Here is a 55,689-nt window from a genome sequence, read left to right as displayed (position 1 = left end):
CTCAAGATTGGTGTAGTCGCTCAGCAAATCGCCGGAAAAATAAAAAGCCAAGGGCGCGGCGCTGTTCGGCGGCATGAAGTAACGAACCTTCATCCCCATCTTCTTGAAATATTCATCCGTCAGCGAGTATTCATCCTGCTGGTATTCCACGCCCAATACAGGATGCTGATTTTCAGTCCGATGATAGGTCTTGCTGCTGGATACGCTCAGGCATATGACGGGCGGCTTGCTGAAGTGCTCTTTGTAAGTGCTTGAATTTACAAAGCACTTGAACAGCTTGCCGTGGAGGTCTCCAAAATTGTCCGGAGTGCTGAACGTGGCTTGATTCTTGGTGTGTTCCAGCAGCAGCACGCTGAAGTCGTAATCCCGCACATACGAGGAGAAATTATTCCCTACGATGCCTTCAACGCGCTCGTTGGTCTTGCTGTCGACGATGCTGGTCTTCAGTATTTCGATCAAGGGGAGGGCATTGCCGCTGCTTGCGCCGTCTATGCTCATCTCGACGGAAATGATCTCAAGGTTGACGGCATAGCGGTCGCCCTTGGGATTGTCCCAATGCGCCAAGGCATTGAAGCGATTGTCAATCATCCGGAGGGTGTTGCGCAGGTTCTCCTGGCGACTCGTGCCCCTGGCCAGATTGGCGAAGTTGGTCGTGATCCGCGTATTGTCTGAAGGACGATAGTCCTCATCGAAACAAATGCTCTTGATGGCAAATGCAAACTCGTTACTCATGGTGCTCTGCTGCCCTGAATCCTGGATAAAACCCGCGTCTATTTCCTGCTTTTTCAGCGCTGCTTTTTTTATTCAGCAGTCTTGACATTGACGATATAGGAGGCGTAGTTTATGTCGGGCTATCCATGAATAAAAGTGAATTGATCTCATGAAGCCATTAGCTTCATTCATGGATGGATTTGCGGTCGATCGGTCTCGGATCCGACCGCCTGGCGAGCAGACGCTACCGTGAAGAATCAAGCCGCGGCGGGCCTTTTGGCTTGTTCAATGAATGCACGCAGGTAGTCGATTCCCACGTCCGCCTCGCGAGCGCCCAGATAAATGTGCTTGGCAATGCCTTTCTTGCCCAGCCGGACTGGCACCACATTCATGGTGTCCGCGTACTCCAGCACCAGCCAGCGTGGCAACGCCGCCACCCCGCGGCCGCTGGCGACCATCTGCAGCATGATGTCCGTGGTCTCGATGGCCTTGTGCCGCCTGGGCGTGATGCCGGCCGGCGTCAGGAACATGTTGTAGATGTCGAGCCTGTCGACCGGCACCGGATAGGCCACCAGCACTTCGTTGGAGAGTTGTTTGGGGGTGACGTACTCCTCCCGGGCGAGAGGATGGTTGCCAGCGACGACCAGCACCTGTTCGTAGTCGAATACAGGCTCGAACACGAGTCCGGGCTTGTTCAGCGGATCGGGTGTGACCAGCAGGTCGATTTCGTAGCCGAACAGCGCCCCGATGCCCCCGAACTGGAATTTCTGCTTCACATCCACGTCCACATCCGGCCAGGCCGCCAGATACGGGGAGACGATCTTCAGCAGCCACTGGTAGCAGGGATGGCATTCCATGCCGATGCGCAGCGACCCGCGCTCCCCCTGGGCGAACTGGCGCAGACGCTCTTCGGCCAGAGCCAGTTGCGGCAACACCCGGTTGGCCACCGCCAACAGGTATTGACCGGCTTGGGTGAGTCGCAGACTGCGGCCTTCACGCAGCCAGATGTCGGTCCCCAGTTGCTGCTCCAGCTTCTTCATGCTGTGGCTCAGGGCCGACTGCGTCACGTGCAGGACGCCTGCGGCGGCAGTCAGCGAACCCTGCTTTTCGACCTCCTGCACGATGGATAGATGGATACGATCAAGCATGATGAAAATTCATGGTTTATTGAGATAAAACCATTCTACTTAATCGTTTCGCCCTATCAGAAGGTCCCGCGTACCGTCAGCGTCGCGTTGCGCGGTTCACCATAGAAGCTGCCCCATCCCGGCGCGCCTATCGTCTGGTAGTAGGTCTTGTCGAACAGGTTGTTGACGTTCAATGCCGCCGACCAGTTCTTGTTGATCTTGTAGCCGATGCGCGCATTCCAGACGGCGTAAGGCGCCTGCGAGACCCGCACCGAGCGGGTTTCCGTGTAGCTGCCGGTCTGGTAGTTCACGCCGCCGCCCAAGGTCCATGCCGACCATTCGCCGGGCAGGCGGTAGTCGGACCACAGGCGCAGGATGTGCTTGGGCGTTACCGTGCGTCCGAAGTTGGTGCTTGATACCTCGGTGTCGTCCAGGAACTTCAGGGTGTTGAAGGTGTAGCCGGCAAACAGCTGCCAGCCGGGGGCCACCTCGCCGCTGATTTCGGCGTCCACGCCCTGGCTGCGCACCTTGCCGCTGGACAGATAGCAGATGTCGCCCACGGAGCATGCGCTGACCAGGTCTTGCTGGGCGCGGTTCTTCTGGTCGACGCGGAAGAGTGCGACCGAGGCGTTGACCCGGCCGTCGAGCAGCTCGCCCTTGATGCCCGCTTCATAGTTCTTGCCCAGGATGGGGTCCAGTATCTGGCCCGACGCGTCCACGGCGTTCTGCGGTTCGAAGATCTCCGCAAAGCTGACGTAGCCGGACCACTGGGGATTGAAGGCGTAGATCAGGCCGCCGTAGGGCGTAACGACGCCATTTTCCTTGTAGGGGTCGGTGTACTGCTTGCCATCGTCCCGGTACTTGCCGGTGTTTTCGTACCAGCTGACGCGGGCGCCCGCCACCAGCGTCAACGGATCGGCCAACTTGAAGCGGCCGACGCCGTAGACGCCGGTCTGCTTCATCGTGATGACGGTCGCGGCGCCGCGGTAGGCGTTCTCGCGCAGCCAGTCATCGGTGGGTTCGGGCACGTGGTGATCCGGATCCCAGACGTTCACGGCGCGGTTCAGGCGCGCAGTCGCGAAATCGTTCTTGCTGGTCAGTTCGTTGATGCTGGCGCCCACGCTGATCGAGTGCTTGCGGCCCAGCGCCTCAAACGCGCCGTCCACGTCCAGGTTGAGCGCCTTGTTGTGCGTGGAGAAATCGAAGATGCCGGCGTACATCGTCGGCCCGAGCCCGGTGGCCGGATTGACCGCGCCTTCGGTGAAGGCGTATTTGGAATCGTTGGACTCCTGGGTGGAAGTCCCGGTAAGTTTCAGCGACCAGTCCTGGTTGAAGCGGTGCGCGAGTTCGGCGAACACCGTGGTCTGCTTGCCGTTCCAGCGGTTCCAGTCTTGCGAGAGCGAGGTCGAACGCTTCAGCCCGATGTCGTCGCCGTTGGTGTAGTGGGGCAGACCGTGGAAGAACGGCGTGGATCGCAGTTCTTCGTAGCTGATGCCGCCGGTCAAGGTGGTGGCGGGTCCCAGGTCGTAGCTCAGTACGCCGTACAGCACGCCGGTGCGGCTGTCGGCGTTGTCGTAGAAGTATTCCCGGTCGTTGTAGCTGGCCACGGCGCGGCCGCGCAGGGAGCCTGACGCGTTCAAGGGGCCGGTCGCATCGATGTCGGCGCGATAGTTGTTCCAGGAGCCGCCGCTGGCCAACAGCTGCACCTGGTTTTCGGCCAGTGGGCGCTTGCGCACCAGGTTGACCGCGGCGCTGGGCGAACCGGCGCCCTGCAGCAGGCCGGTGGCGCCGCGGATGATTTCCACGCGGTCCAGGATCACGGTGCTGCTGGTGAAGCTGTTGGCCTGGGGGTAATAGAACGCGCGGTTGACGCCGTCGAACTGATAGCTGTCGACCCGGAAGCCGCGCGAGAACACATAGTTTCCGCCCATCGGGCTCTTGTAGAGCGTCATGCCGGTGCTGTTGGCCAGCACGTCGTCCAGCGTGTTGGCGTTCTGGTCGTCCATGCGCTGGCGCGTCACCACCGTGACCGACTGCGGGATCTCTTTCAGGGTCTGCTCGCCCTTGCCTATGGTCACGATCCCGCTGGTATAGCTGCCCGTGCCTTCCGTGACGGCCGGGTCGGCCATGCCCGTCACCGTGACTGGCGCGAGAGTGGTCGCGTCTCCTTGCGGAATGCGGCGCAGGTGATAACCCTCTCCGTTGGCGTTGGCCACGGCTTGCAGGCCCGTGCCTGCAAGCAGGCGCGTGAGGCCCTGTTCCGCGGTGTAGCGGCCCGTAAGCCCTTGCGTCATCACCCCGCGGGTCAGCGTCGGCGACGCGGCCACGGTGATGTTGGCGGCGACTCCGAACTGGCCCAGCGCTTCATCCAGCGTCGTAGGGGCGATGGCGAAAGCGACCCCTTGCGCGGTCGCGGGCTGAGCCCAGGACGCGGCGGGCGCGGCGAATGGAGCCATTGCGGCCAAAGCCAGATGGACGGCAAGGCGCAAGCGCGCCGGACCTGCCCCGGGCGTCTGGGGCGCGGCAAGAGTAGAGGGTGTATGGCGTGCGGCCATGAGGGCTTCCTGGTTCGTCGATGGGTAGGGCCAGACCGCGGGCGCCTCGGGTCTGTCTCTATGTCTAACGAACCACATCCGAAAATCTTCGCTGGCGTTACAAATTTCCCGGGAGAGCGCCCGGGTTGCGGCTCCGCGCGTCAGGCGCGATCGACGCTGACCCAATAGCGCGTGCGGTATCGCAGCCTCAGGTCGAGTACGCCGGCCAGCACTTCCAGAGCCCGGTCGGTGTCGTCGATGCGGAAGGCCCCCGTGACTTCGAGGTCCGCCACCCTGGGGGAGCAGCGCAGGATGCCGACGCGATAGCGTCCCAGTTCCGCGAGGAACTGATCCAGCCGCATGCGGTTCGCGACCAGCATGCCTGCGGCCCAGGCAGGCTCGGTGCCGTCGACCCGGGTTGCGGGAGACAGCGTGCGGTCGTTGAATTCCGCCTGTTCGCCGGCATGCACGGCCCGCCCGGCGGGGTCCACGCGCACAGCCCCTTCAAAGACGGCAAGACGCGTCGAGCCATCGCTGTCGTCCAGTTGGCGCACGGCAAAGCGCGTGCCGAGCGGCGTGAGCAGGCCGTGCCGGGTCTGTACGCTGAAGGGGCGTCCAGCGCCATCCGCGGCCGTCGCGATCAGGATTTCTCCGCTGCGCAGTGTGACGCGGCGTTGCTGCGCGTCGTAGCGCAGCGCCACCGCGGTATCGGTGTTCAGGGTCAGGAGGGTGCCGTCGGGCAGGGTCATGGTCCGCTGCTCGCCGGTGGCGGTGCGATAGACGGTGCTGCCTTCCCACCAGCCCTCGCGCGCGCCTGCCCATGCCAACGTGCCCAGGCAGAAGCCGCCGGCCGCCCATTTCATGACGCTGCGGCGCGAACGCTGTTCGCAGTAGCGCAGGATGGTCTGGCTGGCGGCGCCCTCGGATACTGTGGTGGCATTGATCTCGCGCCCGATGCCCTGGAGGCGTTGCCACGCGAGCTCGTGGCGCACGTCTGCCTGGCGCCATGCCGCACAGGCGGCCTGCGTGGCCGCGTCGGGGGCATCCCCGGTCCGCATCATCCATCGCGCCGCCTGCCTGATGATGTCGGGATGCAGCCGTTCGGCCTGGGCGGCGTTCATGCGTACAGCACCGCGTAGCAATGCTCCCAGGCCTTGACGATGTCGCGCTGCACGGCCGCCACCGAAATATCGAGTTGCCGGGCGATGTCGCGGTAGGGCAGGCCTTCCACCTGCGCCAGCACGAAGACCCGGCGCGCCCGTGGCGGCAACTGCTCCAGCATGCGGCATACGGCGTTCAGCGCTTCCATCACCAGCGCGTGCGTTTCGGGGCTGGGCTCGACGGCCTCGTTGCGCGATGCCAGCGTTTCCAGATAGGCCTGTTCCACGGCGCGGCGGCGCGACTGGTCGATCAGAAGACGCTTGGCGACGGTGGTGAGAAAGCCGCGCGGCTCGGCAAACGCCGCGCGCGACTCGCTGCGCATGACGCGTTCGAAGGTGTCGTGCGCCAGATCCGCGGCGTTTTCGGTATTGCCGCTGAGCCGGCGGCGCAGCATTTGCACGAGCCAGCCGTGATGCTCTCGATACAGGCTGACGAAATCGTCGGAGGAGGCAAAGTCGGCGGGGGGCAAGGGGGGGTTCCGTTCAAATGCTAATGGGAATGATTGCTAATTGTATAGGATCATTGTTCTGGGCATGCCTGGCTTGTATGGTGAGCTTCAAAAGAGTAGGGGCCTGGACATTCCAGGCCCCAACGGTGTAATACGCGTCGGCTGTTGCGGGACGTCTTAGCGCTGTGGGTCGCCGATATCCAACCAACGATCATCGATCTCGATGCGGCCCGCCAGGCGCATGGGATCGTATTGGTCGGAATTCAAGCTGGCTGGCCTGCCGCTGCGGCTGAGAGCCCTAATGGAGCGCCTGTCAGGTTCGCCGGCAGCAGTGCGACTGTAGGCGTAGGCCAGCTCGAGTGCCTCGCTATATGTCTCATAGTCCGAATCGGAGAGCGAGTAGGCGCAGGCATTGTACGAGTCGCCTTCGTTGTCACCTTCGGGGACCGTGACGGCTGCCAGTTTCCTCAGGGATGCGAGCACCTCGCGCAGGGAGGGCTTGGGGATCAACATTCACGGCTCCCTTGAGGTATCAGGCGTGCCGCTGAAGAGCTCAGCAGACCGCTGTTTGAGTTTGCGGTCGAAAGCGGCTACGTCACCGGGAAGGGTTGCCCGGTCGGTGAAGTGGCGCGTTGCCTTTTCCTGATAAGACGAGCCGATCGCATTGCTCAGTACGGTCGTCGAATCGAGTTTCTGATGTATGACGAGCAGCCCGTCCATAGGCTCGATGACCACATCCGGAAAACCACCCCGCAAGGTCAGTAGGGCGGCGTCCTGCCAGTAAGGCGCCATGTCTGCAAGGACTTTTTCATACTCAGCCTGCCTCGCGCCAAAAAGCACAGCGCGTTCCTCGCTAGGGAAGCGGTGAAGGAAGTACGAACGCGACTTTGCCATCGTGACAAAACTGAAGGCGCCGCGCTCCTTGGCAAAGGCATTCGTGCGTTCAAGGATCGCCAAGTACTCATTGAAGTTTGCGTAGCCGTTGAATCGTGCCAACAACTCGATGCGCTTCTGGTTGCCGATACCATTCTGGATCGTTTGCAGCATTGCCTCGTGTTGTTCCAACTCAGCCTGCTCGGTCGCAGAGCGGCGGATGCCCGAGAGAGCCCGGATCGATTCGCTTAGCCTGTACGAAAAGTTCTTGACGCCGGCGATCTCGGCGAAGTTCTCACGGCTTAGAGGCATAGTCTGGTGGCCGTAATAGGCCCAAGACGCCAGTGCCTCGATATCACGCACATCATGAGCCGGTTTTGGCGTTGGAGGCGCGAAACGAAGGTGAGGGATCAATACTTTCGGGAAGACGGACAACGCGCTGGCGATGTCTGCCTTCTGAGCTTCCAATTCGGAAGAAAAGGGGGAAATAAGCGACATGTTGACTCCATAGATGCAGGATTGCTAATCCACACAGTGGTGTGGCATCAAAACATCCGGCAGGAGTCGTGCTGCTTCGGCTCGCCTGCGATTTACGCAGGCGGACAGGCGTCGGAGAGCCAATGAAGAGTATAGCGGGGATTTCGGATTCCAACCACCTTGCCCTACGATGCGCTTGCAGATAGTAGCGGGAGCAAAGACATTGATGACCTATCGCACCCAAGGATTCGGGTCGGTGCGCAGAGACTGCGTCTGCTGGGCCATCGACGGACTCGATGGCCCAGCAAACGTCGCCGTTCGCTGGTCGCTTCATTTGGAACAAGGTCCAAGAACAGGTATCAAGGCTTCCCCACGATGTCGCGCCGCATTGGCCAGGTCCGCAATCGGCGCCAGCAGCCCCCGATCAAAACTCTCCAGCGCCGCGCCCGCGCGCAATCTTGCAGGCCAATCGGAATGCGTCAGCGCGCCGCGTCCGAGCGAGACGAAGTCTGCCTCCTGCCGCGCCATCATCCCGCCGGCCGCCATCGGGTCATGCAGCGACCCGTTGGCCAGTACCGGGACCGCAACGTGCTGCCGCGCCAATGCCGCGAGGCTTGGACCCTGATCTCCAAAAGCCGGACGCCAAGCCTCGAACTCGGTCGTGTGCAGGTAGTCGATGGGCTGCGCGCCCAGCGTGCGGTAGATCTGCGCCGCATCGGCCTCGCCGCCTTCCCACTTGTGGCTGAAGTCATTGACCTTGCCCTGCGAGCTGCGCACGCCCACGACATAGCGCGGTCCCGTAGCCCGGCGCACGGCCTGGATGACCTCCACCGTCAAGCGCAGCCGGTTGTCCAGGCTGCCGCCATAGCGGTCCGCGCGCAGATTGGTGTAGCTGGTGAGGAACTGGTCCAGCAGGTAGCCGTTGGCGCCGTGGATTTCGACGCCGTCGAAGCCGGCCTCCTGCGCCCTGCGCGCAGCCTGGGCAAAGCCGTCGATGGCCTCTGCGATGTCCTTGTCCGACATGGCTTCAGGCATCCGGTACGGCCCGTCGCCCCTATAGAACGCCATTTGCTGTCCCTTGGGCTGTACGGCCGACGGACCCTTGGTCGTGCCGCAATGAGGATTGCCCTGCGACAGCGCGCCCGCATGCATAAGCTGCGCGATGATGCGGCCGCCGTGCGCGTGCACGCGGTCGACCACGGTGCGCCAGGCGTCGCGCTGCGCGTCGTCGGTCAGGCCGGGCTGGAACAGGTAGCCCTGCGCATGCGCCCGGTCGGTGTAGATGCCCTCGGTGATCACCAGGCCGAAGCCGCCGGCCGCGAAGGCTTGGTAGTAATCGGCCATTTGCGACGTGGCGCGGCCATCTTCCGTGGCGCTGACTCGAGTCATGGGGGCGACGGCGAGACGATTGGCCAGGGTCAAGCCCCTTTCCAGCTGTAGCGGCGTGAACAGTCCGACCTGCGCAGCATCGTTCGTACGATAGTCGAGCGCGCCCATGTCAACGGCCCTCCTGCGGACGCACGGCGGCGATGGCCTCGATCTCGATCATGGCGGCCGGGTCGTAGAGCGCCTTGATCTCGGCGATCGTGTCGGCGGGGTAGGGGGCCGAGAAGTGGCGGCGGCGCAGCGTGACCACGTCCTGGAAGTGCCCCATGTCGGTGACGAAGATGGTGACCTTGATGACGTCCTTCAGGCTGGAGCCGCCGGCTTCCAGCGCGCGGCGCAAGTTCAGGAAGGCTTGTTCGCCTTGAGCCAGAAAGCCGCCCTCGACGATCTTGCCGTCATCGCCGGCGCCCGCCTGGCCGGAGATGAAAAGCAGGTTGCCGAACTGGATGCCCTGCGACAGCAGGAAGGGTTCGTAGTTGTCGGGCTGGGTGACGACGCGCTGTAGCATGATGCGATTTCCTTCATTTATGGTTTGGAGGTGAATCAGCGCGAAAATCGCTGACCCATGTCGTAAATGTAGGAATATGCGGGCATGCTGACAAAGGTTCATTTATCAGCTATAAGATGAGAAAATCTCATCCATGATCATGCAACGCCGATCTCTTCCGCTCTCCGGACTGCGCGTATTCGAGGCCGCCGCGCGCCTGGGCAGTTTCAAGGCCGCGGCCGAGGAACTGGCCGTGACGCCGACCGCCGTCAGCCATCAGATCCGCGCGCTGGAAGCGCAGACCGGGCTGGTGCTGTTCGACCGCCACGTGCGCAGGGTGTCGTTGACCGAGGCGGGCGCGCAGCTCTATCCCGTGCTGCGGGATGGCTTCGATGCCTTCGAGGCGGCGCTGGCGCGCCTGACGCAGCAGCGCACGCGGATGCAGGTGAGCATCTCCGCGACCAACGCCTTCACGGTGAAGTGGCTGGTGCCGCGAATGGCGGATTTCCGCGGCAAGCATCCCGGCATCGACCTGCAGCTGCAGGCCAGCGACGACGTGGTCGATCTGCGATCGGCCGCGGTCGACATCGCGATCCGCTATGGCCGCGGGCCGTATCCGGGCCTCGTCGCGCAGCCGCTGTTCACGGACCGGTTCGCGCCCGTGGCGAATCCGCGGCTGGGCGTGGCCTCACCGGACGATCTGGCCGGCGTGCCGTTGATCCGTTTCAACTGGAAGCGGTCCCATCCGGACAATCCGACCTGGGAGCGCTGGTTCGAGGTTGCGCGCCGTTCCCTGCCGCGGCAGGCGAGCCAGCTGCGCTTTTCCGATGAGGGCCATGCCATACAGGCGGCGGTGGCCGGCCATGGCGTGGCGCTGGTCAGCCTGGCGTTGATAGCGGAAGAGCTGGAAGCGGGCCATCTGGTGCAGCCCTTCGGCCCGGTGATCGCCGGGCATACCTACCATCTGGCCATGCCCGCCGACCGGCCGCCCTCGGCGCCTGTCCAGGCCGTGGCGCAATGGTTGCGCATGCAGGCGGCGGCGCACGAGCCGGGTCGCAAGAAAGCGTAGGCGGGCTGATCGGGAGCCTGGTTCGCGGTTGTCAGCGAGCCGCTTTTGCAAGCACTTCCATGGCGGCTGCCTTGGCGCGGCCGAACTCCGCATGGTCGTCCATTGACGCGGCGACGTTGGCGTATGCCTGGTAGGCCAGTAGCTCCATGACCAGTTTCGCCTCGTCGGCGTCGGCCGCGATTTGCCCTTGCGCCCGGGCTTCGCGGATCAATTCGTGAAGACGCGCGCGTCCTGCCTCGCGGTATTGCTGGATGGCGTCGCGCAGGGGGCCGGGACGCGCACGATATTCGCTGCTTACCGCAGTGATGACGCAGCCGCCCGGCAGTTGGCGGGTCTCCACGAAGTCGAACCAGCCGGTCATCAGGGCGCGCAGCCGCGTCAGCGGCGTGCGCTTGCGCATGGCCGGTTCGACGACCTGGGTCTGGTACAGGCCTATCGCATGGGCCAAGGCCGCCAGTTGCAGGTTTTCCTTGTCGCCGAACAGAACCTGAAGATTGCTTTTCCCCACTTCGGCCATGTCGGCCACCTGGCCGAAGGTGAGGCCGCCCAGTCCTTCGACGGAGAGGAGCTTTACGGCTTCGTCCAGCACGCGGGTGCGCGCGCGCTCGCCGCGCAAGCGGCGGCCATCGGTTGGGGGAGAGGGGGGCAACGGGTTCATCGGACCTTGTTTTTCTGCTTGCGCGGGTTTCATTCTTTCACGATACTATAAATACGATCGTACATATATAAATGTAAAGAATGAACCCTGAATCCGCGTTGCAAGCTGAAAAGAACCACCCCTGGCGCGCCCTCGCGGTGCTGTTGACGGGCAACTTCGTGACGATCCTGGATCTCTTCATCGTCAATGTCGCGTTGCCCAGCATCCAGAGCGGCTTGTCGGCATCCGATACCGATCTGCAGCTGATCGTGGTGGCTTACGCATTGGCTTATGGCCTGTGCCTGATCAATGGCGCGCGTTTGGGCGATCTGTTCGGGCGGCGGCGCTTGTTCCTGGCCGGCATGGGGCTGTTCACCGTGGCTTCGGCGCTATGCGGGGTGGCGGTCACGCCGTGGCAGCTCATCCTGGCGCGCGCCTTGCAGGGCGTGGGGGCGGGCGTGCTGATGCCGCAGGTGCTGGCTTCGATCAGGGTGGTGTTCGAGGGCGAGGCGCGCAGGCGCGCGTTCGGCATCATGGGCGCGGTGCAGGGCGTGGCCGCAAGCATCTCGCAGCTGCTGGGCGGCATGCTCATCACGCTGAATCCGCTGGATCTGGGGTGGCGGCTGGTGTTTCTCATCAACGTGCCGATAGGCATTGCCGCGTTGCTCGCGGGGCGCCGGGCGCTTCCCGAATGGCGCGCGCCGGTTCCGACGCGGGTGGACCTGCGCGGCGCGCTTGCGGGCGCTGCCGGGCTGGCCCTGATCCTGGTGCCTGTCATGGAGGGACGAGAGCATGGCTGGCCCTGGTGGTCGCTTGCCGGGCCTGTGCTGGCGTTGGGCGTGCTGGCGTATTTCGTCCGCTATGAGAAAACGCTGGCCCGGCGCGGTGGCGTGCCTGTGCTGGATATGGCGCTGTTTGCCAACCGGCCATTCGTGGCTGGCATAGGCGCGGTGTTCTTCTTTTTTTCAGCCATCAGTTCGTTCTTCTTCGCGTTGACGCTGCTGTTGCAGTTCGGGCTCGGATTCGCGCCGCTGGCGGCGGGCGCCGTGTTCACGCCTTCGGCGCTGGCGTTCTTTGGCGCGTCGCTTGCCGGTCCGAAACTGGCCGCCCGCCACGGACGCGGGGCGCTGCTGTTCGGTGTACTGGTCTTCACCGCGGGCTTGGCGCTGTCTGCGGTTACCGCCGCGACGCAGCCCCAGAACCTGGCGCTGCTGGTGGCCTCGCTGGTGCTGAATGGCGCAGGGCAAGGGCTGGTGATCCCGCTGGCATTCAACGCCATTCTGGGTTCGGTGCGGGAGGAGCAGGCCGGCATGGCTTCCGGCATGCTCAGCACCTTGCAAGTCGTGGGGACGTCCACCGGCGTGGCGGTGGTGGGCGGCGTTATCTTCACAATGCTCGAGGCCGCGGGAAGCCTGTCCGCCGGCGATGGCGCATCGGTCCATGGGCGGGCGCTGGCGGCGGCCATGCTTTACAACATTGCCGCCGCGCTGCTCAGCCTCGTCCTTTTCAGGCTGGCGACGCGCCGATAGGCGCCAAGAATCCGTCCCAGCATTCCCGGGTGAACTCATACAACGCATCCTGCGCCGTCAACGGCGTGCGCCCTGCCAGCCGGGCCAGCGCGTAGTGTCCCTGGCGCTGCGGGTCGGACGGGATCGGCACTTCGACCAGCAGGCCGGCTTCCTGCTGCTGGCGCGTGACGCAGATCACGCCCAATAGCAAGGCGTCCGTGCGCAGCGCCAATTCCACCAGCGCGTCCAGATTCTCGCAGCGGTGCGTGACCATTTGTTCCGGCGCGCCGCCTGGCCCCAGGGTTTCCGCCAGCCGCAGCGAGACTTCCGGGCTGAGAGTGGTGGATGCCACGGGGTATTGGCGGATTTGTTCTATGCCTGGCCGCTTGTGGGCGAGGATGGGATGGCCCTTGCGGCAGACCAGGCCCGCGCGCAGCGCAGGCAGGGCGCGGGTTTCCAGGTCGGCCGCGTCATACAGCATGCGGGCGTCGCAGACCATGGCGTCGATGCGTTCGTCGCGCAGCATTTCCAGCAAGGCGGCGGTGGCGCCCAGTTCGACGCCCACGCGCACCTGGGGGTGGCGCTCGGCCATGTGGGCCAGGAAGGGCGACAGCAGCAGGGACGCGGGCGCCGGGCTCAGCCCGATGGACAGCGTGCCCGATTCGCCGCTATGCAGGGTTTTCAGTTCGCGCTGCAGCTCGGCTTCCTCGAAGCGCATGCGGCGCGCGCGTTCGGCCACGCAGGCGCCGTAGGGCGTGAGGCGCACGCGGCGGGTGCCGCGGTCGAGCAAGGGGAGGCCTAGTTCGGCTTCGAGCGCCTGGATGCTGCGGCTGAGCGCTGGTTGCGACAGATTGACCGCCTCTGCGGCGCGCGAGTAAGTGCCGTGTTCGACCACCGCCAGCAGGTGTTTGAGTTTCTGAAAATCCATGCTCAGGCCGCATAAATACTATGAAATAAATGCATTGGAATTATAGATAAGCTGTTCGTATCATGGTCCGCAGACGGCGCCCGCAGAGGCCCCGCACACCGCGTCCGGGACTCGCACCGCGGCGCGGCTCGTCAAATACGGAGACAGATTCGAATGAAGCAGCACTTGTTGTCGGCCGCCATCCTGGCGGCCTGCGCGGCCATGGGCGCTCAAGCCCAGGCCCAGGAAGTCCAGCAGAACGCGCAGAAGCAGTCCCAGGCCGCGATGCGCCCGGCGGGCGCGGCCAGCGGCCAGGTCACGATACGGCGCGACGGCTATGGCATGCCGCACGTCTACGCCAACACCGTGTACGGCATTTTCTACGGCTATGGCTATGCGGTGGCGCAGGACCGCCTGTTCCAGATGGAAATGGCGCGGCGCAGTACCCAGGGCCGCGTGGCCGAGGTGTTGGGCCAGTCCATGGTGGCGTTCGACAAATCCATCCGCGGCAATTTCTCGCCGGAGCGCATCCAGCGCCAACTGGCCGCGCTGCCGGCATCCGAGCGCCAGATCCTGGACGGCTATGCGGCCGGCATGAACGCCTGGATCGCGCGGGTGCGCGCCGAGCCCGGCAGCCTGATGCCGAAGGAGTTCAACGATCTGCGCTTCCAGCCCGCGGACTGGACGGCCTATGACGTGGCGATGGTGTTCGTGGGCACGATGGCCAACCGCTTCTCCGATGCCAATAGCGAGATCGACAACCTGGCGCTGCTGACCGCCCTGAAGGACCAGCATGGCGACGAGCGCGCCATGCAGATCTTCAATCAGCTGCGCTGGATGACCGACAGCCGCGCGCCGACCACCGTGCCCGAGGAAGAGGGCGTGTACCGGCCCGATGGCGCCAAGCCCTCCGCCAGGCTGTCCTATGCGCTGCCGCGCTACGACGGCACGCCGCCCATGCTGGAACGCGTGGCGCGCGATCCGCAGACGCGCGGCGTGCTGGACGAGGCGCCCGCGGCCGCGTCGGCGCGCCTGCTGGCGCAGTTCGCGGAATCGGGGCAACCCGGCATCGCCGGTTTTCCGACCACCAGCAATATGTGGATCGTGGGCCGCGACCATGCCAAGGACGCCCGTTCCATCCTGCTGAACGGGCCGCAGTTCGGCTGGTGGAATCCCGCCTACACCTACGGCATCGGCTTGCATGGCGCGGGCTTCGACGTGGTTGGCAACACGCCGTTCGCCTATCCCAGCATCCTGTTCGGCCACAACGCGCACGTGACCTGGGGCTCGACCGCGGGCTTTGGCGACGACGTGGACATCTACGCCGAAAAACTCGATCCGAACGACCGCACGCGCTACTTCCACGACGGCGTCTGGAAGACGCTGGAAAAGCGCACCGAGCTCATCGAGGTCAAGGATGGGCAGCCGGTGGTGATGGACGTGTACCGCACGGTGCACGGCATCGTCACCAAGTTCGATGACAAGCAGCACGTGGCCTATGCCAAGGCGCGCGCCTGGGAAGGCTTTGAGCTGCAATCGCTGATGGCCTGGACCCACAAGGCGCAGTCGCGCAATTGGGACCAGTGGAAGCAGCAGGCGGCGCGCCATGCGCTGACCATCAATTGGTACTACGCCGACGACAAGGGCAATATCGGCTACGCGCACACGGGCTTCTATCCCAAGCGCCGTCCGGGCCACGATCCGCGCCTGCCCGTGCCGGGCACGGGCGAGATGGACTGGGACGGCATGCTGCCGTTCTCGACCAATCCTCAGGTCTACAACCCGCGCCAAGGCTTCATCGCCAACTGGAACAACCAGCCTATGCGCGGCTATCCGTCCACCGACCTGTTCGCCATCGTGTGGGGCCAGGCCGACCGCTACGCCGAGATCGAGACCCGCCTGAAAGCCATGACGGCCAATGGCGGCAAGGTCAGCGCGCAGCAAATGTGGGACCTGATCCGCACCACCAGCTATGCCGACGTGAACCGGCGCCACTTCCTGCCGTTCCTGCAGCAGGCGGTGCAGGGGCTGCCGGCGGACGATGCGCGAGCCAGGCTGGTTGCGGGGCTGGCGTCCTGGGACGGCATGGGCACGAGCGACAAGCAGGCCGGCTATTACGACAACGCGGGGCCTGCCGTGATGGACGCCTGGCTGCGCGCCATGCTCAAGCGCACGCTGGCCGACGAGATGCCCGCGGACTTCTTCAAGTGGTACAGCGCCACCGGCTATCCGACGCAGGCGGCACCCGCCACGGGATCGGTCAACTTGACGGTGGGGGTGAAGGCGCTGTTCAACGCGCTGGCCGGCCGCGATTCGGGCGTGCCGCAGAAGTACGACTTCTTCAACGGCCAGCGGCCGCAGGACGTGAGCCTGGCCGCGCTGGATGATGCGCTGGCGGCGTTGCAGAAGGCCTACGGCCAGGATCCGGCAAGCTGGCGCATACCCGCGCCGCCCATGGTGTTCGCGCCCAAGAACTTCCTGGGCGTGCCGCAGGCGGACGACAAGGCGGTGCTGAGCTTCCCGGCCACGCAGAACCGCGGCACCGAGAACAACATGACGGTGTTCGACGGCCAGGGCGTGCGCGCGGTGGACGTGGTGGCGCCGGGGCAGAGCGGTTTCGTCGCCCCGGACGGCACGCCGTCGGCCCACACCCGCGACCAGTTCGACCTGTACACCAGCTTCGGCAACAAGCGGGTCTGGTTCACGGACGCGGAAGTGCGCGCCAACGCTAAGTCGGTAGAGACGTTGCGCTATTGACGGCGTAGCCGCCCTGGTGGCTGGCCAGGCGCGCATAGACCCCTTGCCGCTTGAGCAACTGGTCGTGCGTGCCGGCCTCCGCCAGCGTGCCGCGTTCCAGCACCAGGATCAGGTCGGCATCGCGTATCGTCGACAGGCGGTGCGCGATGACCAGCGTGGTGCGGTGGCGCATCAGCACGTCCAGCGCGCCGCGTACCTGCATTTCCGATAGCGTGTCCAGGTGCGAGGTGGCTTCGTCCAGGATCAGCACGGGGGCGTTCTTCAGGAAGGCGCGGGCAATCGAGATGCGCTGGCGCTGGCCGCCCGACAACTGCATGCCGCGTTCACCCACGCGCGTCGCCAGGCCCTCTGGCAGAGCGCGCACGAAGTCCGCCAGCGCGGCTTGCTCCAGCGCGCGCGCCAGGTCCGCGGGGCTGGCTTCGGGCCGGGCCAGCCGGATGTTGCCTTCCAGCGTGTCGTTGAACAGATAGGTGTCCTGCGTCACCAGCGCCACGCGCTCGCGCAGGCCGTCGAGCTGCAGTTCGCGCAGGTCCACGCCATCGAGCTTGACCTGTCCCGCGCGCGGATCCCAGAAGCGCAGCAGCAGGCTGGCCACCGTGCTCTTGCCCGCGCCCGATGCGCCCACCACCGCCACGGTGGCGCCGGCCGGCACCTTGAAGCTCAGGTCGCGCAAGGTGTCCGCGTTCTTGCCCGGATAAGCGAAGCTGACGTGCTCGAAGGCCAGCGACAGGCCGTGGGCGGAGACGGGGGCCGGCAGCGGTCCGTCCGTCACCGGTTCCGGTTCGTTGGCGACCACGTGCAGGCGGCGGGTGGCGGCGATGGTGTCCGCCAATTGCCGGCTGACCTGCGAGATCTCGGACACGGGCAGGAAAGTAGCCAGCGCGATCAGCACCAACAGGGGCAGCATGCCGGCCGACAGCGCGCCGGCCGATACCTGCAGCGCGCCCACGACGGCCACCGCCAGGCCGCCCAGGCCCATCGCGATTTCAAAGCCCGCGGTCTGGCGCGACAGGTCGTCCAGGATGTCCAGGCGGCGGGTGCGGTAGCGGTCCGCCACGCGCAGGAATTCATCGCGCCGGCGGCCGGTGGCCTGGAAGGCGGTCAGGTCGGCCAGGCCCTGGATGGTGTCGGTGGTGTGCGCGCTCATCTCGCCCAGCGCCTCGCGCGCCTTGTCGCCCAGCGCGTCGACCTTGCGGCGTCCGCGCACCGGCGACACCAGCGCATAGGCCAGGAAGGGCAGCAGCGCCAGCGCCACCGGCCAGCTGTAGACGCCCAGGAAACCCAGCACGGACAGCGGCACCAGCACCGAGACGATGGCGGGAGCGATGGTGTGGGCGTAGAAGTACTCCACCATTTCCACGTCCTGGGTGGCCAGTGCCACCAGGTCGCCGGAGCGGCGCTGCAACAGGTAGGCCGGCGCCAGGCGCTCCAGCTTGTCGTAGAGCTTGACCCGCATGTCGGCCAGCAGCTGGTACGCCATGGCGTGGGCCAGCCAGGACTCCAGCCAGTGGAACAGCGCGGCCAGGGGCGCTGCGACCAGCAGGCCGGCGATCAGGGCCGAATAGTCGCGGCCGTCGCGGATGGCGGCGACGATCAGCGCGCTGAACACGCCCACGCCGATGTAGGCCGCGACCCGCGCCACGCCCAGCAGGATCGTGGCGGTCAGCGTGCCGCGCCAGGGCCGCACCACTGAAAGCAGGGTGCCGAGCGTGGCGCGCCAGCCGACCTGCACCGCGTCCGCGTCCAGCGCGCGCAGGGCCGGGCCTTGTCCGCCGGATTCCTGAGCGGGATCATCGCGGTCCGTCGTCTGCGCAGGGGCGGCGGCGGCCGGGGCGGCGGATCCCGCCGACGGATTGCGGTGCGCGGCCGCCTGTTCGTGCATCAGGCGGTAGTACAGGCCGCCTTGCCGCATCAGTTCCGCATGGGGGCCTTCTTCCGCGACGCGGCCCTGGTCCAGCACCAGGCAGCGGTCGGCGCCGATGACGCTGGCCAGGCGGTGCGCCAGGATCAGCGTGGTACGGCCGGCCATCAAGCGGTCCAGCGCCTGCTGGATCAGCGCCTCGTTTTCGGTGTCCACCGACGACAGCGCCTCGTCCAGGATCAGGATGGGCGCGTCGCGCAGCAGCGCGCGGGCGATCGCCACGCGCTGGCGCTGGCCGCCGGACAGCTGCAGGCCGCGCTCGCCGATGCGGGTGGCGTAGCCCTCGGGCAGCGCCATGATGAAGTCGTCGATATTGGCGGCGCGGGCGGCGGCGCGCACCTGTTCGTGGGTCGCGTCGGGGCGGCCCAGCCGCAGGTTGTCGTCGATGGTGCCGTGGAACAGCGTGATGTCCTGGCTCACCAGCGCGATGTGCGACAGCAGCGCCTGCGTGTCGAGTTCGTTCACGTCATGGCCGCCGATGCGGATGCGGCCGGACTGGGGCACGCATTCGCGCAGCAGCAGGCGCACGATGGTGGACTTGCCGGCGCCGCTGGGGCCGACCACGCCGACGCGTTCGCCCGCCGCGATGCGGAAGCTCAAGCCCTGGTGGGCGCGGCGCTCGGGCGTGTAGGAAAACGCCACGTTGTCGAATTCGATGGTGGGCGCGAGCCGGCCGGGCGTCTTGCCGCCGGCCTCCGGCGCGGGCGTCAGCGGCTGCGCGTCCGTCAACGCATGGATGCTGGCGGCGGCCGATTGGCCCAGCATGCCCCGGTGCAGCACCGAGCGCAGGTCGCGCAGCGGGCGGAAGATCTCGGTGCCGGCCATCAGCACGATCAGCAGGGCCTCCACGCTCATGTCGCCGTGGGCCACGCGCCAGGCGCCCAGCGTCAGAGCCAGCGCCGCGCCCAGGGCCACGCCCAGGTCGCTGATGCCGCGCGTCAAGAGGCTGACCGACAGCACCCAGAAGGTGTTGTCCGACAGGCTGAGGGCGCGGGCCGCCAGCCGCTGGCCCCAGGCCTTGCCCTGGCCATAGGACTTCAGCGTGGGCAGGCCCTGCACGGCGTCCAGGAAGTCCTCGCCGAAATCGTTCAGGGACTTGCTGCGGGCCAGGCTGGCGCGGCGGTCCAGCATGTGCACCGCCATCGGCCCGAACAGCGCGAACAGCGCGGCCGCCAGGAACACCAGCGCGGTGGGCACGTCCCAGAACGCGATCACGGCGAAGATGGCGAAGGGCGCCGCGGCGGCGATCGCGACTTGCGGCAGGTATTGGCCGAAGAAGGCTTGCAACTGCTCGACCCCGTCGACCACCGTCAGCATCACGCCGCCCGTGCGCTGGTTGGCGAACCAGGCCGGGCCCAGGCTCACGATGCGGTCATAAAGTCGGGCGCGCAGCGCATGCTGCACGGTGGCGGCGCAGCGGTTGGCCTGCACAGTGCGCCAGTGGTCCAGGAAGGCGCGCAGCAGCACCATGGCGGCGGCCCACAGCGCGGGGGCGAGCCAGTCCTGCCAGGGGGCGCCGTCGAACACGCGGGCCAGCAGCTGGCCCAGGAACACGTAGCGGGCGATGCCGGCGGCCAGGGCCAGCAGGCCCAGGCAGATGCCGCCCGCCATGCCGGCGCGCAGGCCCGCCGTCAACTGCCAGAGGCGCGAATCGAAATACATAGCAAACTCCTTTCAGTGCTTGCATGGTCCCCGATCCCGCGACCCGGCGAAAGCGATAGTTTTTCAATCTAGGGTTGAGCTAGACTTGACCCATGGCCGATCTCCCCAACCACACGCCGCCCCTGGCGGCCTTGCGCGCCTTCGAGGCCGTCGCCCGCCTGGGCAGCCTGAGCCGCGCCGCCGCCGAACTCCACGTCACCAAAAGCGCCGTCAGCCATCAGCTGCGGGCGCTGGAGGCGGATCTGGGGGTGGCGCTGCTGCGCCGCGGCGGCACGGTACGCCGCGCCGAAACCACCGCGGCGGGCGCGGATCTGCTGGCGTCGGTGCAACAGGCCTTGACCCTGTTGGAGACCGCCTGCCGCAACGTGCGGGCCTCGGCCCGCGGCAAACGGCGCAATACCCTGAACGTTTCCGCCAACCCGTCGCTGGCCGCCATGTGGCTGGCGCCGCGCATCGGACGTTTCATCGAGCTGCACCCCGGCATCGACATCCAGGTGTACCTGCACGCCAGCCAGGACCCGGCCTGGAAAAGCCAGGACATAGACCTGGCGTTCCTGCACGTGCGCGCCATGGGGCCGCATATCGCGGAACCCGGCGACATTCCGCTCATGACCGAAACGGTGGTGCCGGTTTGCAGTCCGTCCCTGGTCGATCCGGCCGAGCGCGGCGATCCCGCCGTGTTCCTGCGCCATCGCTGGCTGGAGGAAAAGCACGTGGACAGCCCCGAGACCGACTGGCGCACCTGGAGCCCGCGCCTGGGACTGGCCGAATCGGACTGGCAGGAGCCCATGGTGCTGAGCGGCCTGAGCACGGTCGCCGCGGCCGCGGCCGCCGGCGTCGGCATCGCGCTGGGCCGCGCGCCGCTGATCGACGAGGAACTGGCCAGCGGCCGGCTGGTACCCCTGGTGCCGCAGCTGCGCATGGCAGGCTCCTGGGGCTACGTGATGCGGATCCAGGCCAACCGGCCGATGGACGCCGCCTTGCCGACGCTGGTGGAGTTCCTGGCGGAAGAAGGGCGCAGCACCGGCGCCTGGCAGAACCTGGCGGACGCGGGGCGTTGAGCCCGCGTCCGGGCGTCAGTCCGCGCTGCCCCGCCCGCGCGGCGGAGAGCTGATGGTGACCGCCGAGGTGACGATCAGCTCCATCAGGATGTTGCGCGCGAGGTTTTCGGCATAGTCGTTGCGCGCCTCCGCCGTGGCGATGGCGCGTTCGACCGACCCCTCCACGATGGCGTTGATCTGCTGGATGTGCAGCTCGCAGATCTGCACCAGGTCCGGGTGGCGCTTCTGGTGGAAGTACAGGAAGCGCCGCGCCAGCGTCTGCAGCATGGCGTGGAACTCGGCCGCGTAGCTGTTGCGCGAGGCGACGCCGATCTGGCTGGTCAGGCTGAAATGCAGGCGCATGTACATGCGCATGTCGTTGACCGCCTTCAGGTCTTCGAGCTCCCGGGCCAGGCGCGCCAGTTCGGCGCGCTCGCCGTCGTCGGCCCACTGCGCCGCCTGCGCCACGATCAGCCGTTCGATCTCGCGGCGCGCCTGGATGATCTTCAACTGGCCTTGGTAGTCGATCTCGGAGATGAAGATGCCTTGGCGCGGGGCGATTTCCACCAGGCGCTGGAACGCCAGCTTCTGCAGGGCGTCGCGCACCGGCGAGCGGCCGATCCCGACGCGTTCGCTCAGGGTGGTTTCCGACCACTGGCTGCCGGGCGGCAGTTCGCCGGTGACGATCATTTCCTCCAGGGCGCAATAGGCCTTTTCGGTCTGGCTGACAGCGGTGCGGCCAAAGAGGGGGAAAGCTTGGGTCATGGAGTCGGAAGCGCGCGTTGTTGAAGTTCGCGTTTTAACACTTTGCCGGTGCTGTTTTTCGGCAATTCATCCAGAAAGACATAGCGCTTGGGGCGCTTGAAGCGCGCGATGGATTCCAGGCACAGCCGGTCCAGGTCCCTGTCCGAGGCCTGGGCGCCGGGCTTCAACACCACGAAGGCCAGCACCGACTCGCCCCATTCGGGGTCGGGGCTGCCGACCACCGAGACTTCCTGCACGGCGTCGTGGCGCATCAGCGCCTCTTCGACCTCGCGCGGATAGATGTTGGTGCCGCCGCTGATGATGACGTCCTTGGAGCGGTCTTTCAGGTGCAGCAGGCCGCGCTCGTCCAGGATGCCGATATCGCCCGTGTGCAGCCAGCCGCCGGCCAGCGTGTCGGTGGTGGCGCGCGGATTGTTCCAGTAGCCCTGCATGACCGTTGGTCCGCTGACGACGACTTCGCCCAATTCGCCAGGGGCTGCGGGCCGGCCGGATGCCTCGCGGATTTCGACGTCCATGGCCGACTGGATGTATCCCACCGAACCCAGCAGCGCGTCATCGTTGCGAGCTACCGCGTCGGCAATCTGGGTCGCGGACAGGGCCGAGATCGACATGGGGCTTTCACCCTGTCCGTAGATCTGCGCCACGCGCGCGCCGTAGCAGGCCACCGCGTCCTTGATGTCCTCGATGTAGAAGGGCGCGCCGCCCACGATCAGCGTGCGCAGACCGGGGGGCGCGCCGCCCGCCAGGCGGGCGTGGCGCACCATGCGCTGCACGATGGTGGGCGAGGCGAACAGGCTGACATTGCGGTAGTGCGTCAGCAGCCCTGATAGTTCGTCTTCGTCCAGGCCGCCGCTGTCCGGCACGATCTGCAGGGCGCCGTGCAGCCAGTACGGAATGCTGTAGAGGCCGCCGCCATGCGACAGCGGCGCCACGTGGACCATGGCGTCGCCAGGCTGTACCGACTGCACGTCGGCATAGAAGTTCAGGCACATGCCGAACAGGTTGGCGTGGCTGAGCATGACGCCCTTGGGCTTGCCGGTGGTGCCGCTGGTATAGAACAGCCAGGCCAGGTCCTGCGGCGGACGCGTTTCCAGGGGCAGCCGGGGACCCAGGGCGCCGGCCGCGTAGTCGGCCGATTCCACGTCCACCACGCGCGTCGCGGGCAGGCTGCGAGCGACGGGCGCCAGCGCCTGCAGCAATTCGCCTTGCGACAGGCACAGGCGCGCATCGCAGTCGCGCAGGATGTACTCGAGTTCGTTGGGATGCAGCTTGGCGTTGACCGGCACGGCGCACAGGCCGGCGTGCCAGATGGCGAGCATCGATTCGATATAGCTGGGGTGGTTGCGCAGCGCCAGCATGACGCGCTGGCCGGGCGCCAGGCCCAGCGGGCCGCGCAGCCAGCCGGCCAGCGCCTGCACCCGCGCCTGGAGCTGGGCGTAGCTGAGGGGATCGCGGGTGCCAGCGGCCAGCGCCGGCTGGTCGGCATAGGTGGTGGCGCTGCGGTGAAAGAGAGAGCTGAGATGCATGGCGGTTTCTGGGTTGATGGGGGCGTGGATCAGCGGCCAAGCAGGGTGATGCAGGTCACTGCCTCTTCCACGCCGTTGAAGCCGCCGCCGTTCTCGGCGATGGCGAAGCGCGCGCCTTCGACCTGGCGGGCGCCGGCTTCGCCGCGCAGCTGGATCACCATTTCATGGACCTGCGCCAGCCCGGTCGCGCCGATGGGGTGGCCGCGCGACAGCAGGCCGCCGGATACGTTGATGGGGATGCGGCCGCCCAGGCTGGTGGCGCCGGATTCGGCCATCGGTCCGCCTTCGCCGAAGGCGCAGAAGCCCAGCGCCTCGGTCTGCTGGATCTCGGCAAATGCCGTGGCGTCGTGCACTTCCGCCAGCGACATGTCCTGCGGGCCGACCCCGGCGCGTTCATAGGCTTCGAGCGCGGCCAGGTGGCACAGGTGTTGGTCGTAGCGGTCGGCCGGGCGGTCCGTGGCGGTGCGCAGCACGCTGGCGTACAGGCGCACGGCGCGGGCGCGTTGCAGGCGCTTCAGGCCCTGGGCGTTGCAGACGATGGCGGCGGCCGCGCCGTCGCTGATGGGCGCGCACATGGGCAAGGTCAGCGGCCAGGACACGGGACGGGCGGCCAGGGCCTCGTCTATCGTCATGGGGTACTGGAACTGGGCCAGCGGATTGCGGGTGGAATGCATGTGGTTCTTGGCGGCCACGGCGGCGAGCTGGCGCTGGGTGGTGCCGAAAGTCTTCATGTGCAGCCGCGCCAGGCTGGCGTAGATGTCCATGAATACGCTGCGCTTGCCAGGCTCTTCGAAGCCGGGCGGGGGCGTCACGTCGGGCGCCAGCGCCATTAGGCGCGCCATCTGCGCTTGTGCGTCGTGCACGTCCCAGGCGCCGTCGAACACGGCGAAGCTCTTCGCCTTGTCCTCGGAAAACAGCTTGTCCACGCCCACGGCCAGGCAGATGTCGCCCGCGCCCGAGGCCACGTACAGGTGCGCCGCGTTCAACGCGGTGCTGGAGCTGGCGCAGGCATTCTCCACGTTGGTGACGGGGATGCCGGCAATGCCCATGGCCTTCAGCGCGACCTGGCCCGCCACCATGTATTGGCCTTCGATGGAACCCTGGCCAGCGGTGGCGAAGTACGCTGCCTGCAGGTCGGCGGCGTCGCAGCCCGCGTCGGCCAACGCCTGCGTCACGGCGTCGCGCACCAGGTCCTTGACGCTTTTGGCAGGCTGCTTGTCGAAGCGGGTGATGCCCACGCCCGCGATGTAGGTGGTGTCGTTGCTCATGCTTGGATGCCCGTGGTGAGGATGGATTCAATGATGTGGCGGTTGGTCTCGACTTCGGCGGCCGATCCGCTCCAGGCGATTTCGCCGTGGTCCAGCACGTACTGGCGGTGCGCCAGGCGGGCGGGGACCTTCAGGTTCTGCTCGACCAGCACAATGCCGGTGCCTTGGCGGTGGACTTCGGCGAACACTTCGATCAGTTCGTTGACAATGCGCGGCGCCAACCCCTCGGTCGGTTCGTCCAGCAGCAGGACGCGCGGATTACCCAGCAGCGCGCGCGCGATCGACAACATCTGCTGTTCGCCGCCGGACAACTGGTCGCCATGGAAGCCTATGCGTTCACCCAGCCGGGGAAAGACCCGCAGCACGCGGTCCTGCGTCCAGTAGCCGGGCTGGTGCGCCAGCGCGCCCATGCGCAGGTTTTCGCGCACGGTCAGGTTGGGGAAGATGCGGCGGGTGTCAGGCACCAGCGCGATGCCGTCGCGGCTGATCTGTTCGACGGCGCGGCGCGTGGCGTCCTGGCCGCCGATCAGCCGGTTGCCGGCCGAAAGGGGCAGCAGCCCGATCAGCGTTTTGAGCACGGTGGACTTGCCGGCGCCATTGCGCCCCACGATGGCGACGATTTCGTCCTGGGCCGCGCGCAAGCCTATGTTCTTGAGCGCCAACGCCTGGCCGTAATGCACGCTGGCATGTTGCAGTTCGATCATGCCGCCACCTCTTCGCCCAGGTAGACGGCGCGCACGGTGGCGTCGTCGCGGATGGCGGCGGGCGGCCCCTCGGCGACCTTGCGGCCGTTGGACAGCACCACGATGTGTTCCGACAGCGTCATGATCACGTCCATGTTGTGTTCGATCAGCAGTACCGTGCGGCCGGCGGCCGCATGGCGGATCAGGCGGTTGGCGGCGGCGATTTCGTGGTGGCCGACGCCGGCCAGCGGTTCGTCCAGCAGCAGGATGCGCGGATCGGGCAGCAGGGTCAGGCCCAGTTCCAGCGCCCGTTGCAAGCCATACGACAAGGTGCCCGCCACGGTGTCGCGCCAGGCCGTCAGGTCGGTCAGCTCCAGCATGGCGTCGATGGTGGACGCCAGGCGGCGGTCGTAGCGTGGCGCCAGCCAGAACGGCAGCAGATGGGAGTGGCTGATCTGCGCGGCGATGCGCAGGTTCTCCAGCACCGTCATTTCAGGAAAGATCTTGGTGATCTGGAAGCTGCGGCCGATGCCGTGCCTGGCGCGCTCATGGGCCCGCAGGCGCGAGATGTCCGCGCCGTGGCACAGGATGCGCCCGCCATGCCCGGGCAGGTTGCCGGACAGCACGTTGAGCAGGGTGGTCTTGCCCGCGCCGTTGGGGCCGATCAGGCCGTAGACGCGGCCGGTTTCGAAGGCGTAGCTGAAGTCCTCGATGGCGCGCAGCGCGCCGAAGGTGACGCTGACCTGTTCGCATTGCAGGGCGATGTCGCTCATGACGGGCTCCCTTCGCGCGGGGCCAGCGGCACGGCGGGCGCGGATGGACTGGCGGGGGCGGACGCCGGGGGGCGCTTGCGGCTCCAGCGTGCCTGCAGCGCGCCCAGCACCCCTTGCGGGAAGTACAGCGTGGCCAGAATGAAGACCAGGCCCAGGATGCCGTACCAATAGGGCGTCCAGCCGCTGAGCCATTCCTTCAGGGCTTCGAACAGCAGCACGCCGGCCACCGGCCCCCACAGCGTGCCGGCGCCGCCCAGCAGGGTCATGATGATGACGTCGCCGGAGGTGGTCCAATGCAGCATCTGCGGATTCATGTACATCAGCACCGCGGCCAGCAGTCCGCCCGCCAGGCCGCCGACGGCGCCCGACACGAGGAAGGTGATCTGCTTCAGGCGCTGCACGTTGTAGCCCAGCTGGGCGGCGCGGATCTCGTTCTGGCGCACGCCCGCGACCGCGCGTCCGAAGGGCGAAGCGCGCAGCATCGTCATCAGCGCCATCACCAGGGCGAACACGGCGGCGACATACCAATAGAAGTTCACGGTATCGAAGAAGTCGATGCCGGCGAGTTCCGGCCGGCCGATGCCGGGCAGGCCGTCCGCGCCGCCGGTCCATTCGCGCAGCTTGCTGTCGGCCAGGATGTACATGAGCTGCGACAGCGCCAGCGTGACCAGCGCAAAGAAGATCCCCGAGACCCGCAGCGCGAATACGCTGAAGATCCAGGCGCAGGCCGCGCCCGCCACGATGGCGAGCGCCAGCCCCGCCTCGAACGGCAGGCCGTAGCGCTGGGTCGCCAGCGCCAGCGCGTAGCCGCCCGCGCCCAGGAAGGCGGCGTGGCCGAAGGACACCATGCCCAGCAGACCGAACACCAGGTCGAAACCCACGGCGAAGATGGACCACACCATGATCAGGATGGTCAGGTTCAACAGAAAGTCGTTTTGCGTGCAGAAGGGCACCGCGATCACCGCGGCGGCCATGCCTGCCGCGATGGCGGCATCTTGGCGGGAAGTCGTCATGCCAGCCTCGCTTGGCGGGAGAACAGTCCTTGCGGACGGGTGAGCAGGGTGGCGATCAGCATGGCGAACGTCAGGATGTCGACCCAGCTGGGCATGAAGGTGTAGCCCACCGCGCGCACCATGCCGATCAGCAGCGACGCCGCGACCACGCCGCGGATGTTGCCCAGCCCGCCCAGGATCACCACGATGAAGCAGTCGATGATGGTGTTGGTGGCCATGCCCAGCTCGATCGGAAACAGCGGCGCGGAGATGGCGCCGGCCAGCCCGGCCAGCGCCGCGCCCACGCCGAACACCGCGCTGCGGATGGTGGCGGCCGGCAGGCCCAGGATGCGCACCATTTCGCCGTCGCTGCTGGCGGCGCGGACCAGCATGCCGAAGGTGCTTTTCTCCAGCACGAAGAACAGCGCGGCGGACACCAGCAGGCCGAAGGCGATGACGAACAGGCGGTAGACCGGGATGGTGCTGCCGGCCAGCTCGACCGTGCCCGCCAGCAGCGCCGGCATCGGCGTTTCCTGGTAGCCCAGGCCCCAGACGAACTTCACGGCCTCGCTGATGACGAGGATGAAGCCGAAGGTCAGGATCAGCTGATAGAAGTGCGGGCGGTTGTACAGCGGCCGCAGGGCCAGCCTTTCCATCGCCACGCCGACGAGGCCGACGCCCACCGTTGCCACGACCAGCCCGGCGATGAAGGAACCGGTGCGCAACTGGATGTCGAAGGCCAGGTAGGCGCCCAGCATGTACAGCGCGCCATGGGCGAAGTTGATGACGCCCAGCATGCCGAAGATAAGCGTAAGGCCGGACGCCAGCAGGAATAGCAGCATTCCCAGGCTCAGGCCGATGATCACGGTGGACATGGCAGAAATCCGTCAGGCGGCGCGCAGGGCGCGCCGGGGGGAGAGCCGGTCCGCGGGGACCGGCGGATGCGTGACGCGGTGGCTTCAGCCCGCGCAGGGTTCGAAAACCTGATCCGGCGGGAACACCTTGACGATGTCCATGACGTAGGCCGGCTGCGGCGGTTTGCCCGTGGCCACCACGCCCCACAGGCCGTTCTGCATGGCCTGGTGGTCGCAGGCGCGCATGGTCTTCTTGCCTTCCACGGAGTTGGCGCGTTCGCTGGCGGCAAACGCCTCGACCCACTTTTCCTTGTCCCAGGTGCCGGTCTTGTCGACCACGTCCAGCCACCAGCTCATGCCGTCGTAGGCTTCGCCTGCGGCGGCCGAGGGGAACTCGTTGTATTTCTTGCGGAAAGCCTCGACGAAGGCCTTGTTGGCGTCGTTCTCGACGGTGAAGTGATATCTCACGCCCGATTGCACGCCGACCGCGGTGGGGCCGACGCCGGCTGCCATGGTCTCGTCGGCGATCACCGGACCGAAGATCTTGCGCGTCTTGCCGAGTTCGATCTGGCCGGCCTGCTTGACCATGGTGACGGCGTCCGAGCCCGTCATGAACAGCGCCACGCCGTCGGCGTTGGAGCGCGCGATCTTGTCGGCGATTGAGGAATAGTCGCGGTTGCCCAGCGGCGGGAAGTCGGCGCCCACGATCTCGATGCCGGCCTTCTCGGCTTCGCGCCGGTACCAGTCCCAGCTGTCGCGCGTGGCCTGGTAGTCGGCCGTCACGCCGTAGATGCGCTTGAGCTTCTGCTCCTTGGAGTAGGCCAGCGCCATGCGCTGCTCCATGCCCAGCGTGTTGGAGGTGCGGAAGGTGTAGCGCGAGCCGCCCGGCACCGTGATCTTGTCGTCGGCCGACATGGTGACCAGATGGGGAATCTTGCGCTGCTTGGCGATGTTCATGATGGCCAGCGTGCTGGCCGAGCTGACCGCGCCGAAGATCATCTGCGATCCATCGGAGATCAGGCGGGTGGTTTTCTGTACCGCGGGCTGCGGCTTGGTTTCATCGTCTTCCCAGGTGACCTGGATGGGCTTGCCCAGCACCTTGCCGCCGCGCTGCTCTATGGCGATGGTGACGCCCTTGCGCATGTCTTCGCCAAAGATGCCGTAGGTCCCCGACAGCGAGACCACGCCGCCGATCTTGAACGTGTCGGGATCGGCGGCGCGCGCCCCTGTCGCATACAGGGCGCACAGCGCCAGCGCGCCGCAGGCGGCGTGACTCCATGTCTTCATTTTTGTCTCCACGTATTTTTCATTATGGCTCGTAATGTTTTACATAGCTCAGTTGAAATACTACGTTTTGGACTGTGATGTGAAAAATTGGGGAATACCCGAGCGCCCAGACAAAAAAACCGCCCCGAGGCGGCTAGCGCCTGGGGCGGTTTGGGGTGGAGGCCGGCTTGCGGTCAGCGCTGGCGCGCCTTGGTCTGCTCCAGCGCCGACTGCACCATGCCTTCGACCAGCGGAATGACCTTGTCCGCCAGCTCGGGCCGATAGCCGTAGGGATGCGTTTCGTCCATGTAGGTGGACTGGCACATTTCCAGCTGGATGGCGTGGACGTTGTCGGCGGGCTTGCCGTAGTGGCGTGTGATGTAGCCGCCCTTGAAGCGGCCGTTCACCGCCCAGGTGTAGGCGGTGTTTTCGCGCAGCCGCTCTTCGACTGGCGCCAGGATGTCGGGCGCGCAGGCCGCGCCGTCGGCGGTGCCGATGTTCAGGTCGGGCAGCTTGCCTTCGAACAGGCGCGGCAGCACGCTGGCGATCGAGTGCGCTTCCCACAGCAGCACGGTGCCGTGCTCGGCCTTGATGCGGTCGATTTCCTCGCACAGCTTGGCGTGGTAGGGCTTCCAGTAGGTCTGTAGCCGGTGCTCGCGTTCCGCGTCGGTCAGGACGGCCGCGTTGCGGTAGAGGGCGTCGCCGCGGAAAGTCTGGGTCGGGCACAGACCGGTCTTGGTCTGGCCGGGATACAGGCTTTCATCGTTGGGCGGACGGTTCAGGTCCACCACGTAGCGCGAATAGCGCGCGCCAATGACGGACGCGCCCAGCGTCTCGGCGAACTTGTACAGCGTGTCCAGGTGCCAGTCGGTGTCGCCCGACTGCAGCCCCAGCGGCGTCATCTGCGCGCGCTGCGCGTCGGGGATCATGCTGCCCAGGTGGGGAATGGAGATCAGCAGCGGCGCCGTGCCGCGGCTGAATTGGTAGATATCGCTCAAGTAAAACTCCGGGGGAAATGGCGGGGCGCAGGCAAGGGCATGCCTGGCAGCGTCCCTGGGTATCCGGTATTGCGCCCGGCGGGGCAATGCCGGCAATCATAGTGGATCGGGCGCATGCCTAAGGCCGCGGCGGCGCGGCGTCGCCGGCCCAGGGCGCGCCGCCGCGCCATCTGTCGGCGATGGCGTCGATCAGGACGCGCACCTTGGGCGCCAGATGGCGGCGGTGCGGATAGACCGCGCACACCGGCGCGCCAGGTGGAGCTACGGATTCCAGCACCGGCGCGAGCCGGCCGGCGCGCAAGTCCTCGCCCACCAGGAAGGCGCCCAATTGGACGATGCCTTCGCCCGCCAGCGCGGCGTCGCGCAGCGCTTCGGTGTTGCCCAGCCGCAGGCGTCCAGCGATATGCACGCTGCGTTCCTGGCCGTTGACGGCAAAGCGCCAGGGGACCAGCGCGCCGGCATGGGTGTAGGCCAGGGTGTGGTGGCCGGCCAGATCGTCCGGGCTGGCCGGCACGCCATGGCGGTCCAGGTAGCCGGGGGCGGCGCAGGTGATCAGGCGGTGCGGCGCCAGCACGCGGCGCACCAGCCGGCTGTCGGTTTCGCCGCCGATGCGGATGGCGACGTCCACGCCGTCGCGCACCAGGTCGATGTAGTCGTCGGAAAAGCCGACGTCCGCCTCGACTTCGGGCCAATCGCGCAGGTACTCGCGCAGCAGCGGCATGATGTGCAGCCGCCCCAGCGATACCGGCAGGTCGATGCGCAGCCGGCCGCGCGGCGCCTGCTTGCGGCTGGCCATGGCGTCGGTGGCGTTGTCGACCTCGGACAGGATGCGCTGCGCGTGTTCGTAGAAGACGCGGCCCTCATCGCTGAGGCTGACGCTGCGCGTGCTGCGATGGAGCAGCCGGGCGCCCAGGCCCAGTTCCAGGCGCGCGATGCACTTGCCGACGGCCGAACGCGACAGGCCCAGCTTTTCGGCCGCGGCGGTAAAGCTCTGCGTGTCAGCCACGCGCACGAATGCGAGCAGGTCGCCGATGTGATCCAACCGGGCGGCCGGGTAGGATGAATTGCGCACGATTCGTCCCTTGTATTTATTGATCTTCCTACTTTATCAGCGAAATGGAAACAGTAGACTGCCTAGGGGTCGGCCCGGCAAGGGCCTTACTGGAACCCCTGATCATGACCCGCGGCATTTCCCCTGAAGACCACGCCCTCGCTGGCGCTTCGTGTACCGAACCCATGCCCGAGCGCGCCGGCTGGCGCGCGTGGCTGGGCGTGATCGCCGTGGGCCTGGCGACCTTTTGCGTGGTCACGACCGAAATGCTGCCGGTCGGGCTGTTCGTGCCCATCACCGCGGCGCTGGACGTTTCGGTGGGCATGGGCGGCTTCATGCTGTTCGTGCCCGCCATCCTGGCGGCGCTGTTCGCGCCGCTGGTCGTCATCGGCGCAAAGGGGGCGGACCGCCGCGTGATCCTTGGCGGTCTGCTGGCGTTGCTGGTCTGCGCCAACGCGGCCAGCGCCTGGGCGCCCAGCATGCCTTGGTTCCTGGCGGCGCGGGTGCTGGTGGGCTTTTGCATCGGCGGCGTCTGGGCGATCGCTGGCGGACTGGCGGGCCGGCTGGTCGGGCCGGGCTCGGTGGGATTGGCCACGTCCGTCATTTTCGGCGGCGTCGCGGTGGCGTCCGTGCTGGGCGTGCCCCTGGGCGCCTTCATCGGCGAGCTGGCCGGCTGGCGCGCGGCCTTCGGCGCCATGGCGGCGCTGTGCGCGGCCGTGCTGCTGCTGAATCTGCTCAGCCTGCCGCCGTTGCCCGCGGCGCGCACGCTGCGTCCGCGCCAACTGGTGTCGCAATTGGCCAATCCGAGCTTGCGGCGGGGTCTCCTGATCACGCTGTTCCTGGTCGCGGGCCATTTCATGGCCTACACCTTCGTTCGTCCGCTGCTGCAGATCCACGCGGCGTTCGGCCAGAACTGGATCGGACCGCTGCTTTTCGCCTACGGCGCGGCAGGCGTGGCGGGCAACTTCCTGGGCGGGGCCGCGGCCGCCAGGCGGCCGGCCGCGACGCTGCTGCTGATCGCGCTCAGCCTGCTGGTGGTCTTGCTGCTGCTGGGCGTACTGGGGCAACTGCGCCCGGCCGCCGCGGCCTTGCTCTTGCTGTGGGGCTTGGCCTATGGCGCGGTGTCGGTGTCGCTGCAAACCTGGATGATGAAGGCCGCGCCGGATGCCGTGGAAGCCGCCACCTCGCTGTTCGTCGCGGTGTTCAACCTGGGCATCGCGGCAGGTTCGCTGCTGGGCGTGCCCAGCGTGGACGCGCTGGGGCTGCGGACCAATCTGTGGCTGGCCGCGGCCTGCATGCTGTGGCCGGCGTTGATGCTGGCGCGGGCAGGGTGGGGCGAGTGGCGCGGCGGCTACGCGCGAAAGGCGCGCAACAGGGTGTCCACGCCGTAGCGGCAGGTAGCCAGATGCTCTTCGTTCGGGCCTTCGGCGCGGCCGCCGGTCAGCCGCGCGTGCGACGCGATGCCGTCGATCAGGTTGCCCAGGGTGCGCGCCGCCTGGCGCGGATCGTCGATGCGCAGTTCTCCGCGATCGCATGCCCGTTTCAGGCACTGTTCCAGGGGCGCATGCAGCTGTACTTCCACCGCCAGCCGCAGGGATTCGGCCAGGTGCGGCAGGCGATGCGATTCCGAGACGATCAGGCGGTAGAGCGCGGCCGATTTGGGTAGCAGGGAGTAGTTCAAGAGGCGTCGCGACAGCTCGTGCAGGGCGGGGCCGACGGGCTGGTCCAGCATGGTGTCCGGGAATACCGTCGCGCGCATGTCGTTCAATTCATGCTCCAGCACCGCGACCAGCAACCCCTCCTTGTTGCCGAACAACTGGTAGGCGGTGGCCGCCGATCCGCCGGCCTGCCGCACGATGCTCTGGATGGAGGTTTGCGCGTAGCCGTGCTCCAGCAGTGACTGTGTCGCGGCTTCGAGCAGGCGCTCGCGGCGCGCCTCGCCCCGGCTGGTCAGCGCGCGCGGCGCCGTATCGTCTGGAATCGTGTTCACTTCATTCCCATGGCCGCGTGTCGGTCGCGGACTCTCTAGCGCCACGCGGGTGCCTGGCTAAAAATGTGTAATGTATAGTACATTACGCACTTGACTTCATTCAAGCAGCTGTGACCCGCCGCAACGGCGTCGCCTGCAGCGCTCATCACCATGATCGACGACCTGGTTCAATTGGGAAAACTGGTCAGCCTGGGGCTGGCCTTGATGCTGCCCCTGGCCAACCCCCTGACCTCCATGACATTGCTGCTGTCCCTGGGCCAGCAGATTCCCTATAAAGAGCGAGAACGCCAGGTCACGCAGGCCGCCTTTTACGTGGTTGGCATCATGCTGGTCACCTACTACGCCGGCGCCTGGATCATGCATACCTTCGGCATTTCGATTCCGGGGCTGCGCATCGCGGGCGGGCTGATCGTAGCCAGCATCGGCTTCAGCATGGTGTTCCCGTCCGCGCCGTCGACCGCCTCCGAGGCCGACGTGGCTGACGCCCAGGCCAACCGGCAGACGCCCAACATCGCCTTCGTGCCGCTGGCGATGCCGGGCACGGCGGGTCCGGGCTCCATCGCCATGATCATCAGCGGCGCGGCAACCCTTGATGCCTCGGTGACGCAGACCTATGCGCCCTGGGTGATGGCGGTGACGCCCATCCTGGTGTTCTCCCTGCTTGGCCTGTTGTTCTGGATTTGCCTGCGGTCGGCGGGCCGCATCGTGGCCGTGATCGGCCAGGGCGGGGTGGAGGCCATCTCCCGCATCATGGGCTTCCTGCTCGTGTGCATGGCGGTGCAGTTCGTGATCAACGGCGTTCTGGAAATCGTGCAACAGCATGGCGGCATCTGATCGGGCCCGGCGCGGCTGCCTGGCGATTGCCGGGCGCGTCATCTTCAGCCTTGTTCTCATTCTGTCCGCGCTGTGGGGCGGCCTGGCCCTGGCCTACCGCTTGCCGGGCGGCGCGGTAGTGCAAGGCGCGGCGGCGCTGGCCTGGGCCGGGCTGTGCCTGTACGCGGCCATCGCGCTGTGGCGCGGGCGCGCGCGGCGCGCCGCCTGGACCTGGCTGGTCGGCATGGCCGCGCTATGCGTCTGGTGGCAGACACTGGCCCCGTCCAACGACCGCGTCTGGGCCGACGACGTGGCGCGCACGCTGCGCGGCAGCGTCTCCGGATCCATCGTCACCTTGGACAGCGTGCGCAATTTCGATTGGCAGGCCGATACCGACACGCGCTACACGGCGCGCTGGGAAAGCCAGCAATACAACCTGAACGAGCTGGTTTCCGTAGACATGGTCCTGTCGTACTGGGGCAGCCCGGCCATCGCCCATACGCTGGTCTCCTTCGGCTTCACCGACGGCCGCCACGTCGTGTTCTCGGTCGAGATCCGCAAGGAGCGCGGCGAACAGTTTTCCGAGGTCGGCGGCTTCTTCAAGCAGTTCGAACTGAGCGTGATCGCAGCGCAGGAGCGCGACATCCTCTACGTGCGAGCCGGGCCGCGCGCCGAACGCGTGTACCTGTATCCCGTCGACATGCCCGTGGCCGCCATGCGTGAACTGTTCCTGTCCTATGTGCGTACCGCCAACGAGCTGGCCGACGCGCCGCGCTTCTATCACACGGTGACGGCCAACTGCACGACGCTGGTCTACAGCATGGTGCGCGCCATCGTGCCGGGCCTGCCAATGGACTACCGCATCCTCCTGTCGGGCTACCTGCCGGAATACCTCTACGAACAAGGGGGGCTGGATACCAGCAAGCCTCTGGCCCAGTTGCGCGAACAAGCCTACCTCGGCAAGCCGGCCTTGCCCGGTCCGGATCCGGTTGAGTTCTCGCGCGCCATCCGCCAACCGCCCGCCGCCGGGGCCGCGCAATGAGCGGAATCTGGACGGCCGGCGCGAAGGGCTGCGCGATCCTGGCCCTGCTGGCGTGCGCCGGCTGCGCAGGCGTCAAGGTATCGTCTGTCAGCACCCAGGATTACATCGCCCAGCGCCGCGGCGACGTGCTCACCACCGGCCAGCTGAGCGCGTCCGCGCGCGAGTCCATGGCCGTGCTGGGCCTGAACGCGCAGGAATGCCGCAAGGACCGCGACGCCTGCACCCATGCGCTTGCCACCATGGATGGACTGGACAGCGAACGGCGCCTCTCCACGCTGTCCGAAGTCTGGCTGATGGAGGCGCTGGCCACGGAAAAACAGCGCCCCGACAGCCAGGCCGGCCAGGACGAGCTGCTGGACGCCTATCTGCAGACGGCGCGGGCCGCCTACGCCTATCTGTTCTTCACGCCGCGCTCGCCCAGCGACCGCGCCTTCGAGGACCGCCAGACGCAGGTGCGCGACTATTACAACTACGCGGTGCAACAGGCCGTCACGCGCCTGTTCGAGCAGCATCGCGGCCGTCCGCCGGAGCCCGGGGCCAGCATGGCGGCGGGGCCCTGGCAGGTGGTGGGCGAGATGTCCGACGTCAAACTGCCTGGCGGCAAGCAGTTTCCGCACGAACTGGTGCCCGCGGCGAACTTGACCTTCCGCGGGCTGCGCAGCATGTACCGGCGCGACGGCTTCGGCGCCGAACTGGTGGCGGTCACGGCGCGCCGCGTGAACGATGCCGACACCTTCAAGACGCCGTACAGCGAAACGCCGTTTCCCGCCGTGACCGTCATCATGGGCTTTCCCGGCGATACGCTGGAACAGGTCATGGCCACGCAAAACGCGACCCTGGCAGCCTACGACCCCTACAAGCGGGACACGGTGGAACTGGCCGGCACGACGGTGCCGCTGGCCGCCAACTTCACCTCCGGCTACGGCTTGTGGCTGGCGCGCTCGGGCTTCGCCACCCAGGCGCTGCGCAACGTGCTGGGCAATGAAGAGGGCATCGACGCGCCGCATGTCTATCTGTTGCAGCCCTACGACCCCGACCGGCGCACGGTCGTCATGCTGCACGGCCTGGCCAGCAGCCCCGAGGCCTGGATCAACGTCGCCAACGAAGTGCTGGGCGACGAAACCCTGCGCCAGAATTACCAGATCTGGCAGGTTTATTACCCGACCAACGCGCCGCTGGCGCTGAACAACCGCGCCATCCGCGACGCGCTGCGCCAGACGATCGGGCATTTCGATCCCATGGGCGCGGCGCAGGCTTCGCGCGACGCCGTCATCATCGGGCACAGCATGGGCGGCGTATTGAGCCGGTTGCTGGTATCCTCCTCCGGCACCGTGCTGTGGGATGCGCTGCGCGACCACGCCAAGCTGGACGATGCCCGCCTGGCCCAGGCGCGCGCCGAATTCGATCCGGTGTTGAGCTTCGAGGCGTTTCCCGGTATTTCACGCGCGGTGTTCATCGCGGCGCCGCACCGGGGCACGCCCTTTGCCGAGAACACTTTGTCGCGTTGGCTGTCCAACCTGATCACGCTGCCCGTGACCGTAGTCAGGCAGTTCGCCAAGCTCAACAGGCTGGCCGACGGCGATGGGCCGGCCCGCGAATCCTCGATCCGGATATCCAATGGCGTGGACAACCTGAGCGAAAAGGACCAATTTGTGAGACTGACCGCGTCCATGCCGATTTCGCCGGCGGTGCGTTACCACAGCATCATCGCGAACAACACGCCCGGCGTCCCGCTGGCGGATTCGGATGACGGCCTGGTCCCGTACCGCAGCGCGCATCTGGACGGGGCCGAATCCGAGAAGATCATCGACTTCTCGCATAGCGTGCAGGAGACGCCGCAGGCGATCCTGGAGCTCAGGCGCATTTTGCGGCTGCAGCTGGAACAGGGGGCGCGCTGATGCACGGGTTATTGTTCGGCCTGCTGGGCGCTGCCGCCGGTATCTTGATCGCGGCGCTGTTGCGCCAGCCGGGCGTGCTGCTCTATGACTGGATCGCGACGCGCGCGGCGGCCAGGCGTCAGGCCGTCCTGCGCAAACGCCAAGCCCTGATCGTCGAGGCGGCGGCGCGCGATGCCGCGAAGGCCAAGCGCGGCCGGCCGCCTGTCACGCAAGCCGGATAACCCTGAGCGGCGCGCCGAGATGGCCCGCCGGGGACGGCCGCGCCGGCCTATCGGGATCCCAGTCCCAGGTGCCCGCGCAGCGTGCTGTGTTGGTACTCGGTGCGGAACAAGCCCCGGCGTTGCAGCACCGGAATCACGTGCTCGACGAAATCATCGATCCCCCCGGGCAGGGAAGGCGGCATCAGATTGAAGCCATCTGCGCCTTCGTTGCGGTACCAATGCTCCATCCGGTCGGCGATCTGTTCGGGCGTGCCCACCATGGTGCAGTGGCCGCCGCCGGCCGCCAGCCGTCCGAGCAACTGGCGCACGGTGGGCTTTTCGGTTTCGATGATGCGCAGGATGGTCGCGTAGCGGCCCTTGGGGCCGGTGAATTCCGCCAGGGGCGGCAGAGCCGGCACGGGCGCGTCCAGCTCCCAGGCGGAGCAGTCCTGCAGCACGAACATGCCCAGCTGTCGCAGCGAAGCGTCGCTGGGCAGCAACACGTCGAGCTCGCGCTGCTTGGCCCGGGCCTCGGCCTCGGTCGAACCCACGTAGGTGACCAGGCCCGGCATGATCGGCACGAAATCCTGGCGTCCCGCGGCCAGCACGCGCCGCTTGATGTCGCGGTAGTAGGCTTGGGCAGCGGGCAGGTCGTAGGCGACGGCGTAGATCGCTTCGGCGCGCCGGGCGGCCAGATCGCGCCCCTGGTCCGAGGCGCCGGCCTGGAACAGCACCGGGCGGCCTTGCGGCGGACGCGGCACCGTCAGGGGGCCATCCACCAGGAAATGCTCGCCGTGATGGCCGATCTTGTGCACGCGCGCGGGCACGCCGTAGTCGCCGGCGCGGTCGATGGCCAGGGCATCCGCGTCCCACGAGTCAAACAGCTTCAAGGCGACGTCGACGAATTCCTCGGCGCGCGCATAGCGCCAGTCATGCCCCGGCATGGACTCGTAGCCATGATTGCGCGCTTCCGCGTCGAACATGGACGTAACCACGTTCCAGCCCATCCGACCGCCCGAAATATGGTCCAGCGAGGCCACCATGCGGGCCGCGTGAAAGGGCGTGAAGAAGGTGCTGGAGACCGTGCTGATCAGGCCGATGCGGGAGGTGGCGCGCGCGATCGCGGCCATGGCGGTCAGCGGTTCCAGGTGCCAGCGGGGGCCGTCGCCGATGTTGTCGACCGATTGCCCATCGGCAAAGAAGATGGCGTCCAGCTTGCCGCGTTCGGCGGTGCGCGCCAGTTCTTCGTAATAGGCGATGTCGCCCAGCCGCTCGGCGGCCGAGTCCGGATGGCGCCAGGCGGCGCGGTGATGGCCGCAGCCGAAAATGAACAGGTTCAGATGCAGCATGGCGATCCGGCCCGGACAGGGGCGGTAAAAGGCGCGATAGGCATGGTCAGGCTCTACGATTGCAGCGGCGGACAGGAAAACGGCCGCCGCACGCGGGCGAACTTAGCACAAAAGCCGCTGGCGGGCGTCCGCGCCCGGCGCGTTGACATTGGCGTGCCGCTCTCCTAATCTTGCGGCAATTCCTGGGGGAGCCCTGCAAGGGCTGAGATTCCGCGACATCGCGGTAACCCTTTGAACCTGATCCGGGTAATGCCGGCGAAGGGAAGGACATCGCGCAGTCCGCGCGCCCTCCCTAGACTTTCATTCATCTTGCGGCCTGCGTACCAGCGGGGCCGCCGCGTTGCGCGTCCGGCTGCCCGCCGGCAGCGGGAGGACCGAAACCCATGTTGACCCAATCCACCGCCCTGATGTGGCTGCTGCTGTTTTCGGGCGGCTTTGCCGTGGCCAGCGTGCTGTACACGCGCCGCAAGCGCGGCACGCTGGAGGACTACATCGTCGCCCGCAACAGCCAGGGCGCCTTCGGCACCATCCTGACGCTGATGGCTTCGACCCTGGGCGCGTGGATCCTGTTCTCGCCCGCGCAGGCTGCCACCTGGGGCGGCCTGGCGGCGGTGATCGGCTACGCGCTGGGATCGATGTCGCCGCGCCTGGTCATGATTCCGCTGGGACGGCGCATGCGCGAACTGATTCCCCACGGACACACCCTGACGGAGTTCCTGATGGCGCGCTACGGCCGGCCCATGTACGGCCTGGCGCTGTTCATCATGCTGTTTTATCTCTTCATTGCCCTGTCGGCCGAAGTCACGGCGATCGCCAAGCTGGTCACCATGCTGGCGCCCGTGCCGCTGTGGGCCACCGCCGCCATCGTGATGGGCACCACCTTGCTCTACACCACCTACGGCGGCCTGCGCTCGTCGATCTTCACCGACCAGGTGCAGATGATGGTGATCGTGCCCCTGCTGGTGATTCTGTGCGTGGTCGGCTGGCAGGCCGCGGGCGGCGCCATGCCCACCATCGAAGCGCTGCAGGCCAAGGCGCCGCAGCTGCTGGACCTGACCGATCCGGTGGGCATCAAGGCGGGGCTGACCTTTTTCGTCGCCATCCTGCTGACGGGGATTTTCCACCAGGGCAACTGGCAGCGCATCTATGCCGCCCGCGATGCCCGCTCCATGCGCAACGGCTTCCTGCTGGGCGGCCTGCTGGTCGCGCCCTTCATCTTCCTCATGGGACTGTTCGGCCTGGCCTTCGTCGGCCTGGCGCCCCAGGGCGACAGCTCCATCGCGCTCTTCAGCGTCATCATGCCGCATGCGCCGGCGTGGTTCGTGATCGCGTTGATTCCCTTGGGGCTGTCGCTGGTCATGAGCACCGCCGACACGGCGATCAGCGCCGTCTCCAGCATCATCGCGGTCGACATGCGCCGCCTGATGCCCAACGCCAGTTCCATGACCATGAAGCGCCTGGCGCGCTGGCTGGTGCTGTTGATGGCCATTCCGGTCATGATCGTGGCCTCGCAGGGCTACAGCGTGCTGTACCTGTTCCTGCTGGCCGACCTGCTGTGCTCCGCCGCCGCCTTTCCGGTGTTCTATGGATTGTTCAGCCGCAAGCACGACGGCCTCACCGCCACTGTCGCGACCCTCTCCGGCTTGGCGGCGGGCCTGTTCTACTTCCCGGCGCCGGGCGACAAGCCCTCGTTCCTGCTGGAGTCCTTCCTGCTGGCGGCGGTGGTGCCGGTGGTGACGACGGTGCTGATGCGATGCCTGCTGCGCGGCCGCAAGGAGTTCGATTTCTCGACCCTGAGCGCGGCGGTGCGCAGGCTGGATCGGGACCCGGCGTGAGCAGCGGGCCGGCCGCGTGACGCCCCTGCCGGGGCGCCGCGCAGCCTTTATGGCGCGCGCAGCGCCTTCTTGTCCACCTTGTTGGCGCCCGTGTAGGGCAGGGCGTCGAGTATGCAGACTACCGCCGGCACCTTGTAGCGCGCCAGGTTCGACTGGCAGTGCGCGATCAGCCCGGCTTCGTCGATTACCGCGCCCGGCCGCAGGACGACGAAGGCGCGGATGACCTCGCCGCGATAGCTGTCCGGCCAACCCACCGCGGCGGCTTCGGCCACGTCCGGATGCAGGTACAGCACCTCGTCGATCTCGCGCGGGTAGACGTTGTAGCCACCGGAAATCACCAGATCCTTTTTACGGTCGCGGATGTACAGGAAACCGTCCTCCGCGAACTCGCCGATATCGCCCGTATAGAGCCAGCCGTCGCGCAGGGTTTCAGCGGTGGCGTCCGGCCTGGCCAGATAGCCTTGCATGATCTGCGGCCCACGCGCGCGGATTTCGCCGCGCTGGCCGGGCGGCAGCACGACCGTGCCTGATTCCAGGTCGACCACCTGCACCTCGGTGCCGGCCACGGGCGTGCCGACCGAACCATGGCGGGCGCCGGCCGGGCCGTTGTAGGTGAGGATGGGGCCCGCTTCAGTCTGGCCGTAGCCCTCGTAGATCGGCGCGCCTACCGCAGCTTCCCAGCGCCGGTGCACTTCTTCGGCCAGCGGGGCGGATCCGGAATAGCAGACGCGCACGCTGGACCAGTCGGTGGCCGCGAAGCGCGGGTGCGACAGCAAGCCGGTGTAGATGGTGGGGCTGCCGGGAAACAACGTAATGCGCTCGCGCTCTACGGTGTCGCAGACGTCGTCGGGCCGGTAACGCGGCAGCACCACCAGCGTGGCCGCGGCGCTGGCGGCCAGGAACAGGCCCATGGCCATGCCGTAGGAATGGAACAGCGGCATGGCGCAAAGCACGCTGTCGGCGCCGTAGCGGGTGGGCAGGGCCAATTCCCGCTGCAGCACATTGGTGGCGATGGCGTCGCGTCCGAGGATCACGCCCTTGGGGTGTCCGGTCGTGCCGCCGGTGTATTGGAGCAAGGCCGGCGCCTGGGCGTCGGCATCGTCCAGCGGCGTATCGTCCAGGCCTGGCTCCGGCTTCAGCCACTCACGGGCCTCGTCTTCGGCGACCAACGGGATGCCCAGCGCCGCGGCCAGCGACGCCGCGACGGCCGCCGATGCCGCGTCCGCAATCAGCAGAGCGGGCTGCGCGTCGCGCAGGATGAACTCCAGTTCGCGCGCGGTATACAGCGGATTGAGCGGCACATGCTGGTTGCCGGAGCACTGCAGCGCCAGCGTCACCACGCAGGCCAGGTCCGAATTGCCCAGCAGCGTTGCGATGCGCGCGCCGCAAGGCGCGTGGACGCGTAGATGGCGGGCCGTCGCCCAGACTTCGGCGGCGTAGCGCCGGTAATCGACGCGACGTGTGCCGCAAACCAGGGCCGTGCGTTCGGGCCAGTCGCGCGCCGCGCGGGCCAGCACGGCGGGAATACGCAGGACGCCTTCAAGGCTGGATTGGCTCATCGTGCCGCTCCGCCAGCGTCCACGCGCAAGACCACGGCCATCGCGCTGTCGCCGGCCGCGCAGCCCGTGAACAGGCCCAGGCCGCCGCCACGCTCGGCCAGTTCTTCGATGAGCTCGATGACGGACCGAAGGCCGGTCGGGCTTTGGGGATGGCCCCACACCAGCGAGCAGCCATAGTTGTTCATGGCCATGACGTCGAACCCCGTGGCGCGCGCCAGCGCAATGTCCGAGACCACGAAGGGGTTGTGCGTCTTCACCGCATGCAGGTCGGACACGGCCAGGTTGGCGCGTTGCAGCGCGTGGCCGGCGGCTTCGATCGGCGCCTGCGGCATATAGCCCTTTTCGGTGCGCGACTGGCCGAAGCCCAGAATCTCGACGCCGATCTCGGGGCGGCGCGACAACTCACGCGCACGCGCGGCGGTTGCCAGAACCATGCCCGCGTTGCCGTCGGCCGGATGCGTCTGCCCGCCATAGGTGATGGTGCCGCCGGGCAGCACGGGCGCCAGGCGCGCCAGACCCGCTTCTGTGGTGGCATGGATGCCTTCGTCGCCTTCCAGCACCGATGCGATTTTGGCGTAGCGCGGGTCGGGCACCTCGAAGGGCAGCGTCATGTAACGCTGTTGGAACCGGCGGCCGCCGGCGCAGGCCTGCGCGTACTGCTCGTAGCGGCGCAGCGTGACGGCATTCTGTTCGTCCGTGGAGATGCCATGGCGCTCGGCCACGCGCTCGCCGGTCTGCAGCATGGACAGGCCGCTCCAGGGATCGTGCGAAAAATTGTCCAACACCCAGTTTTCATGCGCGCCGGAGCCGCCGGGGCCGGCGGGATCGGGATGGTAGAGCTGCGGGCCGTTGGACACGCGGTCGGCCATGAGGACCAGCGAGGTTTCGGCGTTGCCGAGCATGAGTTCGGCCGCGGCCGCGGCCAGGCCCCGCACCGAGGTGGCGCAAGCCTGCGAGACCACCGGCCCCGCCAGATGGGGCGCGCCCAGCATGCCGGCCACCCAGGGCAGGCCGTAGAACGAGCCCTGCTGCGGCACCGAGCAGCCCAGCACCGCGCTTTGCAGCGCCGCGGGCGAGATGCCGCGGCGCTCCAGTTCACGGCTGGCGGTCCAGGCCGCGAAACGCAGGCTGTGCAGGCGCGACAGGCTGCCCTGCCAGCGCGAGAATGGGGTGCTCCAATACACGCCATAGGGAATGTGTACGCCGGTCATGCGGACTCCTGTTGCAAGAAGGGCGGCTTACGGCAGGAACTGCCAGGCGCCCGAACGGGCCTGCATCAGCACGACGCCGCGCTCGTCCAGACCGTTGTGGTTGGTGGGCGACATCATGTAGATGCCCTGGGTGCCGACGGTGCCCTGCAGGCTTTCCAGGGCGTCGCGCAGCGCCTGGCGGAAGGCGGGGGTGCCGGGCTGGGTGCCCGCGGGAATCTTGGCCACGGCCGCGTCCAGCAACAGATAGGCGTCGTAGGTGTAAGGCGCGAAGGCGTTGCGCGAATCGGCGCCGTAGGTCGATTCATACTGCTGGGCGTAGCGCGTGGCGACCGGCTTGATCGGGCTGTCCGCGGGCAGCTGTTCCACCACCTGCACCGGGCCGCTGGGCACGATGACGCCATCCACGCCCTTGCCGCCCAGCTTCAGGAAATCCTTGTTGATCACGCCATGCGTGTTGTACTGGACGCCCTGATAGCCGCGTTCGCGCAGCGACAGATGGGGCAGGGCGCCCGGCGTGCCCGAGCCGCCGACCAACACCGCGCCGGGGTTGAGAGCGACAATCTTCAGCACCTGCGCCGTGACCGAGTTGTCGGTGCGCGCGTAGCGTTCGTTGCTGAGCACCGTGATGCCGCGCTTGACGGCCGATTCCTGCAACGCGCGGTAGACGGCGTCGCCCCAGGCGTCCGAGAAGCCGATGTAGGCCACGCTCTTCACGCCGCGCTTGGCCATGTCGGCGGTCAGCGAGTCCACCATCAGGTCTATGCCATGGGCCACCACGAAGATCCATTCGGCGCGGTCGGGGCTGACCGTGATGGGCGCCAACGAGAGCTGCGGCGTGCGCGCTTCGCGGGCGACTTCCGTGACCGCCATCGAGGTCGGCACATTGCTCGGGCCGATGATGGCGTCCACCTTGTTCTCGGTGATCAGCTTGCGCGCCGTCCTGACCGCGGACGACGGATCGGTCGCATCGTCCAGCGCGATGTACTCCACCGGTTGGCCGCCCAGCGTCTTGGGCAGGAGCGGCACGGTGCTGCGGTATAGCGACCCCATGGAGGCTCCGGGGCCGGTGCTGCTGGCGATCACGCCGATGCGGATGTCGGCGGACGCGGCGGCGGGCGCCAGGGCGCAGGCCAGCGCCAGCGCGGCAAGACGATGAAACATGGCTATTCCCCTTTTTTTGGATATCACCCGGTTAGCGGGATGACCCTAGTATGGGCGTGTTGGCGATAACTGGATAATTGCGATTCCTTATCAATCGATAACCAACTTGCCGGGCGTATTCCATGCCGGACATCCCCCCTTTGCAGCAGCTGCGGTCGCGCCTGCGCATCCGCCACCTGGTCTTGCTGGACGAGCTGGGACGGGTCGGCAATCTGCACCGGGCAGCCGAAGCGATGCACCTCAGCCAGCCCGCGCTGAGCAAGCTGCTGGGCGAGGCCGAAGCGCTGGCCGGTCAGCCCTTGTTCGAGCGTTCGCATCACGGCGTCGCGCCGACCGCGCTGGGTTTGCTGATGATCGACCGCGCCCGCCTGCTGCTGAACGAACTCGACGCGACGCACGCCGAACTCGCCGCCGCTGCCAACGGCGCAAGCGGCAAGGTGAGGGCGGGCATTTTCCCGGTGGTGGCGCATCTGCTCGTGCCCCTGGCGGCGCAACGCCTGCAGGAGACGCATCCGGCGCTGCGCATCGAGCTGTCCGAAGGCCTGGAAAAGCAGTTGTTGCCCGCCTTGCGCGCAGGCGAGCTGGACTGCGTGGTGGGACGGCTCGGGGTGGAGGGGGCGGACGCCGACCTGCAATGCGAGATTCTTTACGACGAGGCCACCGCCGTGGTCTGCGGCCCGGCCCATCCGCTGGCCTCGCGCAGCCGGTTGAGCGGCGCGGCGCTGGACAAATGCCGCTGGGTGCTGCCGTCGCGCAACGCGGCGCTCTACAGCATGGTCGCCGCCGCCGTGTCGGCGCGCGGCGCGGGCTTCCCGCAGGTTGCCATCGAATCCAGCGCCATTCTGACGATCGTCTCGCTATTGCAGCGGACCTCGCTGCTGTCGGCCATTCCGCTGCGTGTGGCTCGTGCTCTGGCGGCCAACGGGCAACTGGCCATCCTGCCGCTGGCCTTGCAGGCGCGGCTGCACCCCGTGGGCATCATGACGCGGCGGGACGTGCGCACTGCGGCTGCGGCATCGTTGTTCCTGGATGCGTTGCGAGACGCCGCGACGACGATGCGCGTCGATGCAAACGTTTGAATATCGCCTGTCAATAAATAAAAAATGAACAAGTAATTATATTTGTTTAAATTTTGAAATATTTCAGGAGTTTAACTATATTGTGACTGCGGCGTTATTGATTTTCAGCCGTGCGATTTTCAAATGATGGCGATGCAAATGCACGAGGGTGGAATTCGGAATGAAGCCGTGGGCACAAGACCTTTTATTGGCGACTAATAGCGCGACCACTGAGCAAGCCGTTTTCACGGAGGTGGCCACCGCTGCATTGAATCTGGGGTTTTCTTATTGCGGGTATGTGGTGGGGGCGGCCTTGCCGTTTACCAATCCCCAGGTCGTCATGATCAGCAATTATCCAATCTCCTGGCAGGAGCGTTACGCGCAGGCGCGTTACGTGGAGATCGACCCCACCGTAAAGCACTGCGGCCAGTCCGCGATACCCATCGTCTGGTCGGACAGGGTGTTTGCGGGAACGCCTGAGCTTTGGGACGAGGCGCAGGCGGCGGGCCTTTGTGTGGGGTGGTCTCAGTCGAACCTGGACGCTTACGGAACCGGGGGGATGCTGACGCTGGCCAGACAGAAGGAGCAACTCTCCGACGAGGAACTGATTAGCAAGGAATTGCGCATGCGATGGCTGGTGACCGCTGCGCACCTGGCATTGAGCAGGGTCACGCTGCCGCGATTCAAATTGGCGCCGGATACTCCATTGACGCGTCGCGAGACCGAAATTCTAAAATGGGCGGCGGACGGAAAGACCAGCAGCGACGTGTCCGAAATACTGGCGATTGCCGAGTCGACGGTCAGATTTCACACGAAGAACGCCATTTCCAAGCTCGGCGCCCGAAATCGGACTGCAGCCGTGGCGCGCGCCGCGCTGCTCGGACTCTTGCGATAGGTGGGCGGCGCATTGGCGGCCCGCCGATCTCCGCATGCTGCGGGATCGAGATTCCGCAGGCGCCGGAACCCGGCGCATAAAGCAAAACAGGGCACCACATCGCTAAATGTAGTGCCCTGTCTTGGCGGGAATTTTGGTGGAGCGGAGGAGGATCGAACTCCCGACCTTCGCATTGCGAACGCGACGCTCTCCCAGCTGAGCTACCGCCCCAATGAAGCAAGACCAAGACTATACAGGAATGTTCTTGGCCTGCGCAATATGCCGTCGTGCAAAAAATCAGGCGAATTCCAAGGTTGCCACCACGGGGGCGTGATCGGACGGTTGCTCGTTGCGGCGCGGCTCCTTGTCGATGACGCAGGCGGTGCAGCGTTTGACCAGCGGCGCGGACAGAAGGACGTGATCAATGCGCAGGCCGGCATTGCGGCGGAACGCGAACTGGCGGTAGTCCCACCAGCTGAAGGATTTCTCCGGCTGCTCGAAAAGGCGGAAGGAATCCGCCAGTCCCAGGTCGATCAGGGCGCCGAAGGCCTTGCGCTCCGGCTCGGACACCAGCACCTGGCCTTCCCATTTCTCGGGGTTATGCACGTCTTCGTCGGCTGGCGCGACGTTGTAGTCGCCCAGCACCGCCAGCCGCGGATACTGCTTGATCTCGTCGGCCAGCCAGGCGCGCATGGCTTCGAACCAGTCCAGTTTGTAGGCGTACTTGTCCGAACCCACCGCCTGGCCGTTGGGGCAGTAGGCGCAGACGACGCGTACGTCGCCTTCGGCGCTGGGAAAGGTCAGCGCCAGGACGCGCTGCTGCGGATCCTCATAGCCGGGAATGTTGCGCACCATGGACGTGCCGGGCACGCGCGAAATGATGGCGACGCCGTTATAGGTTTTCTGGCCGGCCCAGACGGCGCGGTAGCCGGCCTCGGTGAAGGCGGCTTCGGGGAACTTGTCGTCCGTGAGCTTGAGTTCCTGGATGCACAGCACGTCGACGGGATTGGCTGCCAGCCAGTCCAGCACCTGCGGCAGGCGCACATTCAGGGAGTTCACGTTCCAGGTGGCTAATTTCATGATTTTCGTAGACCGTTCATTCATGCGGCTTGCGGCGGCGTCGCCCGCCACGATCCCGGTTCCAGTTGATCTTCTGGCCATGCATCCGGGGCGTGGTCGGCGGTCGCCGGGGACAGACGCAGATGATACCGTGGCTGCGCCGCCCGGGCCCGCGGCCTGTCCGCGCTGAAGCTGACTCTCAGGCTTTCAGGGCGCCATGCAGTAGCTAGCTTGAGGCCCTATAAAAAGAGCTGGGTTGGGCGAACAAAGGGGGCGCGGCGTTAGATATTCGATCTTCCATTAATAATAATTTTTCTCAATAGATTGAGTTATTTCAAGTCACCATAGATCTGTGCGCGGAGGCACTTCGATGTCCATGGGTTCGCAGGGAGCGGGGCTTGGAGACGTTTTCATTGCACATCGGGCGCAGCTGCGTCGCATCGCGCAAAGAATCGTCGGCACGCCGGAGATCGCGGATGAAGTGACGCAAGACGCCTACCTGAAGCTCATTGAAGGGGCATGCGCGCGCGACGTCAGCGAACCTTTTGGTTACTGCTGCCAGGTGGTCCGTAATCTGGCGTTGGACCATTGCCGCCGTCAGGCCGTCGAATCCACGTATCGCATTTATACGGACGATGGGGAATTGCCGCAGGTCGCTGGCGGCTGCGTGCCGGAGCGTCGCTTCCAGGAGCGGCAGGTGATCGATGCCATCGACCAGATCCTCGGCACCTTGCCGCCCAGGACGCGGCGCGCCTTCGAACTCTATAGGCTCGGCGGTTTGACGCAACGTGAGGTGGCGCGGCAAATGGGCTGCTCGGCCACGCTTGTGAACTTTATGCTCCGGGATGCCACTGAGGCCGTCGCCAGCTGCCGCGATTTGTTGGAGGTCTGAGTCCGCAGGCATCGGGCTGCGCAGTTGCGCCTTGGGCTTGGTTGGCGCAAGCATGCGGTTCGGACGGTATGCCGCCGCCCAAAGAAGTTATCGTGGATAGCCTTTTCCTATACCATAGCGCCGACTAGCCATTCAGGCCCGACGGTAGCCAATGGGCGATGACATCGATTCGAAGCAAGACCCGGTCTGGGATGCTGCCTGGTCCTGGGTGCTGCGCCAGCACGAGCACGATAGCTTCGACGCAAACGCTGAAGCCGAGTTGGTGCAATGGCTTGCCGTCGATGCGGCCCATCGTCAGGCCTACGACAAGGCCGGCCGCCTGTGGTTGATGGTGGGCTTGGTTCCTCCCGCGAACGATATCGATATCCCCGGCGCCGAGGAGCGCGGCGGCAAGGCCTAGTTTTCAGGCTTGTTCTCGCCACGTTTGCAGCCATCGACGCCATGCCGCTGTGCGCGGTTTGCATCTCCTTCCCCCTGCACGCTCGATCAGCGCCGCATCCGCAAGGATGCGCTTGCACATGTTCGCGCGCTGCTTGACCGGCGGCTGGCGCGCTGTCGACGGCGTCAAGGGAGACAAGAAAACCGTTCTCGATTATGTCGAGAAGACTTGGACCGACATGCGGCCGCTGTCGCTGCGCACGTGGATGGACGAACAATCTGCGGCGATGCAAGCCGGCCATAGCATGGCAAGCCACGACGAGCGCTATTTCCATCTGGCCGACCGCCTGATACGGATGGAGAACGGTCAGATCACGGCGATCGAGACATCGGTTGGAGGGGATCTGGCGAAGTTGGCGCCCGCCGAGCTGGTTGCCGTGCAATGAGAGGCTGTCGTTCCTCGGCGTCGCCCAGATAGTTTATGTGTGAATTTTTATTTCCACCCTGAGTGGATGGCGCAGCCTGGGATGGCTCGCTCCAGGCCGCGGCCGGGGAAGTACACAAAATGTTCTATTTTTTGCGGTTTTCTAATGCCTGAGAATTGACGCGGCGTCTACGCTCCCTACAGTTTCCTGAACGGAGAGGAGTATGAAGCCCCTTGATTTGGATCAGGTTCCTCCTGGCGTGGCCGGAGTTCCCGGCATCCCCATCGTCGGCTGGCTGTTGGACGGGCCGCAGCCCGAGTTCACCGATATCGTCAGCGTTGCCCGCCAATGGATGGCGGACGGGCAGCGCGTGTCCGAAGTGGTGCGGGCCCAGGACTGCCGGGGAGCGCCCGCGACGGGGCCTGGGCTCATCCTGATGCGCGCCTGCGGCCTCGCGGGAAAGCGCTCGGGCGCGGAGAGAAAACAATGAAAACCGGAGTGATCAGGCTCAACGGGCATCAGCTCGAATATGAACTCAGGCCGCTGGCGGCGCAGCAAGGCTACGAAGCCTGGGTACGCACAGCGCCAGGCCGCGAATGGACGCGGATAGGCGTGGGCGATTCCGCCTTCGTGAGCGAGGATGCCGCGCTCAAGGGCATCAAGTACGCCGCAGTGGAAATCAGCGCGCGACGGCTGCAGGCCTAGGGTTTGCCGGCCCATGGCGCGTCAGGCCGTCGCGTCTTGCATCAGCCTTTTACCAGCCCGCCGTCGACGATCAGGTTCTGTCCCGTCACCGCGCGCGACCAGGGGCTGGCGAAGAACAGCACGGCGTCGGCGAATTGCTCGGGCGTGGTGACTTCGCGCAGCGGCGTGCCCGCGGCAATCATGTCGAAGACCGCGTCCGGCGTGGCCGCCGAGGCGTCGGTGGTGCGCAGCAAGCCGCCCGAAACCATATTGACGGTAATGCCATCGGCCCCCAATTCATGCGACAAGGTGCGGGTGAAAGCCAGCAGCGCGGCCTTGGCCGCGGTGTAGTCGTGGTACGGCACCACCGGGTTCTGGACCAGGTTGGTGCCGACGTTGATGATGCGTCCGCCGCCAGCTGTCCGCATGCCGGGCAGGGCTGCCTGCGTGGTGTTGAGCGCGGCGCGCACGCTGCCTTCCAGCTGCGCGTTCATCTGCGTCCAGTCCAGCGCGCCGGCATGCGGACGGGCGTCGCCGTTGAACTGGAAGGCCGGCAGGGCGTTGTTGACGACCGTGGCAACGGGCTGGCCGAAATGCTTGGCGGCCTGCGCGAACATGGCGGCGACGGCGGCCGGGTCGCGCACGTCGGCCTGCAGCGCGATGGCGCGGTCCGGCGCGCTGGCGGCCAGCGCCTGCGCGCGTTCGGCGCTGTTCAGATAGTTGACGACGACCTTGGCGCCTTCGCGCAGGAAGGCGCGGGCGATGGCGGCGCCCAGGCCGCGGCTGGCGCCGGTGACGACGACGAGTTGCTGGTTCAGGTCCAGGGAGGGGCGTTGCTGCGATGACATGTCGTTAAGGCTTCCTGCTCAGTGTTCCGAGCCGCTGTTCAGCATGCGGCTGCGGGCTTTTTCAATATGGGCGCGCATGACGTTGCGTGCGCCTTCGGCGTCCTGTTCCTGGATCAGCCGGTAAATGTGGCGGTGTTCCTCGATGGCGGCGCGGGTGCGCTTCCAGGGTTCGCTGTGGACCAGGTGGCGCATGACGTTTACGGCGTGGCTGACGTCGTACTCCAGGGACTTCAGCACCTGCACGAAGCGCTGGTTGCTGGTGGCCGCGGCGATGGCGCGGTGGAATCCGTAATCGTGATGGTGGGCGATGGCGCCGGAAGCGTCGGCTTCTTCGTAGCCGGTCAGCATGCGGTCCATTTCGCGCAGGTCTTCGTCGGTGCGGCGCAAGGCGGCCAGGTAGGCGCATTCGGGCTCGATCACCATGCGCAGTTCCAGGCCTTCCAGGATGTGGCCAACGCGGCGCGCCGGGTCCACCGCGGGCATGCCGCCCATCAGGTCGGGCTTTGCGCGCACGTAGGTGCCCGAGCCGCGGATGGAGTCCACCAGCTGGTCTTCGCGCAGCCGATCCAGCGCCTGCCTGACCACTGGCCGCGATACCTCGAACAGCGCGGCCAGCTCCAGTTCCGTCGGCAGCTTGTTGCCGGGCGCGATCTTGCCGGTGGCAATGGCATAGAACAGGCTTTCGTAGACGCGCTCCGCAAAGCGCTCGGCGCGCACGTAGCCCAGGCCCGAGGCCACTTCCGCCAGCACGTCCAATTCCGGCCGGGGGCGGTCCACGGCTTGCAGCAGCGATTCCAGCTGTGGATCCCGCACATTGCTCATCGTCATTCCTACATGCATTGCCGGGCTTGTCAGTCACCATGACAAATCCGGGGTGGCGTTAAGCCGCTGAATTATTAGGGATTACCCGAGGTGATCAGGAAATATCCTGACTCTTGGGACAAAAGCTGTCAATTCAATTGACAAGTTGCGGGCCGCTCCCGTACCTTGACCCGAAACCAAAACGCAATCCGCGCGCGACGCCATATCCCCGCAACCGGCCGTCCGGCCGCTACTTTACTCCGCACATCGTGACTCAGAAGAACTTTATCGCCAACCAATGGGTGGCAGCCGCCACCGGTGAAACCATTCCCGTCCTGAACCCGTCCGATGGCAAGCCCTTCGAGGCGATCGCGCGCTCGGGCGCCGCGGACGTGGATCGCGCGGTGACCGCGGCGCGCGAGGCTTTCGAAGGGGAGTGGGGCCAGATGGCGCCCGCCGCGCGCAGCCGCCTGCTGATGCGCATCGCCTTCGTGCTGCTGGACCGCCAGGAAGAACTGGCACAGCTGGAATCGGCCGACACCGGCAAGCCCATCAAGCAGGCGCGCGCCGATGCCGCCGCCGTGGCGCGCTACTTCGAGTTCTATGCCGGCGCGGTCGACAAGCTGCATGGCGAGACCATTCCCTACACCCCGGGCTTCACCGTGCTGACGGTGCGCGAAGCGCACGGCGTCACCGGCCACATCGTGCCCTGGAACTACCCGCTGCAGATCTTCGGCCGCAGCGTGGGCGCGGCTCTGGCCGCCGGCAACGCCTGCGTGGTCAAGCCGGCGGAAGACGCCTGCCTGTCGCTCCTGAAGCTGGCGGAGATCGCCGCCGAAGTCGGCCTGCCGGCCGGCGCGCTGAACATCTGCACGGGTTATGGCCATGAAGCCGGCGCGGCGCTGTCCGCCCACCCCGGCATCGACCATATCTCGTTCACCGGTTCGCCGCAGACGGGCAAGATGGTGGCGCATGCCGCCGCCGAGAACCATGTGCCGGTCACGCTGGAACTGGGCGGCAAGTCGCCCCAGATCGTGTTCGACGACGCCGACCTGGACGCCGCCATGCCGGTGCTGCTGGCGGCCATCATCCAGAACGCGGGCCAGACCTGCTCGGCCGGCAGCCGCGTGCTGATCCAGCGCGGCGTGTACGAAACGGTGCTCAAGCGCCTGTCCGACGCGTTTTCGGCCACCGTCACCGGTCCGGCCGCGGCCGACCTGGACGTGGGTCCGCTGATCAACGCGCGCCAGCAGGACCGCGTGCGCGGCTTCCTGGCTGAAGCCGAGGCCGAAGGCATGAAGGTCGCCGCCCGCGGCAAGTTGAAGGAAGGCACGCCCGAGGCCGGTTTCTACCAGCCGCCCGTACTGTTCCGCGACGTGCCGCCCAACAGCCGCCTGGCGCAGGAAGAAGTCTTCGGTCCGGTGCTGGCCGCCATGGTGTTCGACACCGAGGAAGAGGCGCTGGAAATCGCCAATGGCACGCTGTACGGCCTGGTGGCCGGCGTCTGGACCCGCGACGGCGGCCGCCAGCTGCGCCTGGCGCGCAAGCTGCGCGCCGGTCAGGTGTTCATCAACAATTACGGCGCCGGCGGCGGCGTGGAGCTGCCCTTCGGCGGTTCGCGCCAATCGGGCTACGGCCGCGAGAAGGGCTTTGAAGCGCTGTACGGCTTCACCACCCTGAAGACGATCGCCATCCGCCACTGATCCTGGCTTGCGGGCAGTCCGGCCCCTGGCAAAATATCGGTTAACGTTGATGTTTTGCTTCAGGGGCCCGGCCCCGCATTCAGGATCCGTATGTTCACCGGTATTGTTCAAGGCACCGCGAAGATCGCCAAGATCGCGGATCGCGAAGGCCTGCGCACTTTCACGCTGGATTTCCCCCCTGGTTTTTGCGTGGACCTGGCCATCGGCGCCAGCGTGTCCACGGATGGCGTCTGCCTGACCGTCACGGAAATCCTGTCCGAGAACCAGGCGACTTTCGACGTCATGCTGCAAAGCCTGGCCATCACCACCCTGGGCAGCTACCAGGAGGGCGACCGCGCCAACGTCGAGCGGGCCGCCAAGGATGGCGCCGAGATCGGCGGCCATCCTTTGTCCGGGCACGTGGACTTCACCTCTGAAGTGGTGATGGTGAAGTCGTCCGACACCAACCGTCTGATGCGCTTCAGCATCCCCGAGGCTTTCCGCAAGTATGTCTTCGCCAAGGGCTATATCGCCATCAACGGCGCCAGCCTGACCGTATCGGAAGTCAATCGCGCCGAGGGCTGGTTCGAGGTCTGGCTGATTCCGGAAACCCGTCGCATGACGGTGTTCGAGGACAAGCAGGTGGGCGATTTCGTCAACATCGAAATCGAACGCAGCACCCAGGTGGTGGTCGATACCGTGCGCGAAACCGTGCAAGAAAGCCTGGGCAGGCTGCAGCCGCTGCTGGAAGCCATCCTGAAGGAAAAGGGCCTGACGCTGGAAGACTTCGTCAGTCCGCAGGGCAAGCTGAAGTAGTGAGCGGGGGCGGGGCAGGCCGCGCCTGGCCCCTCAGCCGGAAAGCCGGGCCGAAGTCAGATCGGTCAGCACGCCATTTTCCAGGACGGCCATCGTCAACCTGTCGACCGTGCCGCGGATTTCGAGTCCGTTGCGGTTGAGTTCGTCGCACAGCGATTTCATCAGTGCGCGATTGGTGGACGACCCCATGGTGATGTGCGGCACATAAGGAATGTCCAGGCGCAAGGTCGGCGCCAGCACCTGGCGGTACAGGGCGTCATGCAGGCGCGACAGCTGGCTGTGGCCTTCATCGGGAACCAGGTACGCATAAGCGTGCGCGGGGTCGGCGCCCAGCATTGCGTAGCGGCATACGAAGTCTATCGGGCCGTGCAGGCCGGCGACTTCTTCGAGGTGCTGCTGGTAGGCCTGTTCGTCGATGCCCGCGCAGCCGAATGCCATGGTGAAGTGCGCTTGCACCAGCGGATGCTGGCCGTCATGCTGGCGTCGGCACTCCTCGATGAACGCGGAGTCCGGCGCGCTGAGGCGCGGATAGGCGAGCGTGTGGAGCTTTTTCATGCCTCCAGTCTGCCACTGCGTCGCGCGAAAGCAAACCCCGCCGGCTGGCGGCGGGGTGGGGGGCTCAGTCAGAGAACGGCTTGCCTTGCGGACGCACGCGGATGCCGGGCTGCAGCCGGGTCCAGGGCAGGTCGGCCGGGTCGGCCTGCATCGGGCCGGGCGCCTTGGCCACCAGCACTTCGTGGGCGATGGGCTGGAAGTCCGCACGGAAGTGCACGGAACTCTTCACCACCAGTATCGCCATCTCCTCGGGCTGCACGCCGCCGACGCGGAACAGGTTGCGGTCCAGCATCTGCGACTTGGTGGCGCTGACCACCACCCGCACGCCGCCGATCCGCAGGCCGGCCACGGCTTCCAGGTCGACGTCCATGCCGTTCATCATCGGTCCGTCAAAGCGCAGCTTGCCGGGCGACAGGGTTTCGACCACGAATTCGCCTTCGAAAGCCGAATCGCCTGCCACGCCGGATTGGCCGCCCAGGCTCAGCCGGACCTTGCCGCCGACGCCGGCCGCCGTGGCCTGGCGCACCGCCTCGGGGTCGTAGAACAGTCCCAGCGCCGCATTCTGGGCGTCGGCCTGAACCAGCGCACGCAGCATGCCGGTGGTGTTGGCGTCGCCGCCCGCGCCCGGATTGTCCTGCGTGTCGGCGATGACCACCGGGCGCGACGCGCCCGCCGCCAGGGCCTGCGCACGGCGCACGGCCTCGGACGGTTCGAGGAAGTCGGGCGACCATTGCGGCTCCAGTTCCAGCACGCGCTGGTACAGGGTTTCGGTCACGCTTTCGACGGCTGCCGCATCGGTGCCGTAGGCCCAGATCACCGGGCCGCACTCGGGGAAGTCGGCCGCCGGAAAACCCGGCGCGAACGAGATGGAGGTCACGCCGGGCGTCCGCTCCAGGCGTTCCAGCAGCTCGTACACGCCTTGCGAGGGCTGCAGCATCGTGCACATGCCGTTGATGGGAATCAGGAAGGGCAGGCGGCGCTCGCTGCGGTGCCAGTTGCCGCCGGCCGCGATGCGGGCCAGCAGCAGGCGCGCCGCGTGCACGCCGGTATCCGCCATGTCCACGTGCGGGTAGGTGCGGAACGCGGCCAGGCCGTCGGCTTCATGCAGCATCTGCGCGGTCACGTTGGCGTGCAGGTCCAGGCTGGCGACTACCGGCACCGTCGGGCCGACGATCTGGCGCATGCGTGCCAGCAGTTCGCCTTCGCCGTCATCGAGGTGCTCGGCCACCATGGCGCCGTGCAGGTCCAGATAGACGGCGTCATAGGCGCCCTTGCGGGCGGCGTCCAGGATTTCGCCGGCGATCCGTTCGTAGGCGTCGCGCGTCACGTGCGCGGACGGGCTGGCGCCGGCCCAGATCACGGTTTCCATGGTGTGGCCCTGCGCGGTCATCGCGTTGATGAAGCCGCCGGCGGGGATGTTGACCTCGCGCAGCGCCAGCATGTCCTTGCCGCGCACCATGGCGGGGAAGCCTTCGCCGCGCACGAAGTTGTCGTAGGCGGCGAGCGACGGCGCGAAGGTGTTGGTTTCGTGCTGGAAGCCAGCAACCAGAATATGCATGATCGTTTCCTGTGAGTTGGACTTCAGGCGCGGGCGGGCGCGGAACGGGGCGGACGGTTCACCAGCAGGAGCAGGGCGCCTGCCACCAGCAAGGCGGAAATCACGTACAGGCCGCCAGCC

The 55,689-nt window shown here is 66.5% G+C and carries 51 protein-coding genes, 1 tRNA gene, 1 pseudogene and 1 riboswitch (2 of these 54 only partly in view); of the genes and pseudogenes, 19 read left to right on the top strand and 34 right to left on the bottom strand.

Annotated elements, in window-relative coordinates; translation table 11 throughout:
- The 9 genes from NGK62_RS23985 to NGK62_RS23945 all read right to left on the bottom strand — a co-directional run.
- Nucleotides 1-732 carry the 5' portion of a DUF1852 domain-containing protein gene (locus tag NGK62_RS23985; RefSeq protein ID WP_251880651.1) on the bottom strand. It extends 252 nt beyond the left edge of the window, so only the first 732 of its 984 coding nucleotides appear in the window; it begins with the start codon at nt 730-732; the stop codon falls past the left edge of the window.
- A gap of 236 nt (nt 733-968) precedes the next feature.
- On the bottom strand, nt 969-1,859 hold the full coding sequence (locus NGK62_RS23980) for a LysR family transcriptional regulator (protein ID WP_059374189.1): 891 nt from the start codon (nt 1,857-1,859) through the stop codon (nt 969-971).
- 56 nt (nt 1,860-1,915) lie between these two features.
- Nucleotides 1,916-4,294: a TonB-dependent siderophore receptor gene (locus NGK62_RS23975; protein ID WP_251880650.1), complete on the bottom strand. Its 2,379-nt coding sequence runs from the start codon at nt 4,292-4,294 to the stop codon at nt 1,916-1,918.
- A 239-nt stretch (nt 4,295-4,533) separates the two neighbouring features.
- Complete coding sequence (locus NGK62_RS23970; RefSeq protein ID WP_251880649.1) at nt 4,534-5,514, bottom strand: FecR domain-containing protein; 981 nt, start codon at nt 5,512-5,514, stop codon at nt 4,534-4,536.
- Nucleotides 5,490-6,002: a sigma-70 family RNA polymerase sigma factor gene (locus NGK62_RS23965; RefSeq protein WP_118932997.1), complete on the bottom strand. Its 513-nt coding sequence runs from the start codon at nt 6,000-6,002 to the stop codon at nt 5,490-5,492. Before NGK62_RS23965 ends, NGK62_RS23970 begins: the two co-directional genes overlap by 25 nt.
- Nucleotides 6,003-6,158: 156 nt before the next feature.
- Nucleotides 6,159-6,494 (bottom strand): hypothetical protein, encoded by a 336-nt coding sequence (locus tag NGK62_RS23960; RefSeq protein WP_251880648.1) that lies wholly within the window; start codon nt 6,492-6,494, stop codon nt 6,159-6,161.
- Nucleotides 6,495-7,352 (bottom strand): hypothetical protein, encoded by an 858-nt coding sequence (locus tag NGK62_RS23955; RefSeq protein WP_251880647.1) that lies wholly within the window; start codon nt 7,350-7,352, stop codon nt 6,495-6,497.
- A gap of 309 nt (nt 7,353-7,661) precedes the next feature.
- A complete protein-coding gene (locus tag NGK62_RS23950; RefSeq protein ID WP_251880646.1) occupies nt 7,662-8,828 on the bottom strand; it encodes an oxidoreductase in 1,167 nt (388 codons plus the stop codon).
- Nucleotide 8,829: 1 nt separating this feature from the next.
- Nucleotides 8,830-9,225, bottom strand: a complete 396-nt coding sequence (locus NGK62_RS23945; RefSeq protein ID WP_118932999.1) for a RidA family protein — start codon at nt 9,223-9,225, stop codon at nt 8,830-8,832.
- A 139-nt stretch (nt 9,226-9,364) separates the two neighbouring features.
- Between NGK62_RS23945 and NGK62_RS23940 the strand changes: the two genes are divergently transcribed.
- Entirely contained in the window at nt 9,365-10,273 is a 909-nt protein-coding gene (locus tag NGK62_RS23940) for a LysR substrate-binding domain-containing protein (RefSeq protein WP_251880947.1), read from the top strand.
- A 31-nt stretch (nt 10,274-10,304) separates the two neighbouring features.
- On the opposite strand, the pseudogene NGK62_RS23935 reads toward NGK62_RS23940, so the two are convergent.
- Nucleotides 10,305-10,996, bottom strand: a pseudogene (locus tag NGK62_RS23935) (TetR/AcrR family transcriptional regulator).
- A 15-nt stretch (nt 10,997-11,011) separates the two neighbouring features.
- On the opposite strand from NGK62_RS23935, the gene NGK62_RS23930 reads away from it, so the two are divergent.
- Nucleotides 11,012-12,439, top strand: coding sequence for an MFS transporter (locus tag NGK62_RS23930; RefSeq protein WP_251880644.1), 1,428 nt, complete (start codon nt 11,012-11,014; stop codon nt 12,437-12,439).
- Here NGK62_RS23930 and NGK62_RS23925 read toward each other — a convergent pair.
- Nucleotides 12,417-13,346: a LysR family transcriptional regulator gene (locus NGK62_RS23925; RefSeq protein ID WP_118933001.1), complete on the bottom strand. Its 930-nt coding sequence runs from the start codon at nt 13,344-13,346 to the stop codon at nt 12,417-12,419. The genes NGK62_RS23930 and NGK62_RS23925 overlap by 23 nt on opposite strands.
- Before the next feature lie 153 nt (nt 13,347-13,499).
- Here NGK62_RS23925 and NGK62_RS23920 point away from each other — a divergent pair, with 153 nt between their 5' ends.
- Nucleotides 13,500-16,082, top strand: coding sequence for a penicillin G acylase (locus NGK62_RS23920; RefSeq protein ID WP_251880643.1), 2,583 nt, complete (start codon nt 13,500-13,502; stop codon nt 16,080-16,082).
- On the opposite strand, the gene NGK62_RS23915 is transcribed toward NGK62_RS23920, so the two are convergent.
- On the bottom strand, nt 16,054-19,665 hold the full coding sequence (locus tag NGK62_RS23915; protein WP_251880642.1) for an ABC transporter ATP-binding protein/permease: 3,612 nt from the start codon (nt 19,663-19,665) through the stop codon (nt 16,054-16,056). The genes NGK62_RS23920 and NGK62_RS23915 overlap by 29 nt on opposite strands.
- 92 nt (nt 19,666-19,757) lie before the next feature.
- Here NGK62_RS23915 and NGK62_RS23910 point away from each other — a divergent pair, with 92 nt between their 5' ends.
- Nucleotides 19,758-20,726, top strand: coding sequence for a LysR substrate-binding domain-containing protein (locus NGK62_RS23910; RefSeq protein WP_059374199.1), 969 nt, complete (start codon nt 19,758-19,760; stop codon nt 20,724-20,726).
- A 15-nt stretch (nt 20,727-20,741) separates the two neighbouring features.
- Here the strand turns inward: NGK62_RS23910 and NGK62_RS23905 are convergent, their stop codons facing one another.
- The 10 genes from NGK62_RS23905 to NGK62_RS23860 form a co-directional block, all read right to left on the bottom strand.
- Nucleotides 20,742-21,470: a GntR family transcriptional regulator gene (locus NGK62_RS23905; protein WP_251880641.1), complete on the bottom strand. Its 729-nt coding sequence runs from the start codon at nt 21,468-21,470 to the stop codon at nt 20,742-20,744.
- Nucleotides 21,467-22,996, bottom strand: a complete 1,530-nt coding sequence (locus NGK62_RS23900; RefSeq protein WP_118933004.1) for an AMP-binding protein — start codon at nt 22,994-22,996, stop codon at nt 21,467-21,469. The genes NGK62_RS23905 and NGK62_RS23900 overlap by 4 nt, the downstream gene beginning before the upstream one ends.
- Nucleotides 22,997-23,025: 29 nt before the next feature.
- Nucleotides 23,026-24,264, bottom strand: a complete 1,239-nt coding sequence (locus NGK62_RS23895) for a thiolase family protein (protein ID WP_118933005.1) — start codon at nt 24,262-24,264, stop codon at nt 23,026-23,028.
- Nucleotides 24,261-24,968 (bottom strand): ABC transporter ATP-binding protein, encoded by a 708-nt coding sequence (locus tag NGK62_RS23890; protein ID WP_059374203.1) that lies wholly within the window; start codon nt 24,966-24,968, stop codon nt 24,261-24,263. The genes NGK62_RS23895 and NGK62_RS23890 overlap by 4 nt, the downstream gene beginning before the upstream one ends.
- Nucleotides 24,965-25,720 carry an ABC transporter ATP-binding protein gene (locus NGK62_RS23885; protein WP_118933007.1) on the bottom strand — a complete coding sequence of 252 codons (756 nt, stop codon included), beginning with the start codon at nt 25,718-25,720 and terminating at the stop codon, nt 24,965-24,967. Before NGK62_RS23885 ends, NGK62_RS23890 begins: the two co-directional genes overlap by 4 nt.
- Nucleotides 25,717-26,733, bottom strand: coding sequence for a branched-chain amino acid ABC transporter permease (locus NGK62_RS23880; RefSeq protein WP_251880640.1), 1,017 nt, complete (start codon nt 26,731-26,733; stop codon nt 25,717-25,719). The genes NGK62_RS23885 and NGK62_RS23880 overlap by 4 nt, the downstream gene beginning before the upstream one ends.
- The gene (locus NGK62_RS23875; protein WP_059374206.1) at nt 26,730-27,587 is read right to left on the bottom strand and encodes a branched-chain amino acid ABC transporter permease; all 858 of its coding nucleotides are present in this window, start codon (nt 27,585-27,587) and stop codon (nt 26,730-26,732) included. Before NGK62_RS23875 ends, NGK62_RS23880 begins: the two co-directional genes overlap by 4 nt.
- Before the next feature lie 84 nt (nt 27,588-27,671).
- Nucleotides 27,672-28,853 carry an ABC transporter substrate-binding protein gene (locus tag NGK62_RS23870; RefSeq protein WP_118933009.1) on the bottom strand — a complete coding sequence of 394 codons (1,182 nt, stop codon included), beginning with the start codon at nt 28,851-28,853 and terminating at the stop codon, nt 27,672-27,674.
- Between the two features lie 173 nt (nt 28,854-29,026).
- Entirely contained in the window at nt 29,027-29,830 is an 804-nt protein-coding gene (gene hutG / locus NGK62_RS23865) for an N-formylglutamate deformylase (RefSeq protein ID WP_118933010.1), read from the bottom strand.
- A 118-nt stretch (nt 29,831-29,948) separates the two neighbouring features.
- Nucleotides 29,949-30,902, bottom strand: a complete 954-nt coding sequence (locus NGK62_RS23860; protein ID WP_251880639.1) for a LysR family transcriptional regulator — start codon at nt 30,900-30,902, stop codon at nt 29,949-29,951.
- A gap of 104 nt (nt 30,903-31,006) precedes the next feature.
- On the opposite strand from NGK62_RS23860, the gene NGK62_RS23855 reads away from it, so the two are divergent.
- Nucleotides 31,007-32,272: an MFS transporter gene (locus NGK62_RS23855; RefSeq protein ID WP_251880638.1), complete on the top strand. Its 1,266-nt coding sequence runs from the start codon at nt 31,007-31,009 to the stop codon at nt 32,270-32,272.
- Here NGK62_RS23855 and NGK62_RS23850 read toward each other — a convergent pair.
- Nucleotides 32,233-32,871 carry a TetR/AcrR family transcriptional regulator gene (locus NGK62_RS23850; RefSeq protein ID WP_059374210.1) on the bottom strand — a complete coding sequence of 213 codons (639 nt, stop codon included), beginning with the start codon at nt 32,869-32,871 and terminating at the stop codon, nt 32,233-32,235. The genes NGK62_RS23855 and NGK62_RS23850 overlap by 40 nt on opposite strands.
- Nucleotides 32,872-33,021: 150 nt before the next feature.
- Between NGK62_RS23850 and NGK62_RS23845 the strand changes: the two genes are divergently transcribed.
- Genes NGK62_RS23845 through NGK62_RS23830 form a run of 4 tightly spaced genes read left to right on the top strand, consistent with a single transcriptional unit; the run spans nt 33,022 to nt 36,845 of the window.
- Complete coding sequence (locus tag NGK62_RS23845; protein ID WP_059374211.1) at nt 33,022-33,705, top strand: MarC family NAAT transporter; 684 nt, start codon at nt 33,022-33,024, stop codon at nt 33,703-33,705.
- A complete protein-coding gene (locus tag NGK62_RS23840) occupies nt 33,692-34,726 on the top strand; it encodes an Lnb N-terminal periplasmic domain-containing protein (RefSeq protein WP_251880637.1) in 1,035 nt (344 codons plus the stop codon). Before NGK62_RS23845 ends, NGK62_RS23840 begins: the two co-directional genes overlap by 14 nt.
- A complete protein-coding gene (locus NGK62_RS23835; RefSeq protein ID WP_118933014.1) occupies nt 34,723-36,624 on the top strand; it encodes an esterase/lipase family protein in 1,902 nt (633 codons plus the stop codon). The genes NGK62_RS23840 and NGK62_RS23835 overlap by 4 nt, the downstream gene beginning before the upstream one ends.
- Nucleotides 36,624-36,845 carry a hypothetical protein gene (locus NGK62_RS23830; RefSeq protein WP_124260369.1) on the top strand — a complete coding sequence of 74 codons (222 nt, stop codon included), beginning with the start codon at nt 36,624-36,626 and terminating at the stop codon, nt 36,843-36,845. The genes NGK62_RS23835 and NGK62_RS23830 overlap by 1 nt, the downstream gene beginning before the upstream one ends.
- A 47-nt stretch (nt 36,846-36,892) precedes the next feature.
- Here the strand turns inward: NGK62_RS23830 and NGK62_RS23825 are convergent, their stop codons facing one another.
- Nucleotides 36,893-38,173, bottom strand: a complete 1,281-nt coding sequence (locus tag NGK62_RS23825; protein WP_059374215.1) for an LLM class flavin-dependent oxidoreductase — start codon at nt 38,171-38,173, stop codon at nt 36,893-36,895.
- Between the two features lie 174 nt (nt 38,174-38,347).
- A riboswitch (TPP riboswitch) is annotated at nt 38,348-38,454 on the top strand.
- A gap of 102 nt (nt 38,455-38,556) precedes the next feature.
- Here NGK62_RS23825 and NGK62_RS23820 point away from each other — a divergent pair.
- On the top strand, nt 38,557-40,008 hold the full coding sequence (locus tag NGK62_RS23820; RefSeq protein WP_059374216.1) for a sodium:solute symporter family protein: 1,452 nt from the start codon (nt 38,557-38,559) through the stop codon (nt 40,006-40,008).
- Nucleotides 40,009-40,055: 47 nt separating this feature from the next.
- Here NGK62_RS23820 and NGK62_RS23815 read toward each other — a convergent pair whose 3' ends face one another.
- From NGK62_RS23815 to NGK62_RS23805, 3 genes are read right to left on the bottom strand one after another with little or no spacing between them, the layout of a single operon-like run.
- Nucleotides 40,056-41,567, bottom strand: a complete 1,512-nt coding sequence (locus tag NGK62_RS23815) for an AMP-binding protein (RefSeq protein ID WP_251880636.1) — start codon at nt 41,565-41,567, stop codon at nt 40,056-40,058.
- Nucleotides 41,564-42,778, bottom strand: a complete 1,215-nt coding sequence (locus NGK62_RS23810; RefSeq protein WP_251880635.1) for a thiolase family protein — start codon at nt 42,776-42,778, stop codon at nt 41,564-41,566. Before NGK62_RS23810 ends, NGK62_RS23815 begins: the two co-directional genes overlap by 4 nt.
- A gap of 27 nt (nt 42,779-42,805) precedes the next feature.
- The gene (locus NGK62_RS23805; protein WP_251880634.1) at nt 42,806-43,939 is read right to left on the bottom strand and encodes an ABC transporter substrate-binding protein; all 1,134 of its coding nucleotides are present in this window, start codon (nt 43,937-43,939) and stop codon (nt 42,806-42,808) included.
- Between the two features lie 122 nt (nt 43,940-44,061).
- On the opposite strand from NGK62_RS23805, the gene NGK62_RS23800 reads away from it, so the two are divergent.
- Nucleotides 44,062-45,018 (top strand): LysR substrate-binding domain-containing protein, encoded by a 957-nt coding sequence (locus tag NGK62_RS23800; protein WP_059374220.1) that lies wholly within the window; start codon nt 44,062-44,064, stop codon nt 45,016-45,018.
- 160 nt (nt 45,019-45,178) lie between these two features.
- The gene (locus NGK62_RS23795; RefSeq protein WP_059374221.1) at nt 45,179-45,892 is read left to right on the top strand and encodes an autoinducer binding domain-containing protein; all 714 of its coding nucleotides are present in this window, start codon (nt 45,179-45,181) and stop codon (nt 45,890-45,892) included.
- Between the two features lie 134 nt (nt 45,893-46,026).
- Here the strand turns inward: NGK62_RS23795 and NGK62_RS23790 are convergent.
- Together NGK62_RS23790 and xth are read right to left on the bottom strand one after the other, a co-directional pair.
- A tRNA-Ala gene (locus NGK62_RS23790) sits at nt 46,027-46,102 on the bottom strand.
- A 66-nt stretch (nt 46,103-46,168) separates the two neighbouring features.
- Complete coding sequence (gene xth / locus NGK62_RS23785) at nt 46,169-46,951, bottom strand: exodeoxyribonuclease III (protein WP_059374222.1); 783 nt, start codon at nt 46,949-46,951, stop codon at nt 46,169-46,171.
- A gap of 349 nt (nt 46,952-47,300) precedes the next feature.
- Here xth and NGK62_RS23780 point away from each other — a divergent pair, with 349 nt between their 5' ends.
- From NGK62_RS23780 to NGK62_RS23760, 5 genes are all read left to right on the top strand, one after another.
- Entirely contained in the window at nt 47,301-47,822 is a 522-nt protein-coding gene (locus NGK62_RS23780; protein ID WP_118933020.1) for a sigma-70 family RNA polymerase sigma factor, read from the top strand.
- A 151-nt stretch (nt 47,823-47,973) separates the two neighbouring features.
- On the top strand, nt 47,974-48,222 hold the full coding sequence (locus NGK62_RS23775; protein ID WP_251880633.1) for a FecR/PupR family sigma factor regulator: 249 nt from the start codon (nt 47,974-47,976) through the stop codon (nt 48,220-48,222).
- Between the two features lie 118 nt (nt 48,223-48,340).
- Nucleotides 48,341-48,646, top strand: coding sequence for an MbtH family NRPS accessory protein (locus NGK62_RS32445; protein WP_502803073.1), 306 nt, complete (start codon nt 48,341-48,343; stop codon nt 48,644-48,646).
- Nucleotides 48,647-48,848: 202 nt separating this feature from the next.
- A complete protein-coding gene (locus tag NGK62_RS23765) occupies nt 48,849-49,115 on the top strand; it encodes a hypothetical protein (protein WP_251880632.1) in 267 nt (88 codons plus the stop codon).
- Nucleotides 49,112-49,330 (top strand): hypothetical protein, encoded by a 219-nt coding sequence (locus NGK62_RS23760; protein WP_059374274.1) that lies wholly within the window; start codon nt 49,112-49,114, stop codon nt 49,328-49,330. Before NGK62_RS23765 ends, NGK62_RS23760 begins: the two co-directional genes overlap by 4 nt.
- Before the next feature lie 41 nt (nt 49,331-49,371).
- On the opposite strand, the gene NGK62_RS23755 is transcribed toward NGK62_RS23760, so the two are convergent.
- Nucleotides 49,372-50,157, bottom strand: a complete 786-nt coding sequence (locus NGK62_RS23755; RefSeq protein ID WP_059374275.1) for a 3-oxoacyl-ACP reductase — start codon at nt 50,155-50,157, stop codon at nt 49,372-49,374.
- A gap of 18 nt (nt 50,158-50,175) precedes the next feature.
- A complete protein-coding gene (locus tag NGK62_RS23750) occupies nt 50,176-50,979 on the bottom strand; it encodes a FadR/GntR family transcriptional regulator (protein ID WP_054456557.1) in 804 nt (267 codons plus the stop codon).
- A gap of 245 nt (nt 50,980-51,224) precedes the next feature.
- Here NGK62_RS23750 and NGK62_RS23745 point away from each other — a divergent pair, with 245 nt between their 5' ends.
- Complete coding sequence (locus NGK62_RS23745) at nt 51,225-52,661, top strand: aldehyde dehydrogenase family protein (RefSeq protein ID WP_251880945.1); 1,437 nt, start codon at nt 51,225-51,227, stop codon at nt 52,659-52,661.
- Between the two features lie 90 nt (nt 52,662-52,751).
- On the top strand, nt 52,752-53,456 hold the full coding sequence (locus tag NGK62_RS23740; RefSeq protein ID WP_059374277.1) for a riboflavin synthase: 705 nt from the start codon (nt 52,752-52,754) through the stop codon (nt 53,454-53,456).
- Between the two features lie 33 nt (nt 53,457-53,489).
- Here the strand turns inward: NGK62_RS23740 and NGK62_RS23735 are convergent, their stop codons facing one another.
- The 3 genes from NGK62_RS23735 to NGK62_RS23725 all read right to left on the bottom strand — a co-directional run.
- The gene (locus tag NGK62_RS23735) at nt 53,490-54,011 is read right to left on the bottom strand and encodes a 2'-5' RNA ligase family protein (RefSeq protein ID WP_118933022.1); all 522 of its coding nucleotides are present in this window, start codon (nt 54,009-54,011) and stop codon (nt 53,490-53,492) included.
- A gap of 64 nt (nt 54,012-54,075) precedes the next feature.
- On the bottom strand, nt 54,076-55,569 hold the full coding sequence (locus tag NGK62_RS23730; RefSeq protein WP_118933023.1) for a M81 family metallopeptidase: 1,494 nt from the start codon (nt 55,567-55,569) through the stop codon (nt 54,076-54,078).
- 23 nt (nt 55,570-55,592) lie between these two features.
- On the bottom strand, nt 55,593-55,689 hold the 3' end of the coding sequence (locus NGK62_RS23725; RefSeq protein WP_118933024.1) for an MFS transporter. It continues 1,205 nt past the right edge of the window; only the last 97 of its 1,302 coding nucleotides appear in the window; the start codon falls outside the window, past its right edge — the gene reads right to left on this strand; its stop codon occupies nt 55,593-55,595.

The organism is Achromobacter sp. Marseille-Q4954 (genome assembly GCF_943737025.1).
Taxonomy (GTDB): domain Bacteria; phylum Pseudomonadota; class Gammaproteobacteria; order Burkholderiales; family Burkholderiaceae_B; genus Achromobacter; species Achromobacter bronchisepticus_A.
Note: the sequence above shows the minus strand (reverse complement) of the source record. Positions and strands in the feature narration are given on the sequence as shown.

What these genes read in the sequence shown, in the direction of transcription:
- NGK62_RS23980 (WP_059374189.1), bottom strand. Translation starts at nt 1,859, where the DNA reads ATGCTTGATCGTATCCATCTATCCATCGTGCAGGAGGTCGAAAAGCAG.
- NGK62_RS23975 (WP_251880650.1), bottom strand. Translation starts at nt 4,294, where the DNA reads ATGGCTCCATTCGCCGCGCCCGCCGCGTCCTGGGCTCAGCCCGCGACC.
- NGK62_RS23960 (WP_251880648.1), bottom strand. Translation starts at nt 6,494, where the DNA reads ATGTTGATCCCCAAGCCCTCCCTGCGCGAGGTGCTCGCATCCCTGAGG.
- NGK62_RS23955 (WP_251880647.1), bottom strand. Translation starts at nt 7,352, where the DNA reads ATGTCGCTTATTTCCCCCTTTTCTTCCGAATTGGAAGCTCAGAAGGCA.
- NGK62_RS23950 (WP_251880646.1), bottom strand. Translation starts at nt 8,828, where the DNA reads ATGGGCGCGCTCGACTATCGTACGAACGATGCTGCGCAGGTCGGACTG.
- NGK62_RS23945 (WP_118932999.1), bottom strand. Translation starts at nt 9,225, where the DNA reads ATGCTACAGCGCGTCGTCACCCAGCCCGACAACTACGAACCCTTCCTG.
- NGK62_RS23940 (WP_251880947.1), top strand. Translation starts at nt 9,365, where the DNA reads ATGCAACGCCGATCTCTTCCGCTCTCCGGACTGCGCGTATTCGAGGCC.
- NGK62_RS23930 (WP_251880644.1), top strand. Translation starts at nt 11,012, where the DNA reads ATGAACCCTGAATCCGCGTTGCAAGCTGAAAAGAACCACCCCTGGCGC.
- NGK62_RS23925 (WP_118933001.1), bottom strand. Translation starts at nt 13,346, where the DNA reads ATGGATTTTCAGAAACTCAAACACCTGCTGGCGGTGGTCGAACACGGC.
- NGK62_RS23920 (WP_251880643.1), top strand. Translation starts at nt 13,500, where the DNA reads ATGAAGCAGCACTTGTTGTCGGCCGCCATCCTGGCGGCCTGCGCGGCC.
- NGK62_RS23915 (WP_251880642.1), bottom strand. Translation starts at nt 19,665, where the DNA reads ATGTATTTCGATTCGCGCCTCTGGCAGTTGACGGCGGGCCTGCGCGCC.
- NGK62_RS23910 (WP_059374199.1), top strand. Translation starts at nt 19,758, where the DNA reads ATGGCCGATCTCCCCAACCACACGCCGCCCCTGGCGGCCTTGCGCGCC.
- NGK62_RS23905 (WP_251880641.1), bottom strand. Translation starts at nt 21,470, where the DNA reads ATGACCCAAGCTTTCCCCCTCTTTGGCCGCACCGCTGTCAGCCAGACC.
- NGK62_RS23900 (WP_118933004.1), bottom strand. Translation starts at nt 22,996, where the DNA reads ATGCATCTCAGCTCTCTCTTTCACCGCAGCGCCACCACCTATGCCGAC.
- NGK62_RS23895 (WP_118933005.1), bottom strand. Translation starts at nt 24,264, where the DNA reads ATGAGCAACGACACCACCTACATCGCGGGCGTGGGCATCACCCGCTTC.
- NGK62_RS23890 (WP_059374203.1), bottom strand. Translation starts at nt 24,968, where the DNA reads ATGATCGAACTGCAACATGCCAGCGTGCATTACGGCCAGGCGTTGGCG.
- NGK62_RS23885 (WP_118933007.1), bottom strand. Translation starts at nt 25,720, where the DNA reads ATGAGCGACATCGCCCTGCAATGCGAACAGGTCAGCGTCACCTTCGGC.
- NGK62_RS23880 (WP_251880640.1), bottom strand. Translation starts at nt 26,733, where the DNA reads ATGACGACTTCCCGCCAAGATGCCGCCATCGCGGCAGGCATGGCCGCC.
- NGK62_RS23875 (WP_059374206.1), bottom strand. Translation starts at nt 27,587, where the DNA reads ATGTCCACCGTGATCATCGGCCTGAGCCTGGGAATGCTGCTATTCCTG.
- NGK62_RS23870 (WP_118933009.1), bottom strand. Translation starts at nt 28,853, where the DNA reads ATGAAGACATGGAGTCACGCCGCCTGCGGCGCGCTGGCGCTGTGCGCC.
- NGK62_RS23855 (WP_251880638.1), top strand. Translation starts at nt 31,007, where the DNA reads ATGACCCGCGGCATTTCCCCTGAAGACCACGCCCTCGCTGGCGCTTCG.
- NGK62_RS23845 (WP_059374211.1), top strand. Translation starts at nt 33,022, where the DNA reads ATGATCGACGACCTGGTTCAATTGGGAAAACTGGTCAGCCTGGGGCTG.
- NGK62_RS23840 (WP_251880637.1), top strand. Translation starts at nt 33,692, where the DNA reads ATGGCGGCATCTGATCGGGCCCGGCGCGGCTGCCTGGCGATTGCCGGG.
- NGK62_RS23835 (WP_118933014.1), top strand. Translation starts at nt 34,723, where the DNA reads ATGAGCGGAATCTGGACGGCCGGCGCGAAGGGCTGCGCGATCCTGGCC.
- NGK62_RS23830 (WP_124260369.1), top strand. Translation starts at nt 36,624, where the DNA reads ATGCACGGGTTATTGTTCGGCCTGCTGGGCGCTGCCGCCGGTATCTTG.
- NGK62_RS23825 (WP_059374215.1), bottom strand. Translation starts at nt 38,173, where the DNA reads ATGCTGCATCTGAACCTGTTCATTTTCGGCTGCGGCCATCACCGCGCC.
- NGK62_RS23820 (WP_059374216.1), top strand. Translation starts at nt 38,557, where the DNA reads ATGTTGACCCAATCCACCGCCCTGATGTGGCTGCTGCTGTTTTCGGGC.
- NGK62_RS23815 (WP_251880636.1), bottom strand. Translation starts at nt 41,567, where the DNA reads ATGAGCCAATCCAGCCTTGAAGGCGTCCTGCGTATTCCCGCCGTGCTG.
- NGK62_RS23810 (WP_251880635.1), bottom strand. Translation starts at nt 42,778, where the DNA reads ATGACCGGCGTACACATTCCCTATGGCGTGTATTGGAGCACCCCATTC.
- NGK62_RS23805 (WP_251880634.1), bottom strand. Translation starts at nt 43,939, where the DNA reads ATGTTTCATCGTCTTGCCGCGCTGGCGCTGGCCTGCGCCCTGGCGCCC.
- NGK62_RS23800 (WP_059374220.1), top strand. Translation starts at nt 44,062, where the DNA reads ATGCCGGACATCCCCCCTTTGCAGCAGCTGCGGTCGCGCCTGCGCATC.
- NGK62_RS23795 (WP_059374221.1), top strand. Translation starts at nt 45,179, where the DNA reads ATGAAGCCGTGGGCACAAGACCTTTTATTGGCGACTAATAGCGCGACC.
- xth (WP_059374222.1), bottom strand. Translation starts at nt 46,951, where the DNA reads ATGAAATTAGCCACCTGGAACGTGAACTCCCTGAATGTGCGCCTGCCG.
- NGK62_RS23780 (WP_118933020.1), top strand. Translation starts at nt 47,301, where the DNA reads ATGTCCATGGGTTCGCAGGGAGCGGGGCTTGGAGACGTTTTCATTGCA.
- NGK62_RS23775 (WP_251880633.1), top strand. Translation starts at nt 47,974, where the DNA reads ATGGGCGATGACATCGATTCGAAGCAAGACCCGGTCTGGGATGCTGCC.
- NGK62_RS32445 (WP_502803073.1), top strand. Translation starts at nt 48,341, where the DNA reads ATGTTCGCGCGCTGCTTGACCGGCGGCTGGCGCGCTGTCGACGGCGTC.
- NGK62_RS23765 (WP_251880632.1), top strand. Translation starts at nt 48,849, where the DNA reads ATGAAGCCCCTTGATTTGGATCAGGTTCCTCCTGGCGTGGCCGGAGTT.
- NGK62_RS23760 (WP_059374274.1), top strand. Translation starts at nt 49,112, where the DNA reads ATGAAAACCGGAGTGATCAGGCTCAACGGGCATCAGCTCGAATATGAA.
- NGK62_RS23755 (WP_059374275.1), bottom strand. Translation starts at nt 50,157, where the DNA reads ATGTCATCGCAGCAACGCCCCTCCCTGGACCTGAACCAGCAACTCGTC.
- NGK62_RS23750 (WP_054456557.1), bottom strand. Translation starts at nt 50,979, where the DNA reads ATGAGCAATGTGCGGGATCCACAGCTGGAATCGCTGCTGCAAGCCGTG.
- NGK62_RS23740 (WP_059374277.1), top strand. Translation starts at nt 52,752, where the DNA reads ATGTTCACCGGTATTGTTCAAGGCACCGCGAAGATCGCCAAGATCGCG.
- NGK62_RS23735 (WP_118933022.1), bottom strand. Translation starts at nt 54,011, where the DNA reads ATGAAAAAGCTCCACACGCTCGCCTATCCGCGCCTCAGCGCGCCGGAC.
- NGK62_RS23730 (WP_118933023.1), bottom strand. Translation starts at nt 55,569, where the DNA reads ATGCATATTCTGGTTGCTGGCTTCCAGCACGAAACCAACACCTTCGCG.